Annotated in this window: 51 protein-coding genes (1 of these 51 cut by a window edge); 24 read left to right on the top strand and 27 right to left on the bottom strand. The window is 67.8% G+C overall.

Annotation, left to right across the window (positions count from 1 at the left end):
* From tssK to tssH, 6 genes are all read right to left on the bottom strand, one after another.
* Positions 1–664, bottom strand: the beginning of a protein-coding gene (gene tssK / locus J8I82_RS27295) for a type VI secretion system baseplate subunit TssK (protein ID WP_209761959.1). Its footprint begins 680 nt before the window's first position; only the first 664 of its 1,344 coding nucleotides appear in the window; the start codon lies at positions 662–664; its stop codon lies beyond the left edge, outside the window.
* A 3-nt stretch (positions 665–667) separates the two neighbouring features.
* Positions 668–1,171: a type VI secretion system lipoprotein TssJ gene (tssJ, locus tag J8I82_RS27290; protein ID WP_284183176.1), complete on the bottom strand. Its 504-nt coding sequence runs from the start codon at positions 1,169–1,171 to the stop codon at positions 668–670.
* A gap of 136 nt (positions 1,172–1,307) precedes the next feature.
* Positions 1,308–1,793 (bottom strand): Hcp family type VI secretion system effector, encoded by a 486-nt coding sequence (locus J8I82_RS27285; RefSeq protein WP_209761958.1) that lies wholly within the window; start codon positions 1,791–1,793, stop codon positions 1,308–1,310.
* Positions 1,794–1,916: 123 nt separating this feature from the next.
* Positions 1,917–3,422, bottom strand: coding sequence for a type VI secretion system contractile sheath large subunit (tssC, locus tag J8I82_RS27280; protein WP_209761957.1), 1,506 nt, complete (start codon positions 3,420–3,422; stop codon positions 1,917–1,919).
* 49 nt (positions 3,423–3,471) lie between these two features.
* Positions 3,472–4,005 (bottom strand): type VI secretion system contractile sheath small subunit, encoded by a 534-nt coding sequence (gene tssB, locus J8I82_RS27275; protein ID WP_209761956.1) that lies wholly within the window; start codon positions 4,003–4,005, stop codon positions 3,472–3,474.
* A 38-nt stretch (positions 4,006–4,043) separates the two neighbouring features.
* Positions 4,044–6,770: a type VI secretion system ATPase TssH gene (gene tssH, locus J8I82_RS27270; protein ID WP_209761955.1), complete on the bottom strand. Its 2,727-nt coding sequence runs from the start codon at positions 6,768–6,770 to the stop codon at positions 4,044–4,046.
* A 414-nt stretch (positions 6,771–7,184) separates the two neighbouring features.
* On the opposite strand from tssH, the gene J8I82_RS27265 reads away from it, so the two are divergent.
* The 6 genes from J8I82_RS27265 to J8I82_RS27240 all read left to right on the top strand — a co-directional run bounded on the left by J8I82_RS27265 (position 7,185) and on the right by J8I82_RS27240 (position 13,667).
* Entirely contained in the window at positions 7,185–7,742 is a 558-nt protein-coding gene (locus tag J8I82_RS27265) for a TagK domain-containing protein (protein WP_209761954.1), read from the top strand.
* Positions 7,726–8,292 carry a type VI secretion system baseplate subunit TssE gene (gene tssE, locus J8I82_RS27260; RefSeq protein WP_209761953.1) on the top strand — a complete coding sequence of 189 codons (567 nt, stop codon included), beginning with the start codon at positions 7,726–7,728 and terminating at the stop codon, positions 8,290–8,292. Before J8I82_RS27265 ends, tssE begins: the two co-directional genes overlap by 17 nt.
* Before the next feature lie 17 nt (positions 8,293–8,309).
* Positions 8,310–10,190 (top strand): type VI secretion system baseplate subunit TssF, encoded by a 1,881-nt coding sequence (tssF, locus tag J8I82_RS27255; RefSeq protein WP_209762016.1) that lies wholly within the window; start codon positions 8,310–8,312, stop codon positions 10,188–10,190.
* A gap of 2 nt (positions 10,191–10,192) precedes the next feature.
* Positions 10,193–11,227 carry a type VI secretion system baseplate subunit TssG gene (gene tssG, locus J8I82_RS27250; RefSeq protein ID WP_209761952.1) on the top strand — a complete coding sequence of 345 codons (1,035 nt, stop codon included), beginning with the start codon at positions 10,193–10,195 and terminating at the stop codon, positions 11,225–11,227.
* Positions 11,228–11,234: 7 nt separating this feature from the next.
* Positions 11,235–12,302 carry a type VI secretion system protein TssA gene (gene tssA / locus J8I82_RS27245; protein WP_209761951.1) on the top strand — a complete coding sequence of 356 codons (1,068 nt, stop codon included), beginning with the start codon at positions 11,235–11,237 and terminating at the stop codon, positions 12,300–12,302.
* A gap of 327 nt (positions 12,303–12,629) precedes the next feature.
* A complete protein-coding gene (locus J8I82_RS27240; protein ID WP_209761950.1) occupies positions 12,630–13,667 on the top strand; it encodes an AI-2E family transporter in 1,038 nt (345 codons plus the stop codon).
* A gap of 63 nt (positions 13,668–13,730) precedes the next feature.
* On the opposite strand, the gene J8I82_RS27235 is transcribed toward J8I82_RS27240, so the two are convergent.
* Positions 13,731–14,402, bottom strand: a complete 672-nt coding sequence (locus J8I82_RS27235; RefSeq protein WP_209761949.1) for a FadR/GntR family transcriptional regulator — start codon at positions 14,400–14,402, stop codon at positions 13,731–13,733.
* Between the two features lie 185 nt (positions 14,403–14,587).
* Between J8I82_RS27235 and J8I82_RS27230 the strand changes: the two genes are divergently transcribed.
* From J8I82_RS27230 to J8I82_RS27215, 4 genes are all read left to right on the top strand, one after another.
* Positions 14,588–15,370: a (Fe-S)-binding protein gene (locus J8I82_RS27230; protein ID WP_209761948.1), complete on the top strand. Its 783-nt coding sequence runs from the start codon at positions 14,588–14,590 to the stop codon at positions 15,368–15,370.
* Positions 15,367–16,074 carry a LutC/YkgG family protein gene (locus J8I82_RS27225; protein WP_209761947.1) on the top strand — a complete coding sequence of 236 codons (708 nt, stop codon included), beginning with the start codon at positions 15,367–15,369 and terminating at the stop codon, positions 16,072–16,074. The genes J8I82_RS27230 and J8I82_RS27225 overlap by 4 nt, the downstream gene beginning before the upstream one ends.
* Entirely contained in the window at positions 16,071–17,516 is a 1,446-nt protein-coding gene (locus tag J8I82_RS27220; RefSeq protein WP_209761946.1) for a LutB/LldF family L-lactate oxidation iron-sulfur protein, read from the top strand. Before J8I82_RS27225 ends, J8I82_RS27220 begins: the two co-directional genes overlap by 4 nt.
* A gap of 145 nt (positions 17,517–17,661) precedes the next feature.
* Complete coding sequence (locus tag J8I82_RS27215) at positions 17,662–19,371, top strand: lactate permease LctP family transporter (RefSeq protein WP_209761945.1); 1,710 nt, start codon at positions 17,662–17,664, stop codon at positions 19,369–19,371.
* A gap of 175 nt (positions 19,372–19,546) precedes the next feature.
* Here the strand turns inward: J8I82_RS27215 and J8I82_RS27210 are convergent, their stop codons facing one another.
* The 3 genes from J8I82_RS27210 to J8I82_RS27200 form a co-directional block, all read right to left on the bottom strand.
* Complete coding sequence (locus J8I82_RS27210; RefSeq protein WP_209761944.1) at positions 19,547–20,668, bottom strand: CaiB/BaiF CoA transferase family protein; 1,122 nt, start codon at positions 20,666–20,668, stop codon at positions 19,547–19,549.
* A gap of 25 nt (positions 20,669–20,693) precedes the next feature.
* Entirely contained in the window at positions 20,694–21,668 is a 975-nt protein-coding gene (locus tag J8I82_RS27205; protein WP_209761943.1) for a Bug family tripartite tricarboxylate transporter substrate binding protein, read from the bottom strand.
* 211 nt (positions 21,669–21,879) lie between these two features.
* Positions 21,880–23,679: an acyl-CoA dehydrogenase family protein gene (locus J8I82_RS27200; RefSeq protein ID WP_209761942.1), complete on the bottom strand. Its 1,800-nt coding sequence runs from the start codon at positions 23,677–23,679 to the stop codon at positions 21,880–21,882.
* 132 nt (positions 23,680–23,811) lie between these two features.
* Here J8I82_RS27200 and J8I82_RS27195 point away from each other — a divergent pair, with 132 nt between their 5' ends.
* From J8I82_RS27195 to J8I82_RS27180, 4 genes are all read left to right on the top strand, one after another.
* Positions 23,812–24,747, top strand: a complete 936-nt coding sequence (locus J8I82_RS27195; protein ID WP_209761941.1) for a LysR family transcriptional regulator — start codon at positions 23,812–23,814, stop codon at positions 24,745–24,747.
* Positions 24,748–25,144: 397 nt separating this feature from the next.
* Positions 25,145–25,474 (top strand): FeoA family protein, encoded by a 330-nt coding sequence (locus J8I82_RS27190; protein WP_209762015.1) that lies wholly within the window; start codon positions 25,145–25,147, stop codon positions 25,472–25,474.
* Between the two features lie 13 nt (positions 25,475–25,487).
* On the top strand, positions 25,488–27,347 hold the full coding sequence (gene feoB, locus J8I82_RS27185; protein ID WP_209761940.1) for a ferrous iron transport protein B: 1,860 nt from the start codon (positions 25,488–25,490) through the stop codon (positions 27,345–27,347).
* Positions 27,348–27,360: 13 nt separating this feature from the next.
* The gene (locus J8I82_RS27180) at positions 27,361–27,675 is read left to right on the top strand and encodes a DUF6587 family protein (RefSeq protein ID WP_209761939.1); all 315 of its coding nucleotides are present in this window, start codon (positions 27,361–27,363) and stop codon (positions 27,673–27,675) included.
* Positions 27,676–28,295: 620 nt separating this feature from the next.
* On the opposite strand, the gene J8I82_RS27175 is transcribed toward J8I82_RS27180, so the two are convergent.
* Complete coding sequence (locus tag J8I82_RS27175; RefSeq protein ID WP_209761938.1) at positions 28,296–29,600, bottom strand: hypothetical protein; 1,305 nt, start codon at positions 29,598–29,600, stop codon at positions 28,296–28,298.
* Positions 29,601–30,262: 662 nt separating this feature from the next.
* On the opposite strand from J8I82_RS27175, the gene J8I82_RS27170 reads away from it, so the two are divergent.
* Positions 30,263–30,907, top strand: coding sequence for an OmpW/AlkL family protein (locus tag J8I82_RS27170; protein ID WP_209761937.1), 645 nt, complete (start codon positions 30,263–30,265; stop codon positions 30,905–30,907).
* 79 nt (positions 30,908–30,986) lie between these two features.
* On the opposite strand, the gene J8I82_RS27165 is transcribed toward J8I82_RS27170, so the two are convergent.
* Entirely contained in the window at positions 30,987–32,474 is a 1,488-nt protein-coding gene (locus J8I82_RS27165; protein ID WP_209761936.1) for an AMP nucleosidase, read from the bottom strand.
* 188 nt (positions 32,475–32,662) lie between these two features.
* On the opposite strand from J8I82_RS27165, the gene J8I82_RS27160 reads away from it, so the two are divergent.
* On the top strand, positions 32,663–33,052 hold the full coding sequence (locus J8I82_RS27160; RefSeq protein ID WP_209761935.1) for a GNAT family N-acetyltransferase: 390 nt from the start codon (positions 32,663–32,665) through the stop codon (positions 33,050–33,052).
* Positions 33,053–33,107: 55 nt separating this feature from the next.
* On the opposite strand, the gene J8I82_RS27155 is transcribed toward J8I82_RS27160, so the two are convergent.
* From J8I82_RS27155 to J8I82_RS27135, 5 genes are all read right to left on the bottom strand, one after another.
* Positions 33,108–33,860, bottom strand: a complete 753-nt coding sequence (locus tag J8I82_RS27155; RefSeq protein ID WP_209761934.1) for an NADPH-dependent F420 reductase — start codon at positions 33,858–33,860, stop codon at positions 33,108–33,110.
* A gap of 92 nt (positions 33,861–33,952) precedes the next feature.
* Positions 33,953–34,945 carry an MBL fold metallo-hydrolase gene (locus J8I82_RS27150; RefSeq protein WP_431831586.1) on the bottom strand — a complete coding sequence of 331 codons (993 nt, stop codon included), beginning with the start codon at positions 34,943–34,945 and terminating at the stop codon, positions 33,953–33,955.
* Between the two features lie 299 nt (positions 34,946–35,244).
* Positions 35,245–36,213, bottom strand: coding sequence for a Bug family tripartite tricarboxylate transporter substrate binding protein (locus J8I82_RS27145; RefSeq protein WP_209761932.1), 969 nt, complete (start codon positions 36,211–36,213; stop codon positions 35,245–35,247).
* A gap of 35 nt (positions 36,214–36,248) precedes the next feature.
* Positions 36,249–36,593 carry an AtuA-related protein gene (locus J8I82_RS27140; RefSeq protein WP_209762014.1) on the bottom strand — a complete coding sequence of 115 codons (345 nt, stop codon included), beginning with the start codon at positions 36,591–36,593 and terminating at the stop codon, positions 36,249–36,251.
* A 20-nt stretch (positions 36,594–36,613) separates the two neighbouring features.
* Complete coding sequence (locus J8I82_RS27135; protein ID WP_209761931.1) at positions 36,614–37,975, bottom strand: acyclic terpene utilization AtuA family protein; 1,362 nt, start codon at positions 37,973–37,975, stop codon at positions 36,614–36,616.
* A 114-nt stretch (positions 37,976–38,089) separates the two neighbouring features.
* Between J8I82_RS27135 and J8I82_RS27130 the strand changes: the two genes are divergently transcribed.
* The gene (locus tag J8I82_RS27130; protein ID WP_209761930.1) at positions 38,090–38,995 is read left to right on the top strand and encodes a LysR family transcriptional regulator; all 906 of its coding nucleotides are present in this window, start codon (positions 38,090–38,092) and stop codon (positions 38,993–38,995) included.
* 64 nt (positions 38,996–39,059) lie between these two features.
* On the opposite strand, the gene J8I82_RS27125 is transcribed toward J8I82_RS27130, so the two are convergent.
* The 8 genes from J8I82_RS27125 to J8I82_RS27090 all read right to left on the bottom strand — a co-directional run bounded on the left by J8I82_RS27125 (position 39,060) and on the right by J8I82_RS27090 (position 47,347).
* A complete protein-coding gene (locus J8I82_RS27125) occupies positions 39,060–39,857 on the bottom strand; it encodes an SDR family oxidoreductase (RefSeq protein WP_209761929.1) in 798 nt (265 codons plus the stop codon).
* A 71-nt stretch (positions 39,858–39,928) separates the two neighbouring features.
* On the bottom strand, positions 39,929–41,065 hold the full coding sequence (locus J8I82_RS27120) for an ABC transporter substrate-binding protein (RefSeq protein WP_209761928.1): 1,137 nt from the start codon (positions 41,063–41,065) through the stop codon (positions 39,929–39,931).
* Between the two features lie 276 nt (positions 41,066–41,341).
* The gene (locus tag J8I82_RS27115; RefSeq protein ID WP_133097127.1) at positions 41,342–41,854 is read right to left on the bottom strand and encodes a DUF1269 domain-containing protein; all 513 of its coding nucleotides are present in this window, start codon (positions 41,852–41,854) and stop codon (positions 41,342–41,344) included.
* A gap of 227 nt (positions 41,855–42,081) precedes the next feature.
* Positions 42,082–43,518: an acetate kinase gene (locus tag J8I82_RS27110; RefSeq protein WP_209761927.1), complete on the bottom strand. Its 1,437-nt coding sequence runs from the start codon at positions 43,516–43,518 to the stop codon at positions 42,082–42,084.
* 76 nt (positions 43,519–43,594) lie between these two features.
* The gene (locus J8I82_RS27105) at positions 43,595–44,509 is read right to left on the bottom strand and encodes a flagellin (RefSeq protein WP_209761926.1); all 915 of its coding nucleotides are present in this window, start codon (positions 44,507–44,509) and stop codon (positions 43,595–43,597) included.
* A 10-nt stretch (positions 44,510–44,519) separates the two neighbouring features.
* Positions 44,520–45,218 carry a C39 family peptidase gene (locus tag J8I82_RS27100; protein WP_209761925.1) on the bottom strand — a complete coding sequence of 233 codons (699 nt, stop codon included), beginning with the start codon at positions 45,216–45,218 and terminating at the stop codon, positions 44,520–44,522.
* Positions 45,215–45,649, bottom strand: coding sequence for a hypothetical protein (locus J8I82_RS27095; protein ID WP_209761924.1), 435 nt, complete (start codon positions 45,647–45,649; stop codon positions 45,215–45,217). Before J8I82_RS27095 ends, J8I82_RS27100 begins: the two co-directional genes overlap by 4 nt.
* Before the next feature lie 180 nt (positions 45,650–45,829).
* Complete coding sequence (locus tag J8I82_RS27090) at positions 45,830–47,347, bottom strand: hypothetical protein (protein ID WP_209761923.1); 1,518 nt, start codon at positions 47,345–47,347, stop codon at positions 45,830–45,832.
* A 698-nt stretch (positions 47,348–48,045) separates the two neighbouring features.
* Here J8I82_RS27090 and J8I82_RS27085 point away from each other — a divergent pair.
* The 4 genes from J8I82_RS27085 (at position 48,046) to J8I82_RS27070 (ending at position 51,851) form a co-directional block, all read left to right on the top strand.
* On the top strand, positions 48,046–48,828 hold the full coding sequence (locus J8I82_RS27085; RefSeq protein WP_209761922.1) for a GntR family transcriptional regulator: 783 nt from the start codon (positions 48,046–48,048) through the stop codon (positions 48,826–48,828).
* Between the two features lie 89 nt (positions 48,829–48,917).
* Positions 48,918–49,958, top strand: a complete 1,041-nt coding sequence (locus J8I82_RS27080; RefSeq protein WP_209761921.1) for a tripartite tricarboxylate transporter substrate binding protein — start codon at positions 48,918–48,920, stop codon at positions 49,956–49,958.
* Between the two features lie 2 nt (positions 49,959–49,960).
* On the top strand, positions 49,961–51,274 hold the full coding sequence (locus J8I82_RS27075; protein WP_432207870.1) for a 3-isopropylmalate dehydratase large subunit: 1,314 nt from the start codon (positions 49,961–49,963) through the stop codon (positions 51,272–51,274).
* Positions 51,275–51,335: 61 nt separating this feature from the next.
* Positions 51,336–51,851 (top strand): LeuD/DmdB family oxidoreductase small subunit, encoded by a 516-nt coding sequence (locus tag J8I82_RS27070; RefSeq protein ID WP_209761919.1) that lies wholly within the window; start codon positions 51,336–51,338, stop codon positions 51,849–51,851.
* 22 nt (positions 51,852–51,873) lie between these two features.
* Here J8I82_RS27070 and J8I82_RS27065 read toward each other — a convergent pair whose 3' ends face one another.
* Positions 51,874–52,569, bottom strand: coding sequence for a phosphoribosyltransferase (locus tag J8I82_RS27065; protein ID WP_209761918.1), 696 nt, complete (start codon positions 52,567–52,569; stop codon positions 51,874–51,876).
* A gap of 267 nt (positions 52,570–52,836) precedes the next feature.
* Between J8I82_RS27065 and J8I82_RS27060 the strand changes: the two genes are divergently transcribed.
* On the top strand, positions 52,837–53,016 hold the full coding sequence (locus J8I82_RS27060) for a hypothetical protein (protein ID WP_209762021.1): 180 nt from the start codon (positions 52,837–52,839) through the stop codon (positions 53,014–53,016).
* An 8-nt stretch (positions 53,017–53,024) separates the two neighbouring features.
* Here J8I82_RS27060 and J8I82_RS27055 read toward each other — a convergent pair whose 3' ends face one another.
* Entirely contained in the window at positions 53,025–53,915 is an 891-nt protein-coding gene (locus J8I82_RS27055) for a LysR family transcriptional regulator (protein WP_209761917.1), read from the bottom strand.
* A gap of 150 nt (positions 53,916–54,065) precedes the next feature.
* Here J8I82_RS27055 and J8I82_RS27050 point away from each other — a divergent pair, with 150 nt between their 5' ends.
* Both J8I82_RS27050 and J8I82_RS27045 read left to right on the top strand, forming a co-directional pair.
* Positions 54,066–54,524, top strand: a complete 459-nt coding sequence (locus tag J8I82_RS27050) for a nucleoside deaminase (RefSeq protein WP_209761916.1) — start codon at positions 54,066–54,068, stop codon at positions 54,522–54,524.
* A 10-nt stretch (positions 54,525–54,534) separates the two neighbouring features.
* Complete coding sequence (locus tag J8I82_RS27045; RefSeq protein WP_209761915.1) at positions 54,535–55,854, top strand: cyanate transporter; 1,320 nt, start codon at positions 54,535–54,537, stop codon at positions 55,852–55,854.
* Positions 55,855–55,909 lie beyond the last annotated feature (55 nt).

Raw genomic sequence — 55,909 nt, 5'->3', positions numbered from 1 at the left:
CAAGCCGCTCGGCCATCGCACTGGCACGCAGGCGCAGCAGGCCGTGAAGTTCGCCCAGCCACGTCGTCAGCAAGGCACTGGCCGTGTACACGTTGACCGGCGGGATCAGCGCCGGATCAAGCGTGGCGCTGCCGTCGGCGCGGATCTCTGCCACCCTGGCAAGCGGCAGTCCGATCCAGGATTTGGTCAACTCCTTCTCCGGCAGCAGGCGCAGACGCAGGTCGGCCAGCTGCACCAGCTTCGGACCCTGCCCGATCGAGTTTGCATCCAGCAGTTCTTCCTCGAAGCTGTGATACCGCGCCAGCGAATCCGCGGCGTTGTCGAACGTGGTCTCTTCGGTATTGGGAGTGCGAATCGGTGCCGACAGGTAAATTCGCTGGTTCAGGTGCTCATGGCGCAATGCCAGCGGCGCAGGCAGCCGCGCCTGTGCCGGCGTGTCGAACGGCGTGCCGTCCTGCAGGATCCCCGCGGCGCCGGAAACCACCAGCTTGCCGAGCGCCAGCGCCTCGGTGTCGATGGCCAGGTGTGCAAAGCCCCAGAAGAACGCGCTCAGCGCCGCGGCGCGCTTATGCGCGAAATGCTCCAGATAGCGCTCCTGCTGCTGAAACAGCTGCGGGCGCAGGAACAGCCCCTCGCTCCAGACAACCTTGTTGTACCAGCTCATAAATCAGTCGGGTTTCAGAACGGTGATGGTTTGCTGGTCGAGCAAGACCTGCAGCCTGAACTTGCGCGCCGGCACGACGAAGCGGTACCAGGCCGCTTCCGGTGCAGGCGGCAATGGGTAGACCGTGCGCCAGGTCGCCTTGCCCAGGTCGCGGTATCCGACCAGGAAGCCCAGCGCTGTCGTCTGGGGGTTGAGCTTGCGCTCGATCGATCGGGATTCGCCTGGGCGAAGCACGAACGCATCGCGGGCCAGCAGGTCCTGCGTCAGGACGGTTTTGTCGTTCTGATCGAGCGAGAAGTAGTCGGCGCTCTTGAACGCCGCTTCCGTCCTGAGTTCGTAGACGCGAACGAGGACGGGCGAAGCGCGGTCCTGGTCGTCCGGGTTGACGGTCGGCCTGGCATCGACAGCCAGCACGAGCTTGATCTGTTCCCTGGAAGCGTCGGGCTGCGGCGCCGCGCAGGCGCACAGCAATGCGGCGGCCGATGCCGCCAGGATGCGTAGGCTCACTGCAATCTCCTGGTACCGCGCGAAAAAAGGAAGCCGGTGGTCGGGGCGGCATGCCCCAACCGCCTCGCGTGCCGGGCGGGATCCCTGCCGATCCCCGATCTACGCTCAGCGGCAGGGACCCCACGCCGGGCGCGGGTCAAGCTTCCGTGTTGCCCTTGATGTCGTAGCCCGCCGTTACGGCGCCGCCGCTGCCGCCCTGGGCGTTCTGCACCACGTACTCCTGCTTGACCCGGGAGAACGACAGCGCCACCTGCTCGCGCATGCGGACCTCATCGTCCACCGAGCCTCTCGGGCTGACCTTGGTGACAATGACGTCGGTCATGGTGAGCTTCAGGTACTCGAGCGGGTTGCCGCCGGCCTTGCGCACTACCAGCACCGCTTCATTGATGTGCTTGCCCGTCAGGCAGTACTTCATCAGGTTGGGCGAAGCGCGGTCGATGTAGTGCTCGAAGGCCAGGTCCGACACCGTGGCCTTGCCGGCGCCGCCGCCACTGCCGGCGTGCATGGTCGACTGCTGCTCGATGCTCCAGTCCCAAGCGAGCACCTCGATCTCGTACTTGTGCGAAGAATCCTGCGACTCGCCATCGATGCCGTTGATCTTCAGGAAGATGTCCTGTGCCATTGCGTTACTCCTTTACGTAAGTCAGAAACTGCGGACAAGGGCCACGGCAGGCATCGCATCCTTGCGACGGACGCATGGCCTTGTCGTGGGCATTTCCGGCCCGGATCCGTGCCCCGACGTTGGCTATGCGGCGTCCTTGACCGATGGCAGCCGGGCCACCAGCCGCAGCGAGACCGTCAGGCCCTCCAGCTGGAAGTGCGGGCGAAGGAAGAACTTGGCGCCGTAGTAGCCGGGATTGCCGTCGATTTCTTCCACCAGCACTTCGGCGGCCGCCAGCGGGCGCCTGGCCTTGGTCTCCTGCGAGGAGTTGGCCGGGTCGGCATCGACGTAGTTCATGATCCATTCGTTGAGCCAGCGCTGCATGTCCTCGCGCTCCTTGAACGCGCCGATCTTGTCGCGCACGATGCACTTCAGGTAATGAGCGAAGCGCGAGCAGGCAAACAGGTACGGCAGCCGGGCGGAGAGATTGGCATTGGCGGTCGCATCGGCGTCGTAGTACTCCGCAGGCTTCTGCAGCGACTGGGCGCCGATAAAGGCGGCGTAGTCGGTGTTCTTGCGATGCACCAGCGAGATGAATCCATTCTTCGACAGCTCGGCTTCGCGGCGGTCCGAGATCGCAATCTCGGTCGGGCATTTGGTGTCGATGCCGCCGTCATCGGTCGGGAAGGCATGGCAGGGCAGGTTCTCCACCACGCCGCCGCTCTCGACGCCCCGGATCAGTGTGCACCAGCCATAGAGCTTGAAGGATCGGTTGACATTGACCGCCATCGCGTAGGCCGCGTTGCTCCAGACATACTTGCGGTGATCGGCGCCGTCGGTGTCTTCCTCGAAGTCGAAGGCATCGACGGGATTGGTATGGATGCCATACGGCAGGCGCGCCAGGAAGCGTGGCATGGCCAGGCCCACATAGCGCGCGTCTTCCGAGATGCGCAGGCCATTCCAGGGCGCGTACTCCAGATTCTGGAAGATCTTCGACAGGTCGCGTGGGTTGGCCAGCTCCTGCCACGAATCCATCTGCAGCACCGAGGGCGAGGCGCCGGCGATAAACGGAGCATGGGCAGCGGCCGAGATCTTGGCCATCGAAGCGAGCAGCTCCACGTCCGGCGGCGTGTGGTCGAAGTAATAGTCCGCCACCAGGCAGCCGTAGGGCTCGCCTCCGAGCTGCCCATACTCTTCCTCGTAGATGCGCTTGAAGAACGGGCTCTGGTCCCAGCCGATGCCCTTGTAGCGGCGCAGCGTGCGGCGCAGCTCTTCCTTGGACACATCCATCACGCGAATCCGCAGCTTGTCGTCGGTTTCTGTGTTGGCGACCAGGTGATGCAGGCCACGCCATGCGGACTCCAGCTTCTGGAAATCCGCGTGATGCAGGATCAGGTTGATCTGTTCGGAAAGCTTCCTGTCGATAGCGGCAATGATGGCCTCGATGCTCTTGTAGGCATCGTCGCTAAGGGTGCAGGCGCTTGCGAGCGCCTGCTCGGCCAGCGTCCTGACGGCGAGGTCGACAGCCTCGCGCGCCTGCTCCGTCTTGGGGGAAAACTCGCGGCTGATCAGCGCGGCGAAGTCAGCGTGGCCGGCGGCATGCTCAGCGGCCGCTGCCGCTTGGGTCTGCGTTGGTTGGGCGGAAACCATGGATTCCTTGCTTGATGAAGTGATTCAGGTAGGCAGGCAGCCGGGCGATTCAGCAGGGATCGGCTTCGCCCTTGTCTTCGCTGGTCTGTGTGCGGGGCGCGCTGGCAAGCGATTGCAGCAGCGCGGGATCCTGGAGCAGCTGGTTGATCAGCGCTTCGGCGCCCGACTTGCCGTCCATGTAGGTCTGCAGGTTGGCAAGCTGCGTGCGGGCTTCGAGCAGCTGCCTGAGCGCTTCGACCTTGCCGGCCACGGCGGCCGGCGAGAAGTCTTCGATGCTCTCGAAGGACATGTCGACCAGCAGCTGGCCTTGGCCCGACAGCGTGTTGTGCACGGCAAACGCCACGCGCGGCTGCATCGCCTTCATGCGTTCGTCGAAGTTGTCGACATCGACTTCCAGGAACTTGCGGTCGGCCACCGGCGGCAGCGGCTCAGCGGGCTTGCCCGACAGGTCCGCCAGGACGCCCATCACGAACGGCAGCTCGATGCGCTGCTCCGAGCCATAGACTTCGACGTCGTACTCGATCTGTACGCGCGGCGTGCGATTGCGCGCGATAAATTTCTGCGAACTGTTCACAACGGACATGGCTCTCCCCATGGGGTTTCAAGGATGTGCCGGAGGCATCAGGCCGGTCCGGCTTCGGCATTGCCCGGCTCGGCATGACCCTGGCCGGAGCGGTATTCGATGTCATAGGCCAGCTCGCCCGGCGCTGTACCGGACAGGCCGATGGCGACGGCCGCCACCTCCCCCTTGCCGGGCAGTGCTGTCAGCCAGAGCCGCGCGAGCTGCGGCTGGATGACCTGCTCGATAAAGCCGATCAGCTGGCGCGCGCCGGTCTCTCCCACCGGGCACCGCGCCACGATGAGATCGACCACGGCATCCACGTACTTCAATGCAATGCCGTGCTGGGTCTGCAGGCGTGCAGCGACCCGCTCCAGATGCAGGCGCGCGATGCGGCCAAGGTTGTCCGGCGCCAGCGGCAGGTAGGGAACGACCACGAGACGCCCGAGAAATGCCGCCGGGAACTGCTTGCGCAATTCGGGCATGAGGGCCTCGGACAATGCGGCAGGATCAAGTGGCGAGGCCTCGCGCTCACACAGGTCCAGCAGCAGGTCGGATCCCACATTGCTGGTGAGCAGCAGGATGGTGTTGCGGAAATCGATGTGGCGGCCCTCGGCGTCCTCCATGCAGCCCTTGTCGAAGACCCGGTAGAACACTTCGTGCACATCGGGATGCGCCTTCTCGACTTCATCGAGCAGCACCACGCTGTGCGGCCGGCGCCGCACCGCCTCCGTGAGCACGCCCCCGTCGCCATAGCCGACATACCCGGGCGGCGCGCCCTTGAGTGTCGAGACGGTATGCGACTCCTGGAATTCGGAGAGATTGATCGAGATGAGGTTCTGCTCGCCGCCGTACAGCGCATCGGCCAGCGCCAGCGCCGTTTCGGTCTTGCCGGTGCCGGAAGGTCCCACCAGCAGGAACACCCCGACCGGCTTGCCGGGATCGGCCAGCTGCGCCCTGGCGGTCTGGATACGCGCTCCCAGCAGGGCAAGCGCGTGATCCTGCCCGATCACCCTGGCGGCGAGTGTCTGCGGCAGCCGCATCACCGCGGCTACCTCGTCCGCCACCATCCGGCCGACCGGGATGCCGGTCCACTCCGAGACGATTTCGGCCACGACCGCCTCGTTCACGTCGGTATGGACCAGCGGCGTGCCGGTGCGGGCCGCGCTTAGTTCGGCTTCGATTTCCTCGAGCCGGCGGCGGGCCTCCCCCGTGGTCAACGGCTCTTGCTCCGGCGCCTGGCTCGGCTTGCGCCGGCAGGCAAGCAAGTCGTTGGCCAGGCCGAGTTCGCGCTTCCACCGACCGTCGGCAAGCGCCAGCGCGGCCTCGCACCGCTCACGGCGCGTATTGAGATCGGCGATCCGCAGCGGCAGCGGCTTGCCCGGGGCGGCGCCGAGCGCCGCCTCTTTGGCCAGCAGCGCATGCTCGGCATCGCATGCCTGCAATTGCTGCCGCAGGAATTCGACCTCCTTCGGCGGCGCGTACTGCGACAGCGCCACGCGCGCACAGGCAGTGTCGAGCAGGCTGATCGCCTTGTCGGGCAACTGCCGGGCAGGGATGTAGCGATGCGACAGTCTGACCGCGGCACGCACCGCGTCATCGCGCACCAGCACCTGGTGATGCGTCTCGAAAGTGGCAACCAGCCCGCGCAGCATGGCCATTGCCATGCCCTCTTCCGGCTCGGAGATTTGCAGCACCTGGAACCGTCGCGTGAGCGCGGGATCCTTTTCGATATGGCGCTTGTACTCCGTCCAGGTGGTAGCGCCGATCGTGCGCAATACGCCGCGCGCCAGCGCTGGCTTGAGCAGGTTGGCAGCGTCGCCGGTGCCCGCCTGCCCGCCGGCACCGACCAGCGTGTGGACTTCGTCGATAAACAGGATCACCGGCCTGGCGGACTTGTCGGCCTCTTCCAGCACAGCCTTCAGGCGCGCCTCGAATTCCCCCTTCATGCTGGCGCCGGCGAGCAATGCGCCGACATCGAGGCTCAGCAGGCGGGCATCTACCAGGCTCGGCGGCACCTGCCCAGCCGTGATGGCCCGGGCGAATCCTTCGATCACGGCGGTCTTGCCTACGCCGGCATCGCCGGTCAGCAGCGGGTTGTTCTGGCGGCGGCGCATCAGGATGTCCGTCATGGTGCGGATCTCCTGCTCGCGGCCGATCACGGGGTCGAGCTTGCCGGCGCGGGCGGCCTCGGTCAGGTCAAGGCAGTACTGGCGCAGCGCCGACCGGCCAGCGGGCACGCAGGCCATGGCCCCGCTCGCCTCTCCAGGTGTGGCCGGCGCCAGGCCGCTACCGTCATACGCGGCCTGCGCAGCTTCCGGCGACTGGGCAACCTGTGCCGGCAGGTCGGCGACGAGATCATCGGCCCGCACCTTCCCGAACTGCCTGGACACGCGAAGAACGGTACGGCGCAACTCGGGCGTCTTCAGCAGCGCGGTCAGCAGGTAGGCCCCGCGCACGCGGTCGTCACCGAATGCCAGCGTTGCGTAGACCCAGGCACGCTCAACCGCGGTCTCGATCTGGAACGAAAAGTCGTTGACCGACGTAGCGCCGGCCGGCAGCGTCGCCAGTGCCCGGGTCAGGTCGGCCTCCAGGGCCGCCCGGTCCGCACCCGCGTGCTGCAGCATACGCTGCATGTCGCCGTCGGGCGCCTGCAGCAACTGGTGCAGCCAGTGGATCAGCTCCACGTACGGGTTGCCCCGGAGCTTGCAGAATGTGGTAGCGCTTTCCAGCGCCTTGAACAGGGTGGGATTGAGTCTGCCGAACAGGGCCTGGCGCGAAATATCCATTTGCAATTCCGTGCGTCTCGGTCGGTGGTCTTTGTGTTTTTTCAGCCTATTGACAAATTTTCATGCCCGCAATGCATCAGATAATCTGAATATTCATAGCGCGAAGGCATAAAAATCCAATCACAACATTTGCGAAATAATTCGAGTCGGCTCGTGCGCAATTACCACTACTGTAATCATGCCGCAATGATTCACATTTCTCCTTTTCTAGTCAGCCATCGAAAGGCTTGACAGCGACAAAGGACTACACAAATCCTCACGCCAAACAATAGGACTCTTCATATTTTTAATGAAATTAAATTAAATCTACTATGAAAAATACATAACGTAGAAAATCTGATTTCCAAATTCATTTCCGCAAACCTTGTGCTTATCATTGATGCCATTTCCTGAACAGAAGTGGGCGGAGGCGACATGAGCGAATGGCCAGGCGATCCGGCAAGCGTGTTTTCCAACGCCGGGCCCGGCGCGAATGGGCTGCTCGACCTGGTCGGTCAGGGTTGCATTCCGGCGCCGGGCACTGGCCATACCACCATCGCGGACGGCTTGGACATGCTGGCGCGGCTCATGCTGGAAGCCGAGACCGTCTTGCGCGATCCCGGCCATGTCGGCGTCCACCCCGCCCGCCACGATGCATGCGACAAGACCTCCACCCCGGTTGCCGGGTCCGACCCCAATCCGCTGCAGACGCTCGCCCGCGAAGCCGCCAGTGCGAACGGGTTGATGGACATGCTGGACGTCGCCGGTCATATCGGTGCCTGCACCGGCGCGGGAGACGCCACGGATGACGGCCAGCTCTTCGCGCTCCCGCAAACGCCGGACGTGCTGCGGCTCTTTGCCAGCGACATCGATTGCGCGCGAGGCCGAGCCGCGACCGCCAACCTGACCCGGCGCGAACACCATCTGGTTTCCTTGGACAGCGCCTATTGCCCGGAACGGGAGCGGGCCCCAGACCATGAGCAAGACGCCTGACCAGCCGGACCGCGCCACGCCGGGGGCCCTGCGCCGCACCGGCCCGCCCCGCCGCCCGAACGCGCAACTGCTGCCGACACTGTTCGACCGCTTGCGCGACGACGCGCCGCACCGCAGGACGGAAGCGCCGGAGCAATACACCGTCACGCGCGCGCAGATGCGCAGGATCATCCAGCGCGATCTCACCTACCTGCTCAACACTACCAACCGCGAGGATGAGATCGACCGCGTACGCTATTCACAGGCTGCCAGCTCGACGCTCAACTACGGCGTGCCCGCGCTTGCCGGGAGCTACCTGTCCGAGCGCAAATGGGACGACATCATCCGCATCGTCCAGCGCGCCATCGAGGATTTCGAGCCACGCCTGATCCCGGGCTCGCTGCGGATCGTGCCGCTGCTGAAGGAGGATGCGCCGCATCGCTACAACGTGCTGCTGTTCGAGATTTCCGGCCTGATCCACATGGATCCCTATCCGATGGCCTTCACCGCCCAAAGCTCGCTCGACCTGGAGACCAGCCGCATGCAGGTCAAGTCGATTCACGCCAACTGATGCTTTCCCCCATTCTCATGGACCCTCAGCTGCTTGAGTACTACAACCGCGAACTGGTCTACATGCGCGAGCTGGCGGGAGAGTTCGCGAACCAGCATCCCAAGGTGGCCAGACGCCTGGGCATGCATGGCATCGAGGTGTCCGATCCCTATGTGGAGCGCCTTATCGAAGCGTTCTGCTTCCTGTCCGCCCGCACACAGCTGAAGCTCGACGCGGAGTTTCCGCGCTTTACGCAGCGCCTGCTGGAAGTCATCTATCCCAACTACGTCGCGCCGACGCCGGCAATCGCGGTCGCGCAGTTCCACCCCAGCCACAAGGAAGGCGACCTGGTCCGCGGCATCCCGGTACCGCGCGGCACCGCGCTGCTGGCCCGTGCGCCAGCGGGCGAATCGACCCAATGCGAATTTCGCACGACACAGCCGCTGACACTGTGGCCGATCGAGATCGCCGAGGCCCGGCTTACCGGCATCCCGCCCGACGTCCGACATCTCGAACGCTACGTGCCGGCCCACGTGACCGTTCAGGGTGCCCTGCGCCTGCGACTGAGACTGACCCGCAATGTCACGTTCGCCGGGCTGTCCGGGCTTGACGCCCTGCCACTTCATCTGTGCGGCAACGATCAGATCGCCTCGCACCTGTTCGAGCTGCTGCACGGTGCAGGCATCACCGTGCTCATCGGCAAGCCAGGCGCGATGGGCGAGCAGCCCTACGCAATTCCACAGCATGCGGTCGGCTACGTCGGCATGGCACCGGAGGAAAGCGCCCTGCCACTCCCCTGGAACAAGTTTCACGGGCACAACCTGGTGCACGAGTATTTCGCGTGTCCGCAGCGGTTCTATTTCGCCGGGCTCAACGGGCTGGCACCCGGACTGGCCGGCATCGACGGCGGCGAGGCCGAGATCGTGATCCTGCTAGCCAGGCCACCCGGAGTGCTCGCGAGCCAGGTCGATGCGAGCCAGTTCGCTCTGTTCTGCACGCCGGTGGTCAACCTGTTCCCGATGCGCACCGACCGGATGGAAATCCATGCCGGGCACACCGAGTTTCACCTCGTGCCGGACCGGCGCCGGCCGCTCGATTTCGAGGTCTTTTCGGTGCAGGGCCTGTCCGGACAGGTTTCCGAGCGCAGCACGCCGATGGCGTTCCGGCCGCTTTTCGCCACGCTGAACAGCGACGAGGGCAACCATGGGCGCTACTTTTCCATGCGGAGGGAACGGCGGCTGCTCTCCAATCATGCGCGCAAGTACGGTACACGCACCCCTTACACCGGTACCGAGGTGTTCCTGTCGCTGGTCGACCAGCGCGAGGCCCCCTACCCGAACGACTTGCGCTACCTGTCGGTCCAGGCCATGGTCACCAACCGCGACCTGCCGAATCTTGTCCCACGCAATGGCTACGATGACTTGCGCACACGGGACTCGATTCCCGTCGACGGTGTCGGGCTGATTCGGCCGCCGTCGGCCCCGCGGGCGCCCTTTGCTGAGGGAGAAATGGCCTGGCGGCTGATCCGCCAGCTGGGATTCAACTACCTGTCGCTCATCGATCTCGACCATCGCGAAGGCGGCCAGGGCCTGCGCGACCTGCTGCGGCTGTTCATTGCCACCGACGACGCGACCCAGCAGCGGCAGGTCCAAAGCCTGGTCGGGAGCAGGATCCGGCCCGTCACGCGGCGGCTGCCCGGGAACGGACCCATCCTCTACAGCCGCGGTGTCCAGTGCCAGCTGACCGTGGAAGAAAGCGGCTTCTCGGGCGTCAGCCCCTACCTGCTCGGCGTGATCCTCGAGCACTTCCTGGCGCGGGCCGTATCGGTCAACGCCTTCGCGGAAACGGAGTTGTACGCAATCGAACGCGGCTTGATACACCGGTGGCCGGTACGCATGGGAGGGCGCGGGGCGATATAGCCATGAGCGAGGTTGACAACCATATCGGCGAGCGCGGCGCCGCGCGCCCCGTGACAATCGATGCGCAACGTGCGCCATGGAAGGTCAGCTTCCTCGGACTCTTGCGCGCGCTGTCGGCGCAGCATCCGGGCCTGCCGCCGGCTGGCCGCGCCATCCGCCCGCAAGCGGAATGCTTCCGCATTGGCCAGATCGCCTCGCTGGCATTTGCGCCGCGCGAGATCGCCCGGCTGGAGACGCGGGCGGGTCGGTTGTGGATCCAGCTGTTCGGCCTCGGCATGCTGGGCCCCAATGGCGCCTTGCCGGTCCATTACACGGAAATTGTCAGGGAGCGTACCGAGGCAAACCGCGACGGGACCACCGCGGCCTTCCTCGACCTGTTCCATCATCGTGCGCTGACGCAGTTCTACCAGGCCTGGGCCGGTTCGCAGGCAACGGCTGGGCTCGACCGGCCGCACGAGGAAGTCTTTTCGCGCTACGTGGGCTGGCTGGCGGGCCTGGATCCGGGCGAGATCCGCAGCGGTCCATTGCCGGCGCACGCACGCCTGTCCGCGAGCGCCCACCATGTGCGCGAGTCGCGCTGTCCCGACGGCATCGCCGGGACGGTGTCGCATTTCTTTGGCGTCCCAGTGCGGCTGGAGGAGTTTGTGCTGCACTGGATCGCACTGGATCCGGCCGAGCACAGCCGTCTCGGCCGCCCCGGGTCGCCGGGCGTGATGGGCCAGGGCGCGCTGCTAGGCGACATGGTCCCCGACCGGCAGCACAAGTTCCGTCTCGTCATCGGGCCGCTGCCATTGCAGCAATACCTGAACTTCACGCCCAACGGGGGCGATCTGCCGGTGCTGGTGGAATGGGTCCGGTCCTTCATCGGCTTCGAATTCGAGTGGGAGCTGCAGCTGCAGGTGCAGCCGCAGTGCGCGCCGCCTGCCGTGCTCGGCGCAGAAGAGGGCCTGGGCTGGTCGACCTGGCTGGGTGAGGCCTACCCGCAGTGCGCCATCACCGGCATGGTGTTCGACCCCGAGAAATACGTCACATACTGAGGTTGTCATGAAGGCGAAATCCAGAACGGCCGCATCCGACGCGCCCGAGCCAATCCGCCTCGCCGAGCTGGCGCGGCCGATCGATGCCGCACATCCCTGCGGCCCGGATCTCGAATACGACCCGGAATTCGTCGTCCTGATGGCAAAGGCAGCGCCGGGCGCCGAAGCGCAATATGGCGATTTCGTTGCGCAAGCCGAGCCACCGAACTGGACAGAGCTCGAACGCGACTGTCGACGCCTGCTGATGCGCAGCAAGGACATCCGCTTGCTGACGCTGCTGATCCGCTGCCGCACGCGGCTCGAGCGGGCCGAGGGCTTGCGCGATGGCATGGCGCTGCTGCAATGCCTGCTCGCTGACTATCCGGAAGACATCCATCCACAGCCCATGGTGGAAGGCGAACACGATCCGGCACTGCGCGCCAACGCATTTGCGGCGCTGGTCGACCCCGACGGCCTTCTCGCCGATGTACGCGAGATCGTGCTGGCAGGCAAAGGGGCAACGCGCCTGCAGGTCAGGGATATCGAACGGGCGTTGGCGGTACCCCATCCTGCCGACGCCCTCGCACCAGAGTCCGTGCGCCAGCAGCTGGACGCGCTGCGACGCCAGGGCGTGCGCCAGATTGCTGCCATGGATGAAGCCTGCAAGCTGGTCGGCGTCTTGCAGCGTTGGGGCGACGAGACGCTGCCGGGCCACGCGCCGGACCTCTCGCCGCTTGGCAAGCTGCTACGGCTGACGGGCAATCCGGAGCCCGCAAGCGCAATGGCGGCAGTAGCGACGCCCGATCACCCCATCGAGGCTGAGCCGGAGTGTATGTCAGAAGCCTCGCATACCATGGCGCAATCAGCGCCAACCGCTCAGCCACGCATCCCGGACCCCGGAGATAGCGCCGCCGGCCGCGATGCCGCCTTGCGCCAGGTCCGGGCTTTGCGCCAGTGGTTCGAGCAGCATGAACCCAGCAGTCCGGTTGCCCTGCTGCTATGGCAGGCCGAGCGTCTTATCGGCAAGCGCTTCGAGGACGTCTACCGGGCCATACCGCAGGATCTTGTCGAGCGCTGGATGCGGGAGTCCACATAGGAACGCTTCGCCGGCACGCAATCCCACCCCGTGCCACCAGGGGACCCGTTCATGGAGGCCGGGCGATCGCCAGCAGCAAGTGCGTACACTATTGCGCTAATGAGCCGGGAAAGGCCGCTGAAACTCGGTCCAGAGCCCCCTGAAGACCGCTTCGGCCCGAAGTCGCAACGGATACCCGGCCGCTACGCGCCCCACTGCTTGCCTAACCCCGCCACCGCCCCGACAATCGAGCGCTGGCCTGCCTGACCCAAACTGGCAGGCACGCTTGCCCTGACCCGTCCCGCACCCGCCCGGGGCGCGTCGTGCCCCCAACGCCGGAGACCATAAATGAAAGACCCCGACCAGACCAACGTCCCGCGCCTGCTGCCGGCCGCGTGGTACAGCGTCGGTGCCGTCGCCTATGTCCTGACTGCCGCGGCACTCTGGACCGTGCTCCAGGCAAACCTGGTGGCAGCCTTGCTGTCCGGGCTGCTGCTGTATTCGCTGGTGGATGTGCTGGCGCCGCGGCTGAAGCGGCTGAACCAGCGGCACGATGCGCTGGCGGTGGCGATCCTGTCCGCGTTGATCCTGCTGGGGCTGTCGCTGGCCGGCTGGCTGCTGGTGCGCTTTGTCAGCGGCGAAGGGAATACGCTGGATGGCTTGCTCAATCATGTCGCGGACATTATCGATCAGTCGCGCGGGCAGTTGCCGCCGTGGCTCAGTGACGCGCTGCCTAATGGCGTGGACGAGCTGGCCAATGCGCTGATCGAAGCGCTGCGCGCGCATGCGGCCATGGCGCAGAAGCTGGGCGCGGAGGTGTTGCGCACGCTGGTGCATATCCTGATCGGCCTGGTGATCGGCGCGATGGTGGCGCTCTACCGCGCCGTGTCGCGGCCGAACCGCCGTCCCCTGGCGGCTGCGCTGGTGGCACGGGCGCGTACGCTGCAGCAGGCGTTCTCGCAGTTCATCTTTGCGCAGATCCAGATCTCGACGATCAATACCTTGCTGACGGCGCTTTACCTGCTGCTGGTGCTGCCCCTGTTCGGCGTGCACCTCCCCCTGTCGAAGACGCTGGTAGTCATCACCTTCGTGGCCGGCTTGCTGCCGGTGCTGGGCAACCTGATTTCCAACACCGCCATCGTGGTGGCCTCCCTGTCGGTGTCGCTGCCGATCGCAGTGGGCTCGCTGGTGTTCCTGGTGGTGATCCACAAGCTGGAGTACTTCCTGAACGCCCGCATCATCGGCGCGCGCATCCAGGCGGCGGCGTGGGAGCTGCTGGTCGTGATGCTGCTGATGGAGACGTTGTTCGGCATTCCCGGCGTGATCGCCGGCCCGATCTTCTATGCCTACCTGAAGCGGGAACTGGCCGGTGCCGGCCTGATATGACCGCGGCGCCATAGCGCCAGCTGGTCGGACCAATTGCCAATTGCCAATTGCCAATTGCGCGATTCAGCTGCCGTCGTGCTCGACCCGGCTGCGCACGAAGTCGATATGCGTCTGCATCGCCGTGCGCGCTTCTTCCGGCCGGCGCGCGCAGATCGCCTCGCATAGCGTCCGGTGCTGCAGCAGCAACAGTTCCGAGGCGCTGTCGTCCTGTTCGCGCAGCCCGGTGCCGTTGATGGTGATGTGTTCGCGCAGCATGCCGATCACACTGGTATGCAGGTGCAGGAACATGGTGTTGTGCGAAGCCAGCGCGATGGCGTCATGCAGGCGCGCATCGGCATCGGCCTCGGCCTCCTTGTCATCGGCGGCGCGGGCGCGTTCGAGTTCATCCATCAGGGTGCGGATGCGCTTGACGTCGGCAGCGTCGGCCCGCAGCGCGGCGAAGTAGGCGGTCGCGCCTTCCAGTACGCGGCGGAATTCCAGGATGTCGTCGCGCAGCGCGGGATGGTCGGCCACCAGCTGGCCCCAGGGGGAAGCAATGCCGGCGCGCAGCTGGTCGGTGGCATAGACGCCCGCGCCACGCCGGCTCTGCAGCAGGCCGCGCGCGGCCAGGCGCTGGATGGCTTCGCGCACCGTATTGCGCGCCACCGCGTACTGTCCAGCCAGCACGCGCTCGGCCGGTAGCCGCGTGCCCGGCGGCCACCTCCCGTCAAGCAGCGCGGTTTCCATTTCACGCATCACCGCCTCCACGCGCCCGCGGCTGCGCCCGCTTCTTTGTGCCGCCACCGTCATGCCGTCTGCCCCCGCTCCATAGTCGCCCCGCCGTCTGGTCCAACCAATTTGAACAGCCGCCCGGAAGCGGGAATTATGCGCCCAAATGTGCGACGCCAAGCAGCGCAACCCCAGCACATCCGGAGCGAGACATGAAAGATCGTCAGTACCCCACCGGCCCTGCGCCCACGCAGGCCTATCTCTTTGCCACCTGCCTGGTCGACCTGTTCGTGCCGCAGGCCGGGCTCGACGCCGTGCGGCTGCTCGAGCGCGAAGGCCTCACCGTACACTTTCCGCGTGCGCAGAGCTGTTGCGGCCAGCCGGCTTACAGCAGCGGCAACCCCGACGCCGCGCGTGCGGTAGCCCGCGCGCAGCTGGACCTGTTCAGCCAGCCCTGGCCGGTGATCGTGCCGTCCGGGTCATGCGCCGGCATGATGCGCCACCACTGGCCGCAATTGTTCGCCGACGATCCCGTGGCCGGCTCGAAGGCGCGCGCGCTGGCCGAGCGGATCTACGAGCTGGGCGAATTCCTCCTGCACGTGCTGCACGTCGACTTCCACGACGCCGTGCCACCGGGCCAGGTGCCCGAGCGGATCGTGCTGCATACCTCCTGCGGCGCGCGCCGCGAAATGGGTACGCGCCAGCATGGCGTGGCGCTGGTCGACGCATTGCCTGGCGTGACCCGCGTCGAGCATCAGCGCGAGTCGGAATGCTGCGGCTTCGGCGGCACGTTTTCGCTCAAGCATCCCGATATCTCCGGCGCAATGGTGCGCGACAAGGTTGCGTCCGCCTGCGCCACCGGCTGCGAGCGGCTGGTGTCGGCCGACTGTGGCTGCCTGCTCAATATCGGCCACACCGCCGCGCATGACGGCGCACCGCTGCAGGTCGAACACCTGGCCAGCTTCCTGTGGCGCCGTACCGGAGGTGCCGCATGAGCACGCCTGGCGCCCGTGAACGCATGCTGGGCCGGCTGCGCGCCGCCGCCCCCGCGCCTGCGTCCTCCGTCGCGGAACTGGATCGCCGCATCGATGGCCATTTCGAAGCGCGCCGGCACGCCGCGCCCACTTCCGATGAGCAGGTCGATGCGATGCGCATGGCACTGGAAGCGTCGCACGCGGAAGTCTGGTGCACCGATGCGCAAGCGTGGCCGGCATTGCTGGCCACGGCGCTGGCCGAAGCCGGCGTCCGGCGCTTGCTGCTCGACCCCGCGAGCCACGCCGGCGCGGCGCTGGCCCCCGCGCTGCCGCCGCAGGTCGAAGCCATCGGCTATGACCGCCCCATCGAAGCCTGGAAAGCGGAGCTGTTCGACACCGTCGACGCCGGCTTCACCGTGGCGCGCTCGGGCATTGCCGCCACCGGCACGCTGATCGTTGCACCGGACGCGGGATCGCCGCGCACGGTATCGCTGGTGCCGCCGCTGCACGTGGCGCTGGTGCGCGCATCGACGCTGCACCAGGACCTGCACCTGGCCGCGCGCGCCGAACGCTGGCGCGACGGCATGCCGACCAACCTGGTGATGATTTCGGGCCCGTCCAAGACTTCCGATATCCAGCAGACGCTGGCCTACGGTGCGCACGGCCCGCGCCGGCTGTGGGTCGTCATCGTGCAGGACATCGACAACAAGGAGGCCGCGCAATGAGCCAGAGCATGCTGCATTTCGTCGCGCCGCAAGACTTCAAGGCGCGTGCGCGCGAGGCGCTGGACGACCCAAAGCTGCGCCAGAGCTTTCGCGGCGCGATGGACTTCCTGCAGGGCAAGCGCCTGGCGCAGTTTCCCGACGCCGATGAGCTGGAACGGCTGCGCGACCTGGGCGAAGCGGTACGTCAGCACGCGCTCGCCAACCTGCCGGATCTGCTGGTGCAGCTGGAGGAGAAGCTCGCCGCCGCCGGTGTGCAGGTCCACTGGGCCGAGACCGCCGACGACGCCAACCGCATCATCCACGGCATCGCGGCAGCAAGGCAGGCCAGGCGCGTGATCAAGGGCAAGTCGATGGCCAGCGAGGAAATCGAACTGAACCATTACCTGGCCGAGCGCGGTGTCGAATGCATCGAGTCGGACATGGGCGAGTACATCGTCCAGCTGGCGGGCGAGAAGCCGTCGCATATCGTCATGCCGGCGATCCACAAGACCAAGGGCGATATCGCCGCGCTGTTCGAGCAGCATATTCCCGACACGCCCTATACCGAGGACGTCGACGCGCTGATCCAGACCGGCCGCCGCGCGCTGCGGCAGGCGTTTGTCGAGGCCGACATCGGCCTGTCCGGCGTCAACTTCGCCGCGGCAGATACCGGCACGCTGTGGCTGATCGAGAACGAAGGCAACGGCCGGCTATCCACCACGGTGCCCGATGTGCATATCGCCATCATGGGCATGGAAAAGGTGGTGGCGAAGCTCGAGCACATCGTGCCGTTGTCGAGCCTGCTGACGCGCTCGGCCACGGGCCAGGCCATCACCACGTATTTCAACCTGATCTCCGGCCCGCGCCGCGACGGCGAACGCGACGGCCCGCGCGAAGTGCACCTGGTACTGCTCGACAATGGCCGCACGCAAGCCTATGCCGATGCACAGCTGCGCGCCACGCTGCAGTGCATCCGCTGCGGCGCATGCATGAACCACTGCCCGGTCTATACGCGCATCGGCGGGCATGCCTATGGCACGACCTATCCCGGGCCGATCGGCAAGATCATCTCGCCGCATTTGCTGGGACTGGACGCCACCGCTGACCTGCCCACCGCCTCGAGCCTGTGCGGGGCCTGCGGCGAGGTCTGCCCGGTGCGCATCCCGATTCCGCAATTGCTGGTGCGCCTGCGTACCGAAGCCAACCGCGATCCGGAGGAACGGGTGGCCAACCCGCTGCGCGGACAGGGTGCCAAGTACAGCAAGGGCGAGCACCTGGTGTGGCGATTCTGGAGCGGGGCGTACTCGCACCCGGCCACTTACCGGCTGTTCCGCTGGGCGGCCACAAGACTGCGTGCGCTGGCGCCGTCCAGGCAGATGGGATGGACGCAGCATCGCACGCCGCTGAAGCCGGCGGCGAAGAGCCTGGCGGATCTGCTCAAGGAGAAGGGGCAGCCGGAGTAGGCGCTGCCTGCAGCTTCCCAATGCCTGACTGATTGCTCCCTCTCCCGCAAGCGGGAGAGGGGAGCAAACAGAAGGGACCGGAAGCACCCACAGTACGTGCAAATAAAACATCTTCCCGAATCACCACCAAGCAGGAGACTAAAACGTGCAACCCTGGACCCAACTCTATACGCCGCTAGGCAGCCTGTGGCTGTCGGCGCTGGCGGCGGCCATTCCCATCCTGTTCTTCTTCATCGCGCTGGCCTTGTGGCGCATGAAGGGTCATGTCGCCGCCGCGGTCACGCTGCTGCTGGCGCTCGGCGTGGCGATCTTCGCCTACGGCATGCCGGTGCAGCAGGCGCTGGCCGCGGCCGGCTTCGGCTTTGCCTACGGGCTGTGGCCGATCGCATGGATCATCGTGACCGCGGTGTTCCTCTACAAGATCGTGGTCAAGACCGGCCAGTTCGACATCATCCGGGCCTCCGTGCTGGCGATCACCGACGACCAGCGCCTGCAGATGCTGCTGATCGGCTTTGCCTTCGGCGCTTTCCTGGAAGGCGCGGCGGGCTTCGGCGCGCCGGTGGCGATCACCGCCGCGCTGCTGGTCGGCCTGGGCTTTAATCCGCTGTATGCCGCCGGGCTGTGCCTGATCGCCAATACCGCGCCGGTGGCGTTTGGCGCGATGGGCATTCCCATCATCGTGGCCGGACAGGTCACGGGCATCGATCCCTTCCATATCGGTGCCATGGCCGGCCGCCAGCTGCCGCTGCTGTCGCTGCTGGTGCCGTTCTGGCTGGTGTTCATGATGGACGGCGCCAAGGGCGTGCGCGAAACGTGGCCGGCGGCGCTGGTGTGCGGCGGCAGCTTTGCCGTGACGCAGTACTTCACTTCCAACCATATCGGACCGGAACTGCCGGACATCACCTCGGCGCTGGTCAGCCTGGTGTCGCTGGCCGCGTTCCTGAAGGTCTGGCAGCCGCGCAGCGCGTCACGGCTGGCGGCCGGCGCAGGCGGTGCGGTCAGCGGCGGTGCCGTGGCGCTGGGCGGCTTCGGCGGCGGCTTTGGCGCTGCTCCGATGAGCCGCAAGGCATCGCCCTACACGCTGGCGCAGACGTTGCGCGCGTGGGCCCCGTTCGGCATCCTGACGGCGATCGTCACGGTATGGAGCCTGCAGCCGTTCAAGGCGCTGTTCGCCGCCAACGGCGCACTGGCGGGCACGGTGCTGAAGTTCAAGGTGCCGGGGCTGGACCAGATGGTGATCAAGGCCGCGCCGATCGTGGCCACGCCCAAGGCCTATGATGCCGTGCTCAAGCTCGATTTGCTGTCCGCCGTTGGTACCGCGATCCTGCTGACCGCGCTGATCTCCGCGGTGCTGCTTAAGATGAAGCCGCGCGCGCTGCTGGCGACCTTCGGCGAGACGCTGGTGGAACTGGCGCGCCCGGTGTTGTCGATCGGCCTGGTGCTGGCCTTTGCCTTCGTCGCGAACTACTCCGGCATGTCGTCGACGCTGGCGCTGCTGCTGGCCGGCACCGGTGCCGCGTTCCCGTTCTTCTCGCCGTTCCTCGGCTGGCTGGGCGTGTTCCTGACGGGATCGGATACCTCCTCCAACGCACTGTTCTGCGCGCTGCAGAGCACCACCGCGCACCAGATCGGCGTGTCCGACACGCTGATGGTGGCGGCCAACACCACCGGCGGCGTGACCGCGAAGATGATCTCGCCGCAATCGATCGCGGTGGCCTGCGCCGCGACCGGGCTGGTGGGCAAGGAGTCGGAGCTGTTCCGCTTTACGGTGAAGCACAGCCTGCTGTTTGCGGTGATCATCGGGGTGATCACGATGGTGCAGGCTTATTGGCTGCCGGGGATGATTCCCGGGTGAGTGTTTGCTCCCCTCTTCCCGCCTGCGGGAGTGGGGTTGGGGGAGAGGGCCAGCGCATGCAAGAGCGACGGCCTTCTCTCCGTGGAGACTCCGGCCCTCTCCCCCGCCCCTCTCCCAAAATGGCAGAGGGGAGACAACACCGGCGGATTGGGCGTGTCAGCAGACTCGGCCGCGCCTAATCCAGAAACGCATCCCCCTCCGTCAACGGCGCATGCCGGTAGGTGGCCGGCGTCCGGCTCAGCTTGACCGGCGCGCCCAGCCCCTTGTAGCCGCCCTCCATCTCCACCACCATCTCCCGATGCACGGTATGCGGATGCTGCAACGCATCGGCCACCGACAGCACCGGCGCGCACGGCACGCCCGCAGCCACCAGCGTGTCGGCCAATGCCTTGCCATCCAGCGCGCGCGTGCGCGCCTCCAGTTCGGCCTTCAGCGACACCCGGTTCACCGAGCGCGCGCCTGCCGTGGCATAGCGCTCGTCGTCGGCCAGCGGCGCGACCTGCAGGTGTTCGCACAGGATACGGAACTGCCGGTCGTTGCCGACCGCAAGAAAGATCGGGTCCGTGGCCGTGGCCACCGTGTCATACGGGTAGATGTTCGGATGGGCGTTGCCGGTGCGCACCGGCGTCTTGCCGCTCATGAACCAGTTGGCCGCATGCGGGTGCAGCAGCGACAGGCCGGAGTCATAGAGCGCCGCCTCCACGAACTGGCCGCGCCCGCTGCGCTCCCGTTCCTGCAGCGCCAGCAGCACGCCCAGTGCGGCATTCATGCCCGTGACCATGTCGACCACGGGCAGGCCCACGCGCATGGCGTCGCCGTCGGCCTCGCCGTTGATGCTCATCAGGCCCGCCATGGCCTGCACGGCAGCGTCATAGCCGGGCAGCCCGCCGAGGGGACCGTCCGCGCCGAAACCGGACACGCGGCAATGCACCAGGCGAGGGAAGCGCTGTGACAGCGTGTCGTAGCCCAGGCCCCATTTCTCCATGGTGCCGGTCTTGAAGTTCTCGACGAGCACGTCGGCGTCCGCGAGCAGCGCGAGCAGCACGGTGCGGTCGGCCTCCGCGGTCAGGTCCAGCCGCATCACGCGCTTGTTGCGGTTCAGGCCGAAGTAGTACGACGCGACGCCGTCCTTGAACGGCGGGCCCCAGGTACGGGTGTCGTCGCCCTGCGGCGGTTCGATCTTGAGTACGTCGGCGCCGTGGTCGCCCAGGATCTGGCCGCAGTACGGGCCGCCCAGGATGCGCGACAGGTCGACCACACGGATGCCGGCAAGCGCGCCGGGATGGGATTGGGTCATGGCTGGCTCCTGTTCAACTGGCCGCTCAGTCAAGCTGCGCGCCCGATTTCTGCACCACGGCGCGCCACTTGCCGACCTCGGCCTTGACGAAGCCGCCAAGCTGCTCCGGGGTGGTCGACGGCGCGAATTCCAGGCCCTGCGCCTGCAGCGTCTTGCGCACCTCGGGCTGCTTCAATGCATCGGCAAAGGCGCGGTTGAGCTTGCCGATCACTTCGGGCGGCGTGCCGGCCGGCGCCACCACGCCGAAGAACACCGAAACGTCGAAGCCCGGCACGCCCTGCTCGGCGACAGTCGGCACATCCGGCAGCGCCTGCGAGCGCGCCTTGGTGGTGACGCCCAGCGCGCGCACCTTGCCGCTCTTGATGAAGGGCATGGCGGTCAGCACGTCGGTGAAGGTCATGCTGACCTGGCCGCCGAGCAGGTCGTTCAGCGCCGGGCCGGTGCCCTTGTACGGGATGTGCTGGAAGTCGGTGCCGGTGACATTGTTGAACAGCACGCCCGCCAGGTGCGACGACGCGCCGTTGCCGGACGAGGCATAGGTCAGCTTGCCCGGATGCGACTTGCCGTAGGCGATCAGCTCGTTGACGTTCTTCGCCGGCACCGCCGGGTTCACCACCAGCACATTGGGCAACTGGCCGATCTGGATCACCGGGGCGAAGCTCTTGACCGGGTCGTAGTTGATCTTGCGGTAGAGGCTGACGTTGATCGCCAGCGGCGCCGAGGTGCCGAACATCAGCGTGTAGCCGTCAGGCTCGGCGCGCGCGACCACTTCCGCGCCGATATTGCCGCCGGCGCCGGCGCGGTTTTCCACCACCACCGGCTGGCCCAGGCTGGTCTTGAGCGCGGCGGCAAGCGTGCGGGCCATGGCGTCGGTCGGGCCGCCCGGCGGATAGGTGACGACCATCATGATCGGCTTGGTCGGGAAGTCCTTCTGCGCGAAGGCCGGGGCGATGCAGAGCGAGCACGCGGCAATGGCCGCGAGGCGGTGCCAGAGTTTCATGGCGTTGTCTCCTGGTATAGGACGTCTCCCGCGGGGGCGGGATGGTATGGGGCGTCTGGGGGTGCTCCCTCTCCAGCTTGCGGGAGAGGGTTGGGGAGAGGGCGGGAGCATCAACGAAGCGAGGCGTATCGGTATGCCACCGCCTGCCCTCTCCCCCGGCCCCTCTCCCGAGGCGGGAGAGGGGAGCAAACAAAGGGGAATGGCTACCGCGTCAGAACACGTTGACGTCGGCGACCGCGCCGGCCGCGCGCACCACGCCATCGGCGGGAGGCGCCACCGTCTCGGCCAGCCACTCCGGCTCGGTGGCTGCCGCCAGCGGATCCTGCGGCAGCACGCGGTGGCGCAGCACCAGTTGTGCCAGGCGCATGCGACGCACCGAGCCGATGCGGCCCGCTTCCCACGCCATTGCCACCGCGGTGGTCACGTGGTACAGCGCGGAAGCCGCCTGGCGCGCCAGCAGGTCGCCCTCGGCGCCGGCTTCGGCGGCCTGCGCGGCCAGTTTCGCCGCAGCGGCGATGGCGGCCTCAAACGTGGCGCGTGCATGCGCGTGCATCGGCGTATCGGCCAGCAGCCCGGCAAGATGTGCCTGCAGCACCGGCAGCGCGCCTTCGCGGCGGATTGCGCGCAGCACGTCGAGCGCGACGATATTGCTGGTGCCTTCCCAGATCGAGCCGAGGTGGGCGTCGCGCACCAGGCGCGGGTCGCTCCATTCCTCGATATAGCCGCAGCCGCCGCGGATCTCCATCGCGTCGCCGGTGACCTTGCGCGCGTCGCGGCAGGCGCGGAACTTGATCAGCGGTGTCAGGATGCGCATCAGCGGGTAGGCGTCGGCCTCCCCGGCATCGGCGCGGCGCAGCGCCTCGGCGGTCTGGAACACCATGGTGCGGGCCTGTTCGGTGGGCAGCGTCAGCTTGAGCAACTGGCGGCGCATCAGCGGCATGTCTTCCAGGCGCTTGCCGAAGGCGCGGCGTTCATGCGCGATGAACAGGCCCTCGGTCAGCGCGCGGCGCATCAGGCCTGCGGCGCGCACGCCATTGGACAGGCGCGAGTTGTTGATCATGTCGGCCATCTGCACGAAGCCGCGGCCGGGTTCGCCGACGAGGTAAGCCTGCGCGCCTTCGAGACGAATCTCGCCGCTGGCCATCGAGCGCGTGCCGAGCTTGTCCTTGAGCCGGATGATGCGGTACTGGTTGTCGCTGCCGTCGGCCAGCTTGCGCGGCAGCAGGAACAGCGACACGCCCTTGTGGCCGGGGACGGCGTTGCCGGCTTCGTCTTCCACGCGCGCCAGCACCATCGCCAGCGCGGCGTCGGGGTTGGAGCAGAACCACTTGTCGCCGTGCAGGCGCCAGCCGCCCTCGGCGCCGGCGTCGCGCGCCGCGCGCGTGGCGGTGGCGGCCACGTCGGAGCCTGCGCCCTGCTCGGTCATGAACATGGCGCCCTGATACAGGTCTTCGAACACCTGCGTGGTCAGGTTGGGCAAGAATTTTTCGACCAGCGCCGGATCGCCGAACTTGCGCAGCGTGCGTGTCAGCGAGTCGGTCATCGACAGCGGACAGCACAGGCCGAACTCGGCCTGGACGAACAGATAGGTGAGCGCGTACTTCGCCGCCGGCGGCATGGGCTTGTTCCAGCCGAGCACGCCACCGCGGTGCGAGGCGGCCGCCAGCCCGAATTCGGCAAAGGCCACGCGCTCCATTTCCACGTAGGCAGGATGCTTGTCGATGCGCTGCGCGTCGACGCCGCTGCGGGTGCGGTAGCTCAGCGTCGGAGGGTTGTGGTCGGCCACGGCGGCCAGTTCGTCGAGCACCCCTCCAGCCAGCGCGCCCATGCGCTCCAGGTGCGGCAGCAGGTGGCTGAACAGGTCCGCCGGCAGATAGAGCGGCAGCAGTGCGCGCAACTCGGGGTCGGCAGCAAACAGGCTGCCGCCCTGGCGGTCGGGCACCGGATGGGCGGCGGCGGGGCTGTCGGGCTGGGCGTGAGGTGCGGTATCGCGCACGGCGCTAGTCGGCATGTCTGGTCTCCTTGGCGGGTGGACCGGCATGGTTGGCGAACACGCTGCGGCCCTTTGACCTGCATTATTCAAACCCCATGGATTTGCGTCTAATTCTAAAATTGGCTCGATCAATACAAATTTTGTATCGCCATGGAATTCCGTCACTTGCGCTATTTCCTTGTGCTGGCAGAGGAACTGCACTTCGGCCGGGCAGCGCGCCGGCTTGCCATCTCGCAGCCGCCGCTGTCGCTGAACATCCAGCAGCTTGAAGCCTCGGTCGGCGCCCGCCTGTTCGACCGCGACAGCCGCGGCGTGCGCCTGACCGCGGCGGGACGCGCCTTCCGTGAGTCGGCCACGGCCTTGCTGGCGCAGGCCGAAGCGGCGCGGCTGCTGGCGCGCGAGATCGAAGCGGGTGCCATCGGCCGGCTGCGGGTGGGTTTTGTCGGCTCGATGCTGTATCGAGGCCTGCCGCAGCTCCTGCGCGGCTTTGAGGCGGCTTACCCTGGCATCCAGGTGGCGCTGACCGAACTGAACTCGCAGGAGCAGATCGATGCGCTGCTGCACGACGAGCTCGACGCGGCCTTTATCCACACCGGCCGGGTGCCCGACTCGCTGCGGGCCACGCGGGTGCACACCGAACCGTTCGTCTGTTGCCTGCCGGCGGACCACCCGCTCGCGGCGCAGCCGGAGCTGCCGCTGGCTGACCTGCGCGGCGAGGCCTTCGTGCTGTTCTCGCGCAAGGCGTCGCCGGATTACTACAGCCGTATCTTCGATATGTGCGCGGCCCAGGGGTTTTACCCTCAGATCCGGCACGAAGTGCGCCACTGGCTCTCGGTGGTATCGCTGGTTTCGCAGGGCATGGGTGTCGCCCTGGTGCCAGCGGCACTGGCGCGCTCTGGCATGGCAGGCGCAGCGTTCCGGCCGCTGGCAGGCACGGCGGTGCGCTCTGAAGTCTATTGCGTGTGGAAGACGGCGCCCGACCATCCCGCCCGCGACAACTTTGTGGCGATGGTCGCCGCGCAGGCGGCGCCGAAAGAGATGGCGTCCAAAGAAAAAGCCACCGGCGCTGCGGCCGATGGCTTGTGAAGTACGCGTGGAACGGGGTGTTCAGCGTGCTTGCAGCTTAACGCCGCAGGCTTGCGGCATCCAATAACGCAAATGCAGTAATTGCATCATGCTGCATGAAACCTGTTGCATTAGGTTTTGGACAACCGAACTCCGCAACGGTGGCGCGCATGTGTGCGACCGCGCGGACGTGACTGCCGTCCCGCCTTAAGCTTGACCCCTTCGAAGGTGCTGTCACCGGTTATCATTCGCCTCCTGCCGCGTAGCGGCATGGCGGCTGGCGTGCCCGGCACTTGTGGGGCGTCGTCCTGCCCTATTTGCGATACAATGAAAACGATTTTCATTTACGTACCCGGCGAGGTCATGCCGGCCGCAATTCGGCCGCGTTGGACGACCGCGCCCACGGACTGGAAGCATGATGCGGTTGTCTGAACTTCCACGGCGCACGCCCGCCGTAGTGCAATCGGTGGACGACGCCACGCCGGGCGACCCTGTCGCGCGCCGCCTGCGAGAACTTGGCTTTGTCCCCGGCGAGATCGTCCAGGTCATCGCCTATGGTCCGTTCGGCATGGATCCTCTGGTCGCGCAGATCGGCTTTACGCGCTTTGCGCTGCGCCGCGTGGAAGCGGCGCGCATCGGCGTCGAGCTTGTTAGCGCCTCGGTGACCAGCATCGCGCCCGCCGAAGCGGGCGAACAGGCCGGCGCCACGGCGCCCACACCGAACGAGCGGACCAAGCGGACCGCCTGAGCCCTTCCGGAATATGTCTGCAGCAGCTTCCCCGACTCCTGCCCTGCGCATCGCGCTGGTAGGCAATCCCAATTGCGGCAAGACCGCACTGTTCAACCGACTGACCGGCAGCCGACAGAAGGTGGCCAACTACGCCGGCGTGACCGTCGAGCGCAAGGAAGGCCATTTCGTCTCCCCCGCCGGACGGCAGGTCCGCATTCTGGACCTGCCGGGTGCCTACAGCCTGCACGCGGCCAGCCTGGATGAAGCGATCACGCGCGACGTCTGCCTGGGCGTGCGCGCCGGCGAGCAGCGTCCCGACCTGCTGGTCTCGGTGGTGGACGCGACCAACCTGCGCCTGCACCTGCGCTTCGTGCTGGAACTGCGCCGGTTGGGCTTGCCGATGGTGGTGGTGCTCAACATGAGCGACGCCGCCGCGCGCCGCGGCATCCGGATCGACCGCGACAAGCTGGCTGCCGCGCTGGGCGTGCCGGTGGTCAGCACCGTGGCGGTCAAGCGCGACGGCGCGGCAGCACTGCTGGCGCTGCTCGACGGCGCCCTGCCCGCCGTGCCCCCGTCTACGCCCGAACCAGCCAGCGATATCGACGTGCACAGCGAAGTCAACCGCATGCTGGCCGCGGCGGTCAGCATGCCGGCGCGCACCGCCGCGCTGGACGACCGCCTCGACCGCATCGTGCTGCACCCGGTGTTCGGCCTGCTGCTGCTGGCGGTGCTGCTGTTCCTGATGTTCCAGGCAGTGTTCTCGTGGGCCGAGCCGCTGATGGACGGCATCGAGGGCGGCGTGCACTGGGCCGGCGCACTGCTTGGCGCGCATCTGCCCGACGGCCTGCTCAAGAGCCTGCTGGTCGACGGCCTGATCGCGGGCCTCGGCAGCGTGGTGGTGTTCCTGCCGCAAATCCTGATCCTGTTCCTGTTCATCCTCACGCTGGAAGAATCGGGCTACCTGCCGCGCGCCGCATTCCTGCTGGACCGGCTGATGATGGGCGCGGGGCTGTCCGGGCGTTCGTTCATTCCGCTGCTGTCGAGCTTTGCCTGCGCGATCCCTGGCATCATGGCCACGCGTACCATCCAGGATCCGCGCGACCGCCTCACCACCATCCTGGTGGCGCCGCTGATGACCTGCTCGGCACGGCTGCCGGTGTACGCACTGCTGATCGGCGCCTTCATCCCCGAACGCACGGTGATGGGCCTGTTCAATCTGCAGGGGCTGGTGCTGTTCACGCTGTACGTGGCCGGCATCGTCAGCGCGCTGGTGGTGGCCTATGCGCTCAAGTTCTTCCGCCGCGGCCGCACCGACCATCCGCTGCTGATGGAGCTGCCGTCGTACCGCATCCCCAATGTGCGCGACGTGGCCATCGGCCTGTGGGAGCGTGCCCGGATCTTCCTGTCACGTGTGGGCAAGGTGATCCTGACGCTGACCGTGCTGCTGTGGTTCCTGTCGACCTTCCCGGCGCCGCCGGAAGGCGCCACCGCGCCGGCCATCGACTACAGCTTTGCCGGCATGATCGGCCACGCGCTGCAGAAGGTGTTCGCGCCGGTGGGCTTCAACTGGCAGATCTGCATCGCGCTGGTGCCGGGCCTGGCCGCGCGCGAAGTGGCGGTGGGCGCGCTGGCGACGGTATATGCGCTGTCGGGGAGCGAGGAAGCCATGGCCACTCAGCTCGCGCCGATGATCGCGGCGCAATGGTCGCTGGCTACCGCGCTGGCGCTGCTGGCCTGGTATGTATTCGCGCCGCAGTGCATTTCGACGCTGGCGGTGATCCGCCGCGAGACCAACTCCTGGAAGGTCATGGCAGGGTCGATCGTGTACCTGACCGGGCTGGCCTACCTGGCCGCGTTCGTCACTTATCGCGTCGCGCTGCTGTTCAGCTGACGCCCTCGCTGCCATGACGCTCTACCACGCCATCGAAACGCTGCTGGTCCCGCTGATCGTGCTGGCGTGCGCGGTATCGGTGGTGGCGCGCTATGCGCCGCGCACGCGCGAGCGCGTCAAGGCCGCGCTCGCGACACGCCTGGGCGGCGGCGCCGCGAGCGGCTGGCGCGGCCGGCTGGTGCGCTGGCTGGCCCCCCAGGCGGCCTCGGGCTGCGCCAGCGGCTGTGACGACGGGCGCTGCAACACCTGCGGATCCAACACCGCCAACGCCACCGACGCGCAAGGAAAGCCTGCCGAGCAGGTCGTTCGCTTCGTGCGCAAGCGCTGAACGGCGCGTCTTTTCCCTTTTTTTCCCTCCATTTCCACTTTCGTAGCTCGTTTACTCCTGTACGCAGAAATGGGTACGGCCGCTGCTCGCGCGGGATGCGCTCGCCGCAGTTTGCGAGCATTCGTGCTGCGACCCAGGGCGGGCTGGCGAGCGTGCGCCGCAGGCCGCGCAGGCCGGTTGAGTGATGCGCAGAAATGGGTACGCCGCGGCTCGCGCGCGATGCGCTCGCCACAGTTTGCAAGCATTCGTGCTGCGACCCAGGGCGGGCTGGCGAGCGTGCGCCGCAGGCCGCGCAGGCCTGTTGAGTGGTGCGCAGAAATGGGTACGCTCTGCGTGCATGGCACTGGCTGGCGTGGGCTGCGCTGCTGGCAATGCGCGAGCTTGGCGGAGCTGGCGGGGGCTCTGTTGCTGCCTGAAGCTGATTTTTGTTGTCACGCAGAAATGGGTACGCTTTGCGAGAAATGTCGTCGCGCCAGGAACCACCGACCCTCCTCCATGCCTGTTTCCGGCAAGCGGCGCAGAGGGCCAACCAGCGCCGACGCGGGCAGCTGCGGTCCACACCAATGCAAAACGCCCTCCGGATCGGAGGGCGTTTCACTTGCGCGCGGGAACGTTGCTGCTTACTTGACGGTACCGACGAAGACCAGCTTCAGCGGCGTGTTGTCCGCGATCGCGGTGCAGGTCGCGGTGATGGTGAAGTCGCCGGCGGCGGTGCCGGTCGCGCGCACCTGATTGGGCAATGCAAACATGCTGGGCGTCAGCGACACGGGCCCGGTGTGCTCCCATGCCCAGTCCTTGCACTCGGTGTACTGTGCATCATCGCCAAGGTGCTTCATGCGTGCGGTCACCTCCACCGGCAGCGCTTGCAGCAGCGTCAGCGGTTGCTGGATGTCGCCGACCAGCGCCCAGGTGGGATTCTCAGTCACGGCCAGGCTGGCCGTCGAGCTCACGCCCAGCTTGGTGCTGACGGCGGTCACCGTCAGCGTGCTCTGGACCGGGCCGGTGCCCTTGGCAAGGCTGCTGCTGACCGTGGCGTCGTGCGTACCGGCGGCTTCCGAAGCCGACAGGGTCGGCGAAGTGTCGGTATAGGTCCAGGTGCCATCGAAGTCGGCCGTGACGTCCTGGCCGTCGTTGCGCAGCACGCGCGAGGTGAAGCTCGCCGGGCGTTCGCTGAACACCTGCAGCGCATCCACCGGCTGGCCGTTGCTCGTCGTCACCACGCGATAGGTGGCCGAACCGTTCTTCGCGACCGTCACCACGATGACGCCGCCGATCGCGCGGCCATCCGGCGCCGTGACCGACACTGACACATCAGCCGTCACCGCCGCGGTGGTCGAGCTGTTGCTCGCCTTCAGCGTGGCGCTGTTCTGGCTGGCCGTCACCTGGACCGCGGTGGCGCTGCTCGCCCACGCCCAGCTGTTGACGCTGGCCGAGACGTCATTGCCATTGCTGTCGATCAGCGACACCTTGACCGGCAGCTCCTGGCCATCGCTCATCGACAGATTGGTATTGGGAATCGACAGGCTGTAGCTGACCACGGAAGCCGGCACCACGGTAATGGTGGCGGTCTGCGCAGGCAGCGTGGTGGTGGTGTTGTCGGCGTTCCTGACCGTCGCGACCACCTGCACGTTGGTGGTACCGGTGGCGATGCCGCGGACCACCGCACTGGCCGGCGTAGCCGCGACCGGTTCGACCGTGGCAACGCCATTGTCGACGCTGCTCCAGGTGAACACCGTATTGCCGCTGACATCGACGCCGTTGCTGTCCACCGCCAGCGCGCTGATGGTGAGCGTGCGGCCCACGCCAACCTCGCCCGAGGTCGTGCTCATCTTGACCGTGAAGGTCAGCGGCGTGGTCGCGGCAGGCGTGGCGGGCGAGCTCGAGCCACCGCCACCACCGCCGCAGCCGGCCAGCATAAATGTCATGGCAGTGCCTGCCAGCCAGGCTGCCCAGGTTCTCAGTCTCATGATGTTCCCCCGTGTGTTTTTTCCCGCGCTACCAGACTAGGCGCAACGGTTCCGGCGCAATACCGGCCAGATGACTGAGGGATAACGTACGGACCTGGCGCGTGCCTCATGCTTTCAGCGCACACGCACCGTCCTTCGGTCGAGCCGGACCGGCATGACGGGGGTGGCGAAGCGGCGCAACACCGCCGTTTGGTGCAGCCCTTACCCTGATCGGATTCGGACGCGCCGGCGCGAGTGAGCACGAACGCAATCGCGCGAAGACCCGATCCACGGCGCTCGCTGCAGGGGGATCCGAAGAAAACCGGTGTGCCCCGCCCCCACGGAGCACACCCGGAAAGACGCCCTTGCGGACGCCCACGACATGCCCGGTGCCACGGCGCCCGCCTGCGCGTGCAAGCGTGCGGGCGCTGATCTCCTGCACAGCGTAAGGGCTGGCGCGCCGGCGTGCCACGAATGATTCCGCATGTGGTTATTAGCGGAGATTGCTGCCGCAACAGCGTTGTCGCGGGATCGCGACGCCCCGTTTGTGGCGACTTCCCGACTTGTTCTGCGTCAAGGTCCGCACGGACCCGCTCGGCCAAACTGGCCGCGGACTCCTTACCAGACCAAGACAAAACATCATGAACAAGCTCTCTCTCCGTACCCGGGTCACCTGCTCCGCCATCGCCGCCGGCGCCATGCTTGGCGCCTTTGCCGCGCCCGCCCTGGCCGCCGACGACGGCCAGGGCAACTGGATGGTGCGCCTGCGCGGCACCTATCTCGACATGAGCAAAAGCTCCGATCCGGTCGGCGGCGTGGGCGCCTCGAACCGCATCACGGTCAACAACAAATGGATCCCCGAGCTCGACGTCACCTATTTCTTCACGCCGAACTTTGCCGCCGAGCTGGTGCTGACCGTGCCGCAGAAGCAGAACGTCTATCTCGACGGCAACAAGATCGGCACCTTCAAGCACCTGCCGCCGACGCTGCTGTTCCAGTACCACCTGATTCCGAACGGCACGTTCCGCCCGTATATCGGCGCCGGCCTGAACTTCACCCGCATCTATGGCGAAAACATTGCGAATGACACGCTGCAGCTCGACAGCTGGAGCGTGGGCCCGGCGCTGCAGATCGGCATGGACTACAAGCTGACCAAAAACTGGTTCCTGAACGCCGATATCAAGAAGATGTGGCTGCGGAGCGACGTCAAGGCCGGCGACGTCAAGGTGTCGCAGGTCAGCCTGGACCCGTGGGTGTTCAGCATGGGCGTGGGCTATCGTTTTTGATACTGGCGGTTCGCCATGAAAAAAAGGCCGGCGCCATCGGGCGCCGGCCTTTTTCCTTGGCGCGACGGAACGCCGCGGACTAGCGGAACGCCGGCTCGTCGAAGCTGCGCAGCTTGCGCGAATGCAGCTGCTCGACACCGTTTTCGCGCAGGATGCGGATTGCCTCCAGCCCGATGGTCATATGCTGGCTGACGCGCTGCCGGTAGAACGCATTGGCCATGCCGCGCAGCTTGAGCTCGCCGTGCAGCGGCTTGTCCGAGACGCACAGCAGCGTGCCGTAGGGCACGCGCAGGCGGAAGCCGTTGGCGGCCACCGCGGCGCTTTCCATATCGATGGCGATGGCGCGCGACTGGTTGAAGCGCGCGTACAGCGACTTGGACTTCAGCTCCCAGTTGCGGTCGTCGGTGGAGACCACGGTACCGGTGCGCATGCGCGTCTTCATCTCGTTGCCGGACAGGCCGGTGACACGCGCCACCGCTTCCTGCAGCGCCACCTGGATCTCGGCGATCGGCGGCACCGGCACCCACGGCGGCAGGTCGTGGTCGAGCACGTGGTCGTCGCGCACGTAGGCGTGTGCCAGCACGTAGTCGCCCAGTTGCTGCGAGCGGCGCAGGCCGCCGCAGTGGCCGACCATCAGCCAGCAATGCGGGCGCAGCACGGCAAGATGGTCGGTCATGGTCTTGGCGTTGGACGGGCCCACGCCGATGTTCACCAGCGTCACGCCCAGCTTGTCTTCGCGCACCAGGTGGTAAGCCGGCATCTGCGGCAGCGCGCGCGGACGGGTCGCGTCTTCGGGCTCGGCGCCGCCGAGGTCCTGCCCCACGTCACCAGGCTCGACGAAGCGGGTGTAGCCGCCGCCGTCGCTGCTGCTCATCAGCGCACGGCCCAGCGCGACGAATTCATCGACGTAGCGCTGGTAATTGGTGAACAGCACGAAGCGCTGGAAATGCTGCGGCGCCGTGCCGGTGTAGTGGTACAGCCGCTGCAGCGCCAGGTCCACGCGCTCGGCGGAGAACAGCGACAGCGGCCAGGCCTCGCCAGGAATCGGCTCGTAGGTGCCGTTGGCGATGCCGTCATCGATGCGGCTGAGCTCGGGCAGCACGAACGAGGCCTCCAGCTCGCGCGCCTGGGTGTAGCTGATGTCGGTGGTCGAGGCCTCGATCACGAACGGCAGCGGGATCGGGCGCCGGCTCAGCCCAACGACCACCGGGACGCGGTGGTAGCGCATCAGACGTTCGATCTGGTCGCGGTAGTAGTCCGCCAGCAGGTCCGGGCGGGTCACCGTGGTGCCGTACACCCCGGGATAGGCCACCGTGCCCCAGGAGGGACGACTGTCGGTGACCATGGTCTCGATGTTGACCGAGATCCCGAGGTACGGATAGCAGGCGTGCGCGGCCGAGGGCAGCGGCTTGCCGCTGGCGAATGCATCGAAGCGCGCGCGCACCGCGCCGACCGAGGCGTCGTAGATCTCGCGGATGCGCGCCAGCGCCGCATCTGCGTCAGGAAATTCGGCGAGCTGGTCGGCCGGATGGGCTGAGGAGAAGACGGGGGCATTCATGCAGGCCATGATACCCCGCCCGCGCGCTGGCGTGAGCAGCACCCCCACCCCGCCGGAAGCCAAATTGACGCGCCCGCGCCCGCTCGCTACACTCCGCCAATTGTGCGGCGCGGGTTCCCGTGCCGTTCTCGACTCGCGGCGCCCCTGGTGGCAAGGGGCGGCGAGGGGCCGTACATGCTTTACTGGGAGAGCCGCCAATGGAAATCCGTAACCTGTTGCCCGGGGACATCGAGGCAGCCAGACAACTACTGATCGCCAATGGCTGGTCCAACCGGATAGGCGGGCCCGACAAGTTCGCACGGCTGGTGGCCAATTCCCAGCGCGTGGCCGTGGCGGTGGAAGACGGGGAGATCGTCGGCTTCGCCCGGGCCCTGTGCGACGACGTCTCCGACGGCTTCCTGTCGATGGTTGCGGTGGCCCCGAGCCAGCGCCGGCGCGGCATCGGCCGCGCGCTGGTGCGATACGTGATGGGCAACGATCCCGATATCACCTGGGTGCTGCGCGCGGCGCGCTCTTCCGAAGCGGCGTTCTTCGGCCAGCTCGGTTTTACGCCGTCGATGGTGGCGATGGAGCGGCGCCGTCCCTGAGGCGGCGCGACAGCCGGCCTGCTCCGCCCCCCTGACTGACCCTCGCTTGCGCGCTTTACGGCGCGCTCATCTTGCGCCGGAATTCCTCGGCCGTACCAACCTGCCTGAACAGCGGCCCGCCCGGCGCAAAGCGGTCAGCGCTGGACAGCGGACCCACCACCACCGGCTCGAAGCCCGCATCCCGCACCAGTTGCGCCGCCACGTCCAGCGCAGCCTTGTCGTCGCCAGCGATCGGCACCGCGACCAGCCCGCCTTGCCGGTGGTGCTCGCTGGCGAACTGCGCCGCCCCCATGAAGTTGAACGCCCGCACCACGCGCGCGCCGCGCAGGTAGCGCGCCGTGGTCAGGCCGATGCCGTCGCGCCTGGCCTCTTCGGCGATCGGGCCGTCGCGCTGGTCGAAGGCGTTGGTGGCGTCGAGCACGATCTTGCCCCGCCACGCGTCGGCGTGGTCGCGGCTGAGCTGCGGCAGGGCGCCGTAGGGCGTGGCGAGGAACAGCACATCGGAGAAGGCGATGGCCTCGGCCACGGTGCCGGCCCGGGCAAGCGTACCCATTTCTGCGACCATCGGCTTGAGGGCTTCGGGATGGCGCGAGGAGAACAGTACGGGGTGTCCGGCCTTGACCCACAGCCCGCCGATGGTGCCGCCGATGCGGCCTGCGCCGATCACGCCGATGGGCTGCGCCGCGGCATTGCGGCCGGCGGCCTGTGACCGCGCAGCGCGCGGCAGGCTGGCGGCGAGTGCAGCGCAGGCAGCGGCGCCCAACAACAGGCGCCGTTTGGGATCAATCGGGGATGCAGGGGTTGCCATGGCGCGCCTCCGGCAAGGGACGGTGGCTCGCGCCGGTCCGGCGCGGGCCCATGGCATGACTCTAGGCGAAAAAACGCGGCGTGCGCTCCGGCCTATCGATCCGCGCGGATCGGGCCGTACTCTGCCGGCACCCAGGTATAGCCGGCCGTGTCGCGGCGCACATGGCCCAGCCCGGGGAACGGCAGGTGCGCGCCGCCCACCCACAGCTTTCCCCTCGCCGCATCGGCCAGGATGCGCTTGCGCGTGATCACCGCGGCGTGGCTGTCGGTATCGAACTCGATCGCCACCTGCGGACGGCGGAACTGGACCGCATGGCTGTGGACGATGTCGCCCCACAGCAGCAGGCTGTCCTTGCCCGAGGTGAACAGGTAGCCACTGTGGCCCGGCGTATGCCCATAGGCGGGCAGCGCCCGCACGCCCGGGATCGGTTCGGCACCATTGCCGCCGTTGAAGGTACGGAACCGGTTCGCCGCCTGGTACGGCGCGACCGCGGCGCGTGCCATCGCGAACAGCCTCTGTGCTTCCTTCGGCGCCGCGGCGGCATTGGCTTCGTTGAGCCAGTAGTCGGCGTCGGCCTTGTCGACATGGACCGTGGCGTTGGGAAAGGCCGGCTGCCCGTTCACGGCGAGGCCGCAGGCATGGTCGCCATGCAGGTGCGTCAGCAGCACGGCGTCGACCTGCTCCGGCGCATAGCCCGCCGCGCGCAGGTTGTCGCCGATGCGCCCGAGCGTGGGGCCGAAGCATGCCGCCGCGCCGGTATCGACCAGCACCAGGCTGCTGCCCGTATTGACCAGGTAGGCGTTGACCGCGGTCTGCATGCCCGGCGTCGACTCGACGAACATCCGTGCCAGCAGGCTTTGCACTTCGCGAGCGCTGGTGTACTTGAGGATCTTCGGGTCGAGGTCGATGTAGCCGTCGTACAGCGCGGTGACTTCCAGCTGGCCGATCATCATGCGGTAGTAGCCCGGCACCTGCGTCTTCTGTTGCGCCGCGGCGGCATGGGCGGTGCCGGTGGTGGCTGGCAGCAGGGCGGTTGCCATCGAGGCGGCCAGCACCAGGGCAGGCAGGCGCAGCGCCTTGTGCATGGCGTGGCCAGGTCGGGCGATGGCGTGGTGCGCGGCGGACTGCAGCTTCATGTCTGGTTCCTTGTTGTTGGTTGTTGTCGAGGAAAACAAAGGCGTATGTTAAGCCGGATGTCGCCTCACCGGAAAAGCACGCAGGACGCCAAGGACCGCGGCAATGAACAACGCGGAACAACACGGAACGACACAGGAAACAGCCACGCAGAAATGGGTACGCCCGACCAGAGCGTACCTACTTCTGCGTAAAAAACGGGGCCACGCGGCCCCGTTTTCCATTCATGCGAGCTTGCAGCGAGTCGTCGTCATTCAGGCTGGATATTCGCGGCCTTGATGATGCGGCCCCATTTGCCAGACTCCTGCGCCTGGAATTTCGCGAGCTCGGCGGGCGTGCTGGTAAACACTTCGGTGCCTGTCGACTGGTAGAAGCTGGCCGCGGCGTCGCTGCGCGCGGCCTTCACCATCAGCGCGTTCAGTCTGGCCACCACCGGCTGCGGCGTACCGGCCGGCGCATACGCCGCAAACCAGTAGCTCATCTCGTAGCCCTTGACGCCGGCCTCGTCGATGGTCGGCACGTCAGGCGCCAGCGGCGAGCGCGCCTTGCCCGATACGCCAAGCGCGCGCAGCTTGCCGCTCTTGACCTGCGGCAGGCCCGTGGCGGTATCGGTGATCATCATCTGGATCTGGTTGCCGAGCAGGTCAGTGATCGCCAGCGGATTGCTCTTGTACGGCACGTGCAGAAGCTCGACGTGCGCCATCTGCTGGAACAGCTCGCCGGCGATGCGCGACGACGAGCTGCCGCTGCCGAAGCTGAGCTTGCCCGGTTGCTTCTTTGCCAGCGCGATGAACTCGCCCACGGTCTTGGCCGGCACTTGCGGATTGACCACCATGATCTGGCCCCCGCGGCCGAGCGCGGTCACCGGCGCATAATCCTTGACCGGGTCGTAGGGCAGCTTCCTGAACAGGTGCTCGTTGGCCGCATGCGTGGTGTTGGTGCTGATCAGCACGGTGTAGCCGTCGGGCGCCGCCTTGGCGACGTCAGACGCCGCGATAAAGCCGTTGGCGCCGGGCTTGTTGTCGACCACCACGGTGACCTTGCTGTCCAGCGTGATGGCCTGGCCAATGGCCCGCGCGAGCTGGTCGGTGGCGCTGCCCGCGGCAAACGGCACCACGAAGCGGATCGGCTTGTCGGGGAATTCGGCCCACGCCTGTCCGGCGGGCAGGACCAGTGCGCACAGCGCGACGGCGGCCAGTGGCTTGAGGAATCGGTGCATCGTTGTCTCCTGTCGAAATCGTTGTTGGTGCGGATTCAGGGTGCTGCCGGCACCAGCCGAGGCGGCAGCGGGATCTGCAGCTGCAGCAGGCGGAACGACAGCGCCTTGCCGTGGGTGTCGAGGTTGAGCGCGTCATTGACGCCGCCGTCGAGCACGCCGTCGATGACGAAGTTCATGGCGTGCAGCGACGGCACCAGGTAGCGCGTCACGGCGCTGGGCCGGCGCTCGCAGAACAGCGCGCGCACGGCGTCCTCGGTCACGTGGGCAACCAGGTGTTCATAGTCACGCGCATCGTAGGCGATCACGCTGATGTTGGAGCGGTCGCCCTTGTCGCCGGTGCGGCCGTGGGCGAACCGGTAGAGCGCGGTGGTGGTATCGATCGTGGTCATGGGGGTCGTCCTCAGGCGATGAAGCGATGCGTGGCGGTGACGGCTTCGCGCGGCACCAGGCACGACACGGCATTCAGGCGCGCGCGCTGTCCCGTGCGCACGCCGCCGCCGCCGGCGGGGCCGCAGGTGTAGAGCGCGTTGACCTCGCGCAGCAGCGCCTGCGCCACCGCAGCATCGTCATGCGCCAGCGCCGCGCGCAGGCGCACGTCCTGCGCTTCGGCCTCGTGCGGCTGGCGTCGGGCGAGCATCGTGCCGGCGTCATCGGCGAATACGCTGAGCACGCCGATCAGGTCGAAGCGGATCGGCACGTCATGGCCCAGCATCTGCATGCGCCGGCGCAGGATGTCGGCCGCCAGGCGCGCGCGCGCGGCTGCGTTCGGGCCGGCATAGGAGATCTCGCCTTCGGCCAGCCAGCCTCCATGGCTGAACACATTGGCCTTGAGCTGCGCCGGCTGTGCGTGGCCGCGCACGTTGCGCACCGCCACGCGGTCGGGGCCGATCTGCGTGACGGTGACGGCGCTGATGTCGGCCACGACGTCAGGGGTCAGGTATGCGGACGGATCGTGGACTTCGTACAGCAATTGCTCCTTGACCGTGCGCAGGTCTACGCAGCCGCCGGTATTGGCTGCCTTGAATATCTCGATGCTGCCGTCGCCGGCGAGCTGCGCGATCGGGAAACCCAGCGCGTGGACGTCGGGTACGTCCTTCATGCCGGGATCGGCAAAGTAGCCGCCGGTGACCTGGGCCCCGCATTCGAGCAGGTGGCCGGCCATGGTGGCGGCGGCGAGCCGGTCCCAGTCGTCCCACGACCAGCCGTGATGCGCCATCGCCGGCCCCACCGCCAGCGCCGGGTCGGCGACGCGGCCGCACACCACGACCTGGGCGCCGCCGGCCAGCGCCGCGGCGATGCCTTGCGCGCCGATATAGGCATTGGCGCAGACAAAGCGGCCGGCGTCGAAGGCATCGCCAAGGATGCCCTGCAGCAGCGAGCGGCCGGCATCGTGCGAGAGATCATCGCCCTCCACCACCGCCACGCGCGGCGCAGGCAGGCCGAGTTCGCCCGCCAGTTGCAGCACGCGCCGCGCTGCCGCCTGCGGATTGGCCGCACCAAAGTTGCCGACGATGGCAATGCCATGTTGCAGGCACAAGCCGAGCACCGGCGCCAGCAGCGCATCGAGCAGCGGTTCGTAGCCGTGCGCGGGATCGTTGCGCCGCGCCAGTTGCGCCAGCGCCAGCGTGCGTTCTGCCAGTGTCTCGAAGATCAGCGCCGCGGGCTGGCCGGCGGCGATCAGCGTGCGCACCACCGGCAATGCGGCGTCGGTACGGTCGCCCGAGAAGCCGGCGCCGGAGCCGATGAGCAAGGGAGCATTCATGGTCGGAGGCAAGGTTGATGGCTGTGTCGAAGCCATTCTAGGCCGCGCCCGGTCAGCCAAAAAACGGATTATTTGGATTAATCTATCGACTTGCTGGATAAATAAAAGCTGTCGATGAACCTCTCGGTCAAGCACTTGCGCGCCTTCGTGGCACTGGCGACCTACCGCAACTTCACCCGCGCGGCGCGCGCCTGCCACCTGTCGCAGTCGGCATTCAGCGCGCTGGTGCAGACACTGGAGGAGCAGGCGGGCAGCCGCCTCTTCGAGCGCACCACGCGCCACGTGGAGCTGAGCACTGACGGCGTGCGCTTTGAACAGACCGCGCGGCGGCTGCTGGCGGATTTCGAAGCGGCGTTCGAAGACCTGCGCGCGCACGCCGAGCGGCGCAAGGGCCGCGTGTCGATCGCCGCCCTGCCGTCGCTGGCGGGCGGCGACCTGCCGCCGCTGCTGGCACAGTTCCGCGCAAGCTACCCGGGCATCGTGCTGGAGCTCTTCGATCAGCTCGCCGATGGCTGCATCGAACTGGTCCGGCAGGGCCGCGCCGACTTTGCGCTGGCACCCGCGCCGGCGCAGGATGACGACCTGCGCGTCGAGCCGCTGGTGCGCGACACCTTCCACCTGGTATGCCCGGCCGGTCATCCGCTCGCGCGCAAGCGCCGCATCGCGCCGTCAGCCCTGGCGGGCGAGCCGTTTATCCAGCTGTCGCGCACGACCAGCGTGCGCCAGCATCTCGACGCGGCGCTGCATCCGTTGCGGCTGCACAGCGTGATGGAGGTGGAGCACCTGGCAACCGTGGCGGCGCTGGTGCAGGCAGGACTCGGCATCAGCGCGGTGCCGTCGCTGGCGCTGTTCCAGTTCCGGCGCGAGGGCCTGGCGATCCGGCCGCTGCAGCTGCCGTCACTGGTGCGCGATATCTGCCTGGTGCGGATGAAGGACCGCAGCGACTCCGCGGCCGCGGCGGCGATGATCGAAAGCCTGCAGGCGTTCTACCGCGGCGGCAAGGCGCCGGCGCGGCGCTGAAACGCCGCCGCCAGCGTCAAGGGGTGGCACGCAGAATTGGGTACGCTTTGCCGTTGGCGGCTGGTCAGAAGTGGCCGAGGTAGCCGCCGTCGACCGCCAGCACGTGCCCGGTGATATACGACGCCGCCGGCGATGCCAAAAATACCGCCGCGCCGGCGATCTCTTCGGGCCGGCCCCAGCGGCCCAGCGAGGTGCGCTGGCGCAGCCACTCGGCCACGCTCTCGTCGTCGACCATCGGCTGGTTCGGTTCGGTGGCGAAGTAGCCGGGCGCGATCGCGTTGACGGTGACGCCGAAGCGGCCCAGGTCCGCGGCCAGCGCACGCGTCAGCGCATCCAGCCCACCCTTGGTGGCGGGATAGAGCACGTCCCCCGCGCGCGCCACCTGGCCCGCGATCGAGCTGACGTTGACGATGCGGCCGTACTGCCCGCGCTGCATCCGTTGCGCGGCGTGGCGGCACAGCGTGTAGGGCGCGACCAGGTTGGTCTCGAGCATGGCGCGCAGGTCGCCGGCATCGAGATGCGCCATCGAGCTGCGGTTGCGCGCACCGGCGTTGTTGACCAGGATATCGAGCCGGCCGTGGTCGGCATCGATCCGCGCGAACGCTGCTTCGACCGCCGCTTGATCGGTGATGTCCAGCACCAGCGCCTCGGCGCTGGCGCCGCCCGCGGCCAGCGTGGCGACCGCGTCATGCACGCGTGCCTCGCTGCGCGCGACCACCACCACGTGGGCACCGGCATCGGCCAGCCCGGCGGCAATCGCCAGGCCCAGGCCTTGCGCGCCGCCGGTCACCAGGGCAACGCGGCCATGCAATGAGAATGGGGTACGCGCGGCGGCGTCGGGAGATGAGGTAGGAGTAGCCATGCGGGCGAATATACCGCAGCAGGCGGGCCCACGTTGCGTGGCGCCGGCCTGCCAGGCGCCCGCCCGCGCGCTCAGCGGATCAGCTTGCCGGTGGACGAGACAATCGACATCTCGACGAAGGACGAGCCGGTATGGCGCGTCGGGCTGTAGCTGATCAGGATGCCGCCGAGATCGTAGTCGCGCAGGCCTTCGAGTGCGCTGACCAGGCGCTCGCGCGTCGGCTCAGGCCCGGCGCGGCGCAGGCCTTCCACCAGCACCTTGGCCGACATGAAGCCTTCCATGCCGGCGTTGGACGGCTCCACGCCCTGCTGCCGCGCCTGGCTGCGGTACTCGCTGGCGAGGGTCATCTGGCTGGAATTGGTGCCTGGCACCACCTGCGTGATGATCAGCCCGCGCGCATCGTCGCCCAGCTCGCGGATAAAGGAATCGGCGGCGTTGTTCGACAGCGTGACGAACTGCGCCTGGCTGCCGGCGCGGCGCAGTTCGCGGATGATGCGCGCGGCTTCCGAGCCCGAGCCGATCACCAGCACCGCCTGCGGGTTGGCCTTGTTCATGGTGGCAACGCCCTGGCTGATGTCGCCCATCGGCCGCGCGAAGCTGACGGCCGCCGCCGGCTGCACGCCGCGCGCCTGCAGCGCGGTGGTATAGCCTTCGAGCACGTCCTGGCCGAAGCCGTCGGTGGTGTGGAAGATGCCGATCCGGCTCATGCCGGTGGTGGCCAGGTGGTTGATCGCGCGCGCGACTTCATCCTGGTACTTGGCGCGCACGTTGAACACGTAGCGGTTCACCGGCCGGTGCAGCGTGATCGCACCGGTCAGCGGCGCCACCAGCGGCACCTTGTGCTCGGCCACCAGCGGCAGGATGCTTTCGTTCTGCGGCGTGCCGCGCACCATGAACAGCGCGAACACCTTGTCTTCGTCGAGCAGCTTGCGCACATTGTCCGGCGTGCGCTTGGCATCGAAGCCATCGTCGTAGGTCACCAGTTCGATGCGCCGTCCCGCCACGCCGCCGCTGGCGTTGACGGCGCGCAGGTATACCTGCGCACCGGCGATCTGTTCCTTGACCGAGCCGGCGACCGGGCCGGTGATGCCGGCCGACTGGCCGATGCGGATGGTGTTGCGCGTCACACCCGCTTCCGCCTGCGCGGTTTGCGCGGCCCATCCCAGCGTGGCGGCCAGCACGCCGCACGCGATCCATTTCGCCTTCATCGTTGTCCCCTCTTGTATGTCATTCTTCTGTTGCGCGCACGAGGCAGTGCACACGGCAAGCGCTATGCGCCGTTGCGCAAATTACCGCATGCATCACGTCAGGGCAAACAAGAGGGAGGGGAGTGTTGCAGCGGCATCACACCGGAACCGGACGGCGGTTCCGGCGTGGCCACCTACGCGCTAAGGGATGCGCGTCAAGGCGCGCCGCGCGGGCGCGCGAGAGAGAGACTGCGAACAGCCTTTGCCGTCGCGACGGCAAGCCTTGCTGCAAACGGCTCAGGGAAAGGCCGGCACGGCCGGATCGAGGCCGGCGAAACGGGCTTCCGGGTGCGCGTTCTGCAGCAGTGTTTCGATTTCCTCGACGCGGCCGCGCGGCACGTCGACCATCAGCAGGATCTTGCCCGCCTCGATGTCCTTCTCGAACGCGCGCAGGCGGCTGTTGGGCGCAGAACTGCCGATCATGCTCGCGGCCCATGCGCCGAACACCGCGCCGAGCACCGCCAGCACCCCGACCAGGCCCCACTGCGGCGTATCGCTGACGATCGGGAACATCGCCACCACCGCGCCGGCAACCACGCCAACGCCGCCGCCGACCACCAGGCCCATTTCCGCGGCATGGACGATGTCGGAGGTCTGGAACAGGTTGGCCTCGTGCAGGCCCGTCATGTCTTCGCCGTCGCGCGCCACGAAGTGGATGCGGCGGTTCTCGACGCGGGCGAGCAGCAGGTCGTCCATGGTGCGGCGGGCGCTTGCCACGTCGGGCAACAACCAGAAGATGCGTTTGCGCATGTCTCTCTCCTTGTTCAGGCCGCGCCGATGGTGTGGGTAGACCGGGTGAGAAAGTACCGCTGACGGCGCGGGGTTATTTCGTTGTACGCCGTTCGGGGGGCAAGCGCAAGGCAGCCGCGGGGGCGCTCTGCACGCACGCGCGCATGTGACTGGTGCGCGTGCCCTGCGGGTGCAAGGCACGCGTCACGTGCGCAAAAGACGCCTGGAAAAGCGCGGCAAAAGCCGCCTCAGAAAGTGATCGGCAGGCGCAGGTTGACCTGCAGGTCAGGCGTGTCGCGCGTCAGGCCCGCACCCACCGACAGGTTCAGCGTGTAGCGGTCGTTGAAGCGGTACGAGTAGCCCACCAGCAGCGTGCCTTGCGTGATGCGCACCGAGCCTGGCACGGTCTGTCCGTTCTGCTTGGTCGGCCAGATGATGGCCTGGTCGTAGCCGATACTGAACGACGCCTTCTCGTTGAGCGACAGGCCCATGCCGAAACTGAACTCGAAGATATCGCCCGGGGCGATCTTGCCCAGGTTCTCCGTCTGGCCATTGAGCACGGTGCGGCTGACGTTGTCGCGCGCAAAGTTGTGCAGGTAGCTGAAGGTGCCGAAGAACACCGCCGGATCGGTCGGCAGCAGCCAGGTGATACCCGGCTGGATTGCCTGGAAGCCGGTGCCGGTCGGCAACCCGAGCGGCAGGCCGGTGCCGGTGGTATTGCCCACGCAGCGCGTCACGCAATCGGTCACCACTTCGAACGGATCCTTGCCGGTGGCCGACTTGTAGCGCAGCCAGCCGACGAAGTACGGCATCTTCTCGTTGCCGTAGTTGAGCTGGTAGCGCACCGTCGCCTCGACATCGCCCAGGCCGGCGCCGCTGGCATTAAAGACGTTATCGACGGCGGTGCCGGTGAAGACTTCACGGCTGATGGTCGAGCCGGAGGTTTTCACGTAAGGCACCTTGGCTTCGACTTCCAGGCGCTTGGTCACGCCATAGCGCAGCGCGATCGACGGGATGTAAGTCGAGGTCTTGACCTCGCGCACATCGAGCAGGCCAATCAGGATCGCGGGGATCACCGTGTAGCCGACCAGCGCCACGCGGTTGTTGGACGAATAGCCGTACTGGAAGCCAGGCTCGACCACCAGCTTGCCCTGCGCGGTCAGCACGCCCGGCTGGTCGATGATCGGCGCGATCTCGGGGGGCCGGGTCTCGCGCTCGGGCGGACGGCCCACGGGTTCTTCCACGGCCACGGTTTGCGGGTTGGCTGACTCGCCCGCCTGCGGGCCCTGGGCGACATCCTGCGGCGGCTGCAGCGTGATCTGCTGCGGGTTGTTGACCGCGTTGGGCGCGCTCTGCGCCGCGCTGGCCGCCGCCGCAGCGGTGGCGGCATTGGTGGCGTTGTTGGCCGGCGACACACCGCCGCCGACACCCTGGCCGCCGCGCTTGGTGGCCAGTATCTCATTGCTGATGACGCTGCGCAGCTCGCGGATGACTGCCTCTTGTTCGGCCAGCGCCCGCTTCATGGCGTCGAGCTGGGTGGCCTGTTCGGCGAGCTCCCTTTGCAGCGTTTCCAGGCCTGCCGCGGGTCCCCCCGCATCCGGCGTCTGGGCCTGCGCCAGGCCGCCGAGCAACAGCAACGTCGAGCACCCGGCATTCCGGATGCCCTGCATCGACCGCTTCTTCATCACGTCTTCCTCCCCCGGGACGGGCGGGCTGTTGGTCAGGAGCCCGCAACCTGTACTGCCTGCTGCTTCGCTACGATCACCTCATGCTGGCGGCCCGCATCAACGCATCCTGCAGCGTTGCGTTGGCCAATTGCGACCGGAAAGCCTGCAGCGTATTCACGCCTGCGTCGATTGTCATCAGGCTCCGGATGCTCTGGTTGTCCATGCTGTTCTGAATCACCGTGGCAGGCGTGCCGGCCAGCGATCCCACCGCGGCCGAGTTGCCAGCGCCGTTCTGGATCACGTTCAGCAAGCCATTGGTCACCACCTGGCCCGTGCCGGTCGTCACCACGGTAGCGGGCAGGCCGGCCGCGCCCGCGGCACCGCTGGCACTGGCGCTGCCGCCATTGGCCGCAGCCGACGTGGCCGAAGCAGCCCCCGCCGTTCCGCTGGCCGACGCCGCGGCGCCGGTACTGCCAGCGCTCGCGCTGCCGGCGCTCGCACTGCCGGCACTCGAACTACCGGCAGAACCGCCAGCGCCGCCCGTGAGGCCCGCCAGCGCGCTATCGACCGCGGCATTGGTGGAAGCAACGATGGCGGGGCCCAGCGTCGTCGCCAGGCGCGCCGCCTGGTCCGCGGTGATGCGTCCGACGTCCGGGATGTTAATGCTGGTTGCAACGACCAGGGCCCCGTTGATGTACACCGCGCGTTCGATACCGAACGAAACCTGCAGGCCCGGCATCTCGAAGCCGCCCCGCATCTCGTCGAGCTTGTCATGTGCGACCGGTTTCCAGCCGGCCATGCTGCCGCGAGCGGCAGCCACGGGTGTAGGGTCCCGGTCGCGGGCAGAAGCGGCCTGCGACGGCAGCGCCGACGGGTCGAGGCTGTCGGGCTGGGGTAGCGAACTGGCATGCGCCACGCCGGCACAGGCCAGACCCGCACCGAGCAGCATCGCGGCCGCCGCCGTGGCGGTGCGAGGCGCTGCAGGGGTCGGGAGGGAAGTCTGCAACATGATGCATTCCTCAGAAATCGCCAACGCCATGCTTGGGCATGACGGTAAAGAACAGGCTATCCCGGTTGACTCCCATCCAGTAAGGACCGCTTGGCGCGAGGCGCCAGTCAGCGGCCAGGTTGAAGCGAGCGTTGTCCGTTCGGTTGTGGATCACGAACAACAGCTGGCTCTCCCAGATCTTCTCGAAGTGCTCGCGTGAAATTGCTCGCGTGCCACGCGCGGGGTCGCCGACGAGTACGCGGTTGCCTTTCACACCCTTGACCACCACGAAATGGTGGTAGCCGTTTTCCACGATCAGCACGATGGCCGGGATCTGCGTTTCCTCGAGCTTGGACAGCGGCAGTTCATAGCCGTCCGCCTCATAGCCGAGCGCAGCCAGGAAGCGCTTCATGTCCAGCAGCGAGAACCCCTCGGCGCGGATCTTTGCCTGGTCGCCGTTGACGTACATGGTCTGGAACACGGTGGCCTCGTTCATCGGATGGCCGTACTGGTAGGTCAGCAGCGTAGCCACCGCGGCCGAGCCGCAGCTGAAGTCGTATTGCTGCCGGATCGTGGACTTGAAGCGCGCTTCGCGAACGCTGGTGACCCTGACGCTGTAGGGTTCGCCGACCGGACCGTAGAGATACACATCCGCGGCACTGGCACAGGGAATGGCCCCCGCTGCCAGCAGGAACGGTACAGACGCCAACAGGTTGCGCAGCAGCTTCATGGTCTGAACTGGACGTTGACGATCGTTGCGTTCTGGATCAGCACGTTGTTGCCGGAGTTCTGGATCGCGGTGGGTATCCCGGCCGCGTTGGCGAACGCTCCTTCGGTGATCCGGTTTGCCCCCGACACGACATCCCACGCCGCGTTTTCGGCGACGGTGCCGTGCAAGCGCATATCGTTGACGGTGACTTCCGCGCCACCGCGGATATCGTCTAGTTTAGACACGGGTACAGCTTTCGCCACCCCGCCAAACAAATGATTGACTGCGGCGGGCTGCGTCGTATCTGCCGCCACTTCCTGGGTGCCTGCCGCGGCACTGCGCGCTGCGGCCATGGCAGCTTCCAGCCCCGGCGGCTCCGCGCGAACCTGCAGCGCTGGCCAGGCCAGCAGGACCGTCGCGAATGCCCCGACGGCAAAGCGGACCGATTGCATGGTGTCATCCTCCCCTGTCCCGTGCGCGCCCCCATCCGGGCGGCAGCGAAGACATTTAGGCTGCGTAGGCATGGACAGGGGCCGGGCGCCCGCACACAGGGTGCGGGAGCCGGTCCTGTCTGTATCGAAGTGCCGGCCCGTCCTGGCACCAAGGCTCAGGCCGGGCCGATGCCGCGCGCCTTACCTGGCGTTGACGTTGGCCTGCACGTTCACGCTCATCTGCGTCAGCGAGGCGGCGCCGCTGTTCTGGCTCGCCATCATGACGCCCGCTGCGGACTGACCGACGCTGGTCATCAGGTTGGACATGTCGAACGTGCCCGCGTTGACGACCACATAGCCGCCCGCGCCGCCGGTGCCGCCCTGGCCACCGTTGCCAACACCACCCGCACCACCGGTACCACCGGTTGCCGCGCCGCCGTTACCACCAGCGCCGCCGCTACCGCCGTCGCCGGCGGTGGCGCTGCCGTTCGAGGCCGTCGTGGTAGCAGCGCCCGCGGCTGCCGCACCACCAGCGCCGCCTGCACCGCCCGTGGCAGTCTGCGTGCCGCCGGCACCGCCAGTTGCCGTGCCCGCGCCGGCCGTTGCCGCCGAGCCAGCGGTGCCCGCGCCGCCGGCTGCGCCGGTGCCGCTGCCTGCGCCACCGGTCGCACTCGCGGAAGAGGTGCCTGCGCCGCCCGCACCACCAGTAGCGCCCGCGCCGCCGCCCGTGCCAGAGCCAGCACCAGCGGTATTGGTCCCGGTCGCGGTTGCGCCGGCACCTGCACCGCCTGCACCACCCGCGTCGCCACCCATACCGTTGGCATTGCCGCCCGAACCGCCCGAGCCGCCAGCCGCACCGGCAAGACCGCCCAGCGCACCGCTGGCACCCAGGGCATCACCACCGATCGCGCCGGCGCTGCCGCCGCGACCGCCCGCGCCGAGCGAGGCGCTCAGTGCGCCGCCGCCCCTGCCGTAGCCGTCGCCGCCGCTGCCACCCTTGCTGCCCGCCGCGCTAAGCGCGCTGCCGCCCTTCGCATAGGCATCGCCGCCATTGGCGCCCCAGTTGCTGGCCTTGCCACCCTTGCCGCCATCGCCGGCGTTGGCGTTTCCGCTCCTGGCGTCACCTGCCGTGGCGCTGCCGTTGGAGGCGTAGGCCTGCGCACCAACTGCGCCTTCGGCACCGTCTCCGCCCGAACCGCCCTGGCCAGTACCACCGTTGCCACCCGTGCCACCCCTGCCACCGTAGCCGGCGGCGTTGGCGTTACCAGTGTTCGAGGCATAGTTGCCGATGTGATGCACATTGTTGCCAGTCACCGCGCCGCTCAGCTTGCTCACTGCAATGGCGGTGGTCTTGTTGAAGGCGTCGGAGATACTCGACGATGCGGCCCCGCCCACGGCGGAGGCGCTACCTACCCCGGCCGCCACTGACTTCAGGTGGTTGTCGGAATCGGTCTTGGTGCGGTTGTTGGAGCTGTTGTTTGTCTTGGATTTGTCGACGGCAACCGTCGTGGTCCTGGTGTTCGTGCTGCTGTCGTTCGCCTGGATGGCATTCGAGTACTCGTTCGCCGCCGCACCGCTACCACTTTGGGTCGAGGTTGCCGTGGCCGTCTGGTTGTTGTCGCCACCGCCTCGCACTACATCGTTGTTGTTGGTCGGATTTGCCCATGCGGAACTTGCAAATGCCATGGCAATTGCCGACGCCAGTAAGGTCTTTTTCATTCCTAGCTCCCAGGAGTATTCACAGTGTCACTGCGGCTCAGCCTCCGGCCGGCGCTCAAGTCCGGAACGACGGCTGGAGGTTCAGGTCCGGCAACTGCCAAACCGACCAGCCCTAGCGCATAATCGGTGCCAGCTTCGCCACGTGAGTCGGCAAACCCTTGTATTACAAGGCCTGCCCGGTGCCAGCCGGGGAACTTTCTGGCCGCTTGCGCCATCAATTGGGGCCTGCATGCTGTGCACGCCAAACGACATGTCACACCGCTGTGACAGCGCCCCCCAAGGCGCCTCAGGGGTAATGTCAAGGCCGTAAAAAAACCTATTAGTTTTCAAGGCCTTGCGGATAGACCTAGGAATTGCCCGAAGCGCCATGCCACGTATCGGGCCTGAAACACGATCCGTGAGGTGCCGCCGCCGTCTCCCATGTGGGCTGCCTCACATAGCCGCGATGTCCGTTTTTCGCCGCCCGCTTCCGGTCATCGGTGCGTTTATCAAAGGACCTCCGCCTGGCCCCGGCGCGGCGCCACCTGCACGCGCTAGGGGGTCGACGTGTGATCGGCCACCGGCCTGACGCAAAGGGGAAGTGCCGCGCGCGGACGCTGTATCCGAAGCGTCTCAGCCACTATCCATGCTAGGCTCTATGTCTGATTTAAAGTACATTAGAGGCATTACAGACTTGTCATCTCTCCACAAGGGAAACCATGAGTGAAGCCGTCGTTCCCCTGTATCACCAGATTTACGTGGTACTGCGCCAGCAGATCGTTGAAGGACGCTTCGGCCAGGGTCCCCTGCCAGGAGAGATCGACCTGGCAAAGCAGTTCCACGCCTCGCGCGTGACCATGCGCCGCGTGTTCGACCGGCTGGTGCAGGAAGGCCTGGTGCGGCGCCATCGCGGGCTCGGCACCTTCGTCAACCCGCACCCGGTACGGCCCGCCACGGGCACCGAGGAACGCGGCTCCAGCCTGCTCGACAACATCATCGACATGGGCCAGAAGACGTCGGTAAAGGTGATCTCGATCGACGAAGTCCACGCCACGCCCGACGTTGCCGAGTCGCTGGGGATCCAGCCGGGCGATCCCGTGGTCAAGATCGTGCGGGTGCGCCACTACCGCAACCGGCCGCTGTCGCATATCACCGTCTACCTGCCTGCGGAGCTGGGCCGGCCGATCTCGCGCAAGGCGCTCGAGGAAACGCCGGTGCTGCGCTTGCTCGAAGCCGGCGGCGTCAAGCTGGGCCGTGCCAGCCAGGTGTTGTCGGCACGCCTGGCCGACGTGGTGGTGGCGCCGCTGCTGGACGTGCCCGTGGGCGGCGCGCTGCTGGCGGTGCGCCGCGTGGTGAAAGACCAGGCCGGGCGCCCGGTGCAACTGCTGCTCGGCCAGTACCGTCCCGACCGCTACGAATACCGCATGGAGCTGTCGCCCGCCGGTGTGGACAGTGCCAACGTCTGGGTGGAAAGCGAAACCCGCCCGGGCCTGCGCGACTGATTTCGCCCGCGCGCCGCGAGGCAAGGATGCGCGGACACCCGAGTCGGGCGATACTGCGCACTCCTGATCACATCAAGCGAGGAGTCGTCATGCCAGTGTTCCGCCTGGATTCGTCCAGCCCGACCCGTCAGTCTCCGCCTGTGCCCGCTCGCCGCACCGCGCTGCGCCGGGTTGCCGCGCTGGCCGCGTGCGGGCTCATCCTGCCGCTTGGCGCGGCGGCCCAGGGGCAGGGCCAGGTCGCCGGCGGCAAGCCGATCCGGATCCTGGTGGGCGCGCCCGCCGGCGGCACGACCGACACGCTGGCGCGCACCATCGCCCAGGAAATGTCGCAACTGCTGGAGCAGCCCGTGGTGGTCGAGAACCGGCCCGGCGCGGGTGGCAATATCGCCGCCGATCTGGTCGCCAAGAGCGCGCCAGACGGCAGCACGCTGCTGATGAGCTTCACCAGCCACACCATCAACGCCACGCTGTACAAGAAGCTGCCCTTCGACCCGGTGCAGGATTTCACGCCGGTCACGCTGGTCGCCACCGTGCCCAGCGTGCTGGTGGCCACGCCGAAGCTGCCGGCCAACAACGTGCCCGAGCTGATCCGGCTGGCGCGTGCGCAGCCGGGCAAGCTGAACTTCGCCATCGGTTCGGTCGGCTCGTCGCTGCACATGGCCGGCGACATGTTCAAGATGATGACCGGCACCTATATCGTCAACATCCCGTACAAGGGCACCGCGCCGGCGTTGACCGACGTGCTGGCTGGCCAGTGCGACCTGATGTTCGCCAGCACGATCAACGTGCTGCCGCACGTGCGCGCCGGCAAGCTCAAGGTGCTGGGTGTAACCAGCCCGGCGCCGATGCCCCAGTTCCCGGGCGCGGCGCCGATCGGCGCGACGGTCAAGGGCTTCGAGTCGAGCGCGTGGTTCGGCCTGTTCGGGCCGGCCGGCATGCCCGCTGAAGTCACGCAGGCGCTCTACCAGGCGGCGCGCAAGGGGCTGGAGTCACCCGGGGTGCGCAAGCGCCTGGAAAACGACGGCGCGCAGCCGGTTGGCATGACGCCCGAGGCGTTTGCTGCCTTCGTCAAGCAAGACGTCAAGCGCTGGGCTTCGGTGGTCAAGTATTCGGGGGCATCGCCGGAATGAGCGTGCCCGCGGACTCGCCTTGCCCTGATGCAACGGCCAGGCCGGCGACGCTGGCCCAGAAGCTGGTCGCCCGCTCGGCCGGACTGGACTATGCCGAGATCGGCACGGTGGCGATCTGCCGGGTCGACCTGGCGATGTCGCACGACTCCAGCGGCCCGCGCCGGGTCGCGCCCCTGCTGCAGGAGCTCGGCGTGAGCGTGTGGGACCCGTCGCGCTATGTCGTGGTGACCGATCACTTCGTGCCGGGCGGCGATGCCCAGGCCGAATCGATCCTGCGCTTCACCCGCGACTGGACCCGCCAGGCCGGCGCCGAGCTGATCGACGCCGAAGGCATCTGCCACGTGGTGCTGCCCGAACGCGGACACGTGCTGCCGGGCCGCCTGATCGTCGGCGGCGACAGCCACAGCCCGACCGGCGGCGCGTTCGGCGCCTATATGTTCGGCGTGGGCGCCACCGAAATGGCCGGCGTGCTGGCCACCGGCGAGATCTGGCTGCGCGTGCCGAATACGATCCGGCTGGAATGGGACGGCATGCTCGCACCCGGAGTCTGCGCCAAGGATATCAACCTGTTCCTGTGCGCCACGCTCGGCCTGGGCGGCGGGCGCTACGAAGCGATCGAGTACACCGGCAGCGCCGTCGCCGCGCTGCCGATGCAGGAGCGCATGACGCTGGCCAACATGAGCGCCGAACTCGGCGCGCAGACCGGCCTGGTCGCCCCCGATGCGGTCACGCTGGACTGGCTGGCACAGGCCGGCGTGCCGGCGCAGGTGCTGGCGCAGATCGACCTGGCGCACTGGCGCACCGACGCCCAGGCGCCGGTGCTGGCGCACCACCGCTTCGACGCCGCGGCGCTGGCGCCGCAGGTGGCCGCGCCGCATTCGCCGGCCAACAGCGCCCCGGTCGACCAGGCCGCCGGCGAGCCGGTGCAGATCGCCTACCTCGGCGCCTGCACCGGCGCCAAGCTGGAAGACCTGCGCATGGCCGCGCGTGTGTTGCGCGGACGCCGGGTCGCGCCCGGCGTCACACTGCAGGTGGCCGCCGCCTCGCGCCGCGACCAGCAGCAGGCCGAACGCGAAGGCACGCTCGCCATCCTGGCCGAGGCCGGCGCCAGCCTGCTGCCCAACGCCTGCGGCGCCTGCGCTGGCTATGGCGCCGCGCGCTTCCCTGCCGGCAGCCGCGCCATCGCCTCGACCGCCCGCAATTTTTCCGGCCGCATGGGGGATGCCGGCAGCGCGGTGTGGCTGGGCTCGCCGATGACCGTGGCCGCCAGCGCCGTCACCGGCCGCATTACCGACCCGCGCACCTTGCTGCCATAAGAACATAAACATAACGACGCGACCCGACCCGTGCCCCCGCGCGGGCGGGCCAGACCTTTGCATGACTGCTCCTAGTGCCCCCACCCCGGCCCCGGCCGGCCGCATCTGGCGTTTCGGCGACAACGTCGACACCGATGCCATGGCCCCCGCCGTGCTGATGAAATCGCCGCTGCCCGTGCTGGCGCGGCACTGCCTGGCGTCGCTGCGCCCCGAGTTTCCAGGCAGCGTGCGGGCGGGCGATGTGCTGGTAGCGGGCGCCAACTTCGGTATCGGCTCCTCGCGCGAGCAGGCGCCGCAGGCGCTGCGCGAGCTGGGCGTGGGCGCGGTGGTGGCGCTGTCGTTCGGCGGGCTGTTCTACCGCAACGCGATCAACCTGGGACTGCCGGTGCTGGTGTGCGCGGAGGTCGCCCGGCTGGCCGACGGCGCCCGGGCGACGCTGGACCTGGAGACGGCGCTGCTGCGCCTGGACGACGGCAGCACGGTGGCGTGCGAGCCGATCCCTGATTTCCTGCGCGAAATCCTCGGCGCCGGGGGGCTGGTGCCGCACCTGAAGCGGCGCCTGGCCGCCCGGGCCTGATGCGGACGCTGCGACTGGCGCGTCAGCCCGCGCGCGGGCTGGCCGCCTGGCGCAGCAGCCCGAGCGCCTCGTCGTCGCTGGTCTGCGTGAAATCCAGGTAAAAGGAGCCGACCGCGCCGAAGTTGGGTGGTGTATTGAGGCAGATAATCTCGTCGGCCGCCTGCTCCAGGCTGGCGAGCCCTTCCTGCGCGCCGACCGGCGTGGCAGCGATCACCCGCGCAGCGCCGGCCATGCGCACGCCTTCCAATGCGGCACGCATGGTCGCTCCGGTGGCGACGCCGTCATCGACCACGATCACGGTACGCCCGGCCCGCGCCGGCACCGGCGCGCCGCCGCGATAGCGCTGCTGGCGCCGGGCGATCTCGTCGAGCTGGCGCCCGCGTTCGGCATCGAAGCTGCCGCTTTCCACCGCGCGGCGCGCCCAGGGATCATCGTTCACCACCGTATGCGGCCCGCCGCCGCCGGCATCGCCCTCGACCACGGCGCCCAGCGCCAGCTCCGGGTAGCCGGTGGCGCCGATCTTGCGCACCAGCAGCACGTCGAGCTGCGCGCCGAGCGCACGCGCTACCTCGAAGGCGACCGGCACGCCGCCGCGCGGCAGCGCCAGCACCAGCGCGGGCTGGTCGAGCTTGTCGGCGCCGAAGCCCAGCTCCGCCAGACGGCGGCCAAGGTAATGGCCGGCTTCGCGGCGATCGGCAAAGCACGGTGGGACTGACATGGCGCGCTCCCGGTTTGGCTGGCCGGCGGATTCCCGGCCGGGGCACCGCACGGTGGTGCCCCTCGGCCAATATAGACCTTGCCGAGGAAGGCGTCGGTGCAACCGGCGAGTTGTCTTCATCCGCCGCCAACGTCACGCAAGCCGCCCCGATTGGACGCGATTGCGCAACAGTGTGTTCAACGCAGGGGGGCTGATCTCGGCGCGCGGGCGCATTAGGATGGTTGCGTTGCCAATCGCCGGCCCGCCCGGCCTTTTGATGTACTGAAAATGACTTCGCAAGCCCACGCCCAGCATCCTGCCCATCCATCCGACGCCACCGAGGCGGCCAGCCTGAACGCGCCGGACATCCCCTTCGGCTCGCTCGAAGCCGCCGCGCTGGCCGAACTGCCGTACACCTTCCGGCCGTCCGGCACCTGCACCCGCTACTACAACGAATACTTCGGCTGACGCTTGCGCTAGCCGGCATCCGGCGCCGCCGCGCCGGAACCCATGACACGCTCGCACAAGGCGGCCAGGCGTGCGGCCATGTCGCGCGCCGGCGCTGGCAGGTCGGGCTGCGCGTGCAGGCTCAGCTCGACGTCCGGCACGGCCGCCGGCCAGCCGCCGCCGTCCAGCACCTGGTGATGCGCCGTGGCCAGCCGCCGCGGTAGCAGCGTGATGCCGAGGCCGTCGGCCACCGCGGCCAGAATGCTCGCCAGGCTCGCACTGACGAAGGCGATGCGCCAGCGCCGCCCGCCGGCGTCGAGCGCGTGCGTCATCTCGCCGCGGTACAGTCCGCCGGCGGGAAACGCTACCAGCGGCACCGGATCGCGCGCCACCGCCGGGCGGCTGCGGCTGTCGATCCAGCACAGCGGCTCGGGCCAGCTGGCCATGCCCGGCGCCTGCGCTACGCGCTGCTTGACCAGCACCAGGTCGAGCTCGCGGTCCTGGAAGCGCTGCCACAACTCGTGGCTCATGCCGCTGGTCACTTCCAGGCGCACCCCGGGCCAATCGTCGGCAAACCCCGCCAGCACTGGTGTCAGCGGCCGCGCGGCAAAATCCTCGGGCACGCCGATGCGGATCTCGCCCTGGCCGGCACTCTGGCGCAGTTGCCCGACCGCCTCGGCCATCAGTTGCTGCAGCCGGCGCGCGTAGCCCAGCAGGCGCTCACCCTCCGGCGTCGTCACCACGTAACGCCCGCCGCGGTCCAGCAGCACGCAGCCAAGCTGGTCTTCAAGCCGCCGCACCTGCTGGCTGACGGTGGACTGGGTCAGGTGCACGCGCTGCGCTGCGCGGGTAAAGCTGCCGCTTTCCGTCACGGCGACAAAACTCTGCAACAGCACGGGATCGAGTCGGGGGTCCTGCATGGCCGGCTTTCCATTGGGTTTTCCACTGCCGGCGATTTCATCATTTAATTTCCGAATTACCAACCCCCCGCGTACAGTGGGCAGCCTGCCGATTGCCACGCCGCAAGTACTGCGAGCGTGGACTCACTTATCAGGATCCCTGCACAGACCATGACCACTCACCAGGAATTCATGCGGGAGGCGGTGCGCCTTGCCGCGGCCAACCGCGACCGCGGCGGGCGACCCTTCGGTGCCGTGCTGGCCATCGACGGCCAGGCGGTTGCCACCGGCGTCAACGACATCGTGCACAGCCACGACCCGACCACCCACGCCGAAATGGAAGCGGTGCGGGCCGCGGCGCGCAAGCTGGGCCGTCCCGACCTGCGCGGCAGCGTGGTCTACGCCAGCGGCCACCCCTGCCCGATGTGCCTCGCTGCGATGACCATGGCCGGTGTCCAGGCGGTCTACTACGCCTTCGACAACCACGACGCCGCGCCCTACGGCTTGTCCAGCGAAGCCGCCTACCAGGCGCTGCGCCTGCCGCTGGATCCCCCGCCGCTGCCGCTCGCGCGCGTGCCGGTAGACCTGTCCGCTGCCCAGCTCTACGGCCCGCGCGCACCGCGCGGCTGACATGGCGGACATGGCACAGGCGCCCGATCTCGCCGCCGCCGCGGCATGCACGCGCTCCGGCAGGGCGCCGGCACGCTGGCTCGTGCTGGCCGCCGTGGCTGGCATCGGCCTGAACCTGCGGCCGTTCCTGACCGCGGTGGGACCGCTCGCGCCGTCGATCCGCGCCGGCACCGGGCTCACGTACCAGGGCATGGCCTGGCTGACCTTGCTGCCGATGCTGCTGATGGGCGTGGGCGCGTTCTTCGGCCCCGCGCTGCGTGCCCGCCTGGGCGCACGCAACGCGGTGCTCGGTGCGCTGGCACTGCTGGGCACGGGCTGCGCACTGCGCCTCGGCGTGACCGACGGTGGCTGGCTGATCGCCTCGGCGGCGCTGTGCGGGCTGGGCGTGGCCGTGGTGCAGTCGGCCTGCCCGGGACTGGTCAAGCAGGAATTCCCCGGCCGCGTGGCTCCGGTGATGGGGCTGTACTCGGCCGCGCTGATGGGCGGCGGTGCGCTGGGCGCGCAACTCTCTCCCTACGTGACGGCGCTGTCCGGCAGCTGGCGCGAGGCACTGGCGCTGTGGGCGCTGCCGGCGCTGGCCGCGCTGGCGCTGGCCTGGGTGGCGCTGCCGCGCGCGCAGCGCAACCACCGGCTGCCGGACCATGCGGCGTCGCGCGGCCAGTCCGCGGGCGCGGCGCGCGCCCTGCTGCGCCGGCCGCGCACCTGGCTGCTGATGGGATGCTTTGGCGTGATGAATGGCGGCTATGCCTCGCTGGTGGCGTGGCTGGCGCCGTTCTACCAGGGCCACGGCTGGAGCGCACCCGCCAGCGGCGCGCTGGTGGCGCTGATGGCGGTGGCGCAGGCCGGCGCGGCGCTGCTGCTGCCGGCGCTGGCGGCACCGCGCATCGATCGGCGCGTGTGGACGGTGCTGGCGCTGGCGATGCAGGTGACCGGCTTTGCCGGGCTTGCACTCTGGCCCGACGCGGCGCCCTACGCATGGGCCGTGATCGGCGGCGCCGGGCTCGGTGGCTGCTTTGCGCTGTACCTGGTGGTGGCGCTGGACCACCTGCCCGACCCGGACAGCGCCGGCGCGCTGAGCGCGCTGATGCAGGGCGGCGGCTTCCTGCTGGCGGCACTGGCGCCGTGGCTGACCGCGATGCTGCAAGCCCATACCGGCGGCTTTGCCGCGGGCTGGTGGTACCACCTCGGCTGCGCCGCGCTGGTGTGCGCGCTGACGCTGCGCCTGAACCCGGCCAGCTACGGCGCGGCCTATGGGCCTGATGCCGCGCCGGCGTTCGCGCCGAAGCCGTTGACGACCGGCCCCGTAAACCCTCTCAAGAAACAGAAGTGAAGGTGGTTGTGTTCATGCGGCTTCTACTGGATTGACCTGAAACCCAAGGGCCGCG

The sequence above is a fragment of the Cupriavidus consociatus genome (genome assembly GCF_017814975.1).
GTDB lineage: Bacteria > Pseudomonadota > Gammaproteobacteria > Burkholderiales > Burkholderiaceae > Cupriavidus > Cupriavidus consociatus.
This window is presented reverse-complemented; position numbering and strand designations above follow the sequence as displayed.

What these genes read in the sequence shown, in the direction of transcription:
- J8I82_RS27130 (WP_209761930.1), top strand. Translation starts at nt 38,090, where the DNA reads ATGAACCTCTCGGTCAAGCACTTGCGCGCCTTCGTGGCACTGGCGACC.
- tssH (WP_209761955.1), bottom strand. Translation starts at nt 6,770, where the DNA reads ATGGATATTTCGCGCCAGGCCCTGTTCGGCAGACTCAATCCCACCCTG.
- J8I82_RS27135 (WP_209761931.1), bottom strand. Translation starts at nt 37,975, where the DNA reads ATGAATGCTCCCTTGCTCATCGGCTCCGGCGCCGGCTTCTCGGGCGAC.
- J8I82_RS27165 (WP_209761936.1), bottom strand. Translation starts at nt 32,474, where the DNA reads ATGGCCTGCATGAATGCCCCCGTCTTCTCCTCAGCCCATCCGGCCGAC.
- J8I82_RS27110 (WP_209761927.1), bottom strand. Translation starts at nt 43,518, where the DNA reads ATGAAGAAGCGGTCGATGCAGGGCATCCGGAATGCCGGGTGCTCGACG.
- tssG (WP_209761952.1), top strand. Translation starts at nt 10,193, where the DNA reads ATGAGCGAGGTTGACAACCATATCGGCGAGCGCGGCGCCGCGCGCCCC.
- J8I82_RS27205 (WP_209761943.1), bottom strand. Translation starts at nt 21,668, where the DNA reads ATGAAACTCTGGCACCGCCTCGCGGCCATTGCCGCGTGCTCGCTCTGC.
- J8I82_RS27145 (WP_209761932.1), bottom strand. Translation starts at nt 36,213, where the DNA reads ATGCACCGATTCCTCAAGCCACTGGCCGCCGTCGCGCTGTGCGCACTG.
- J8I82_RS27065 (WP_209761918.1), bottom strand. Translation starts at nt 52,569, where the DNA reads ATGTCAGTCCCACCGTGCTTTGCCGATCGCCGCGAAGCCGGCCATTAC.
- J8I82_RS27085 (WP_209761922.1), top strand. Translation starts at nt 48,046, where the DNA reads ATGAGTGAAGCCGTCGTTCCCCTGTATCACCAGATTTACGTGGTACTG.
- J8I82_RS27095 (WP_209761924.1), bottom strand. Translation starts at nt 45,649, where the DNA reads ATGCAATCGGTCCGCTTTGCCGTCGGGGCATTCGCGACGGTCCTGCTG.
- J8I82_RS27070 (WP_209761919.1), top strand. Translation starts at nt 51,336, where the DNA reads ATGACTGCTCCTAGTGCCCCCACCCCGGCCCCGGCCGGCCGCATCTGG.
- J8I82_RS27125 (WP_209761929.1), bottom strand. Translation starts at nt 39,857, where the DNA reads ATGGCTACTCCTACCTCATCTCCCGACGCCGCCGCGCGTACCCCATTC.
- J8I82_RS27240 (WP_209761950.1), top strand. Translation starts at nt 12,630, where the DNA reads ATGAAAGACCCCGACCAGACCAACGTCCCGCGCCTGCTGCCGGCCGCG.
- J8I82_RS27055 (WP_209761917.1), bottom strand. Translation starts at nt 53,915, where the DNA reads ATGCAGGACCCCCGACTCGATCCCGTGCTGTTGCAGAGTTTTGTCGCC.
- J8I82_RS27160 (WP_209761935.1), top strand. Translation starts at nt 32,663, where the DNA reads ATGGAAATCCGTAACCTGTTGCCCGGGGACATCGAGGCAGCCAGACAA.
- J8I82_RS27235 (WP_209761949.1), bottom strand. Translation starts at nt 14,402, where the DNA reads ATGCGTGAAATGGAAACCGCGCTGCTTGACGGGAGGTGGCCGCCGGGC.
- J8I82_RS27175 (WP_209761938.1), bottom strand. Translation starts at nt 29,600, where the DNA reads ATGACATTTATGCTGGCCGGCTGCGGCGGTGGTGGCGGTGGCTCGAGC.
- feoB (WP_209761940.1), top strand. Translation starts at nt 25,488, where the DNA reads ATGTCTGCAGCAGCTTCCCCGACTCCTGCCCTGCGCATCGCGCTGGTA.
- J8I82_RS27050 (WP_209761916.1), top strand. Translation starts at nt 54,066, where the DNA reads ATGACCACTCACCAGGAATTCATGCGGGAGGCGGTGCGCCTTGCCGCG.
- J8I82_RS27220 (WP_209761946.1), top strand. Translation starts at nt 16,071, where the DNA reads ATGAGCCAGAGCATGCTGCATTTCGTCGCGCCGCAAGACTTCAAGGCG.
- J8I82_RS27180 (WP_209761939.1), top strand. Translation starts at nt 27,361, where the DNA reads ATGACGCTCTACCACGCCATCGAAACGCTGCTGGTCCCGCTGATCGTG.
- J8I82_RS27100 (WP_209761925.1), bottom strand. Translation starts at nt 45,218, where the DNA reads ATGAAGCTGCTGCGCAACCTGTTGGCGTCTGTACCGTTCCTGCTGGCA.
- J8I82_RS27060 (WP_209762021.1), top strand. Translation starts at nt 52,837, where the DNA reads ATGACTTCGCAAGCCCACGCCCAGCATCCTGCCCATCCATCCGACGCC.
- J8I82_RS27150 (WP_431831586.1), bottom strand. Translation starts at nt 34,945, where the DNA reads ATGCACAAGGCGCTGCGCCTGCCTGCCCTGGTGCTGGCCGCCTCGATG.
- J8I82_RS27200 (WP_209761942.1), bottom strand. Translation starts at nt 23,679, where the DNA reads ATGCCGACTAGCGCCGTGCGCGATACCGCACCTCACGCCCAGCCCGAC.
- J8I82_RS27120 (WP_209761928.1), bottom strand. Translation starts at nt 41,065, where the DNA reads ATGAAGGCGAAATGGATCGCGTGCGGCGTGCTGGCCGCCACGCTGGGA.
- J8I82_RS27225 (WP_209761947.1), top strand. Translation starts at nt 15,367, where the DNA reads ATGAGCACGCCTGGCGCCCGTGAACGCATGCTGGGCCGGCTGCGCGCC.
- J8I82_RS27195 (WP_209761941.1), top strand. Translation starts at nt 23,812, where the DNA reads ATGGAATTCCGTCACTTGCGCTATTTCCTTGTGCTGGCAGAGGAACTG.
- J8I82_RS27265 (WP_209761954.1), top strand. Translation starts at nt 7,185, where the DNA reads ATGAGCGAATGGCCAGGCGATCCGGCAAGCGTGTTTTCCAACGCCGGG.
- J8I82_RS27210 (WP_209761944.1), bottom strand. Translation starts at nt 20,668, where the DNA reads ATGACCCAATCCCATCCCGGCGCGCTTGCCGGCATCCGTGTGGTCGAC.
- tssE (WP_209761953.1), top strand. Translation starts at nt 7,726, where the DNA reads ATGAGCAAGACGCCTGACCAGCCGGACCGCGCCACGCCGGGGGCCCTG.
- J8I82_RS27155 (WP_209761934.1), bottom strand. Translation starts at nt 33,860, where the DNA reads ATGGCAACCCCTGCATCCCCGATTGATCCCAAACGGCGCCTGTTGTTG.
- tssF (WP_209762016.1), top strand. Translation starts at nt 8,310, where the DNA reads ATGGACCCTCAGCTGCTTGAGTACTACAACCGCGAACTGGTCTACATG.
- J8I82_RS27105 (WP_209761926.1), bottom strand. Translation starts at nt 44,509, where the DNA reads ATGTTGCAGACTTCCCTCCCGACCCCTGCAGCGCCTCGCACCGCCACG.
- J8I82_RS27045 (WP_209761915.1), top strand. Translation starts at nt 54,535, where the DNA reads ATGGCACAGGCGCCCGATCTCGCCGCCGCCGCGGCATGCACGCGCTCC.
- tssC (WP_209761957.1), bottom strand. Translation starts at nt 3,422, where the DNA reads ATGGTTTCCGCCCAACCAACGCAGACCCAAGCGGCAGCGGCCGCTGAG.
- tssA (WP_209761951.1), top strand. Translation starts at nt 11,235, where the DNA reads ATGAAGGCGAAATCCAGAACGGCCGCATCCGACGCGCCCGAGCCAATC.
- J8I82_RS27090 (WP_209761923.1), bottom strand. Translation starts at nt 47,347, where the DNA reads ATGAAAAAGACCTTACTGGCGTCGGCAATTGCCATGGCATTTGCAAGT.
- J8I82_RS27170 (WP_209761937.1), top strand. Translation starts at nt 30,263, where the DNA reads ATGAACAAGCTCTCTCTCCGTACCCGGGTCACCTGCTCCGCCATCGCC.
- J8I82_RS27190 (WP_209762015.1), top strand. Translation starts at nt 25,145, where the DNA reads ATGCGGTTGTCTGAACTTCCACGGCGCACGCCCGCCGTAGTGCAATCG.
- J8I82_RS27230 (WP_209761948.1), top strand. Translation starts at nt 14,588, where the DNA reads ATGAAAGATCGTCAGTACCCCACCGGCCCTGCGCCCACGCAGGCCTAT.
- J8I82_RS27080 (WP_209761921.1), top strand. Translation starts at nt 48,918, where the DNA reads ATGCCAGTGTTCCGCCTGGATTCGTCCAGCCCGACCCGTCAGTCTCCG.
- J8I82_RS27115 (WP_133097127.1), bottom strand. Translation starts at nt 41,854, where the DNA reads ATGCGCAAACGCATCTTCTGGTTGTTGCCCGACGTGGCAAGCGCCCGC.
- tssB (WP_209761956.1), bottom strand. Translation starts at nt 4,005, where the DNA reads ATGTCCGTTGTGAACAGTTCGCAGAAATTTATCGCGCGCAATCGCACG.
- J8I82_RS27285 (WP_209761958.1), bottom strand. Translation starts at nt 1,793, where the DNA reads ATGGCACAGGACATCTTCCTGAAGATCAACGGCATCGATGGCGAGTCG.